Genomic DNA, 57671 nt, shown 5'->3' with positions numbered 1-57671 from the left:
TGTTAGCCGGCTTAAAAGTTTTATCCGGGAAACCACCCATCAACTTTGCTTGGGTCACAGCGCCAATGCTGCCGCGAGACCATGCCGCAAAAGTTGAAGAGTCGGCAAATTGACCAAGCCCGTCCGTAGTTTGCTCCAAACCTGACAACCGCACTAATATGCTGGCCACTTCCTGGCGGGTGATAGTTTGCTCGGGTTTGAAGGTGCCATCGGTATAGCCTCCGATGTACCCCGCTGCTTTGGCTATATTGACATCTTTGTAGTACCACTTACCGGTTTTAACATCATTAAATCCGGCATCGGCAGTATCTTGGTTTCCCAAATTAAAAGCTCGGTTGACCAGAGAGACAAATTCCGCCCGGGATACTTCGCTATTGGGTCTGAAGGTGCCATCATCATAGCCGCCTGCCAGACCATCATTCGCCCACTCGTTTATTTGCAACTCGGCCCAGTGGCCTTTAATGTCAGTGAAACCGGATGCCATTGCGTAACCCGACATAGCCAGAATTAAGCATGCTGTCAGCGCCACGATTAAAAAACTTTTACGTCCCAAGTAATTCCACTCCTTCACTCACATAATCCTTTCCCAATCTTCCGTCTAGTTTACTGCGCTAATTATGGCTAAAATCGAAAACTATCTCCCTCCTTATCACATTTCGGCAAAAATTTGTACCTTCATAATTCTACTATTTATTTAATTATCCTTTAAACTAATCCGATTTTCAAACCATTTTAACCCAATGAAGCTAAAATTTTTTAAAAAAAAGGATCTCGCTTGAATTTTATCAAATCGCGATCCGTTCTATCTGTCAGACGAGGAAAGAAAAAACGCGTCAATCCCATGCATGAGATTGACGCGCTGCGCTCGTAAGGAACATGAAAATCGAAATTGTTTCGATGTGTTCGCAATGACACAACAGGCGACCATTACTAATTGTTGCTGTTGATTATAATTTGAACGTGATTTTCTTCCGGCTGGGATTCCACGATTTCGCCCGTCGTGCTTTTCTGCGATTTATCCCGGCCGGACTCCCCCGGCGGTGAGACATTCTGTTGTGTAGCGTCCTGCTCACCTGTCAGATCGCCATTGCTGTTGTGATTTAGATTGCTGTTATTATTACTGTTATTATTATTGTAATCTTTATCGGTGTCGTTATTGCGGTCATTGGCACTGCTGTCGCTGGTACTGCCGGAGCTGCCGTCATCGTCAGTGGTATTGACACTTTCCGACGTATCAGGCTGCTGCTCCGGTTTATCCGGAACGGATTTGGTCTGATCCATGGCCACTTGCCTGGTATTGTTGTCGTTATTGTTATTATTATTTATCTCGCCCAGGACCACGTCCACCACTTTACCTTCTTCAAATAAAGCATTGGCCACTTCTTTAGCTTTGGCAGGGTCCACATACCAATAGCTAATCCCATTTTCGTCGAGGAACCAGCCCGGCAGTGTCTGACTGATCATCTGCAGATCGTTAATATTTCTGGCCGCTTTGGCCAGGGATGCCAACTGTGAAAGCCCCAGGTTGGTGTCCACGTTTTTGTAAACTTCGGGTACCAGCTTGGGCATTTTAATGAGCGAACTGGGTTTCATCACCTCATCGCCGATAGCCGTCAGCAATTTAAGCTGGCGCTGGGTGCGAGTGATATCTCCCAGGGCATCATGTCTGAACCTGGCATACTGCAGGGCCTGGTCACCGTCGAGACGCTGGACTCCCGCGTCGAGGTCAATGTTATAAGCCCCGCCGTAAGCGTTTTCATGGTAATGCATAGGCTTTTCCACATCAATGGTAACCCCGCCGAGAGCATCCACAATACCCTGGAAACCGTTGAAATTGGTAATGATATAATAGTCAACGGGCACTCCCGTTAAATCGGAAACAACGTCCATAGCCATTTCCGGTCCGCCGTACTGATTGGCCGCGTTAATCTTGTTCACCCCGTGACCCGGCAAATCAACCTTGGTGTCCCGGGGTATGGAAAGAAGCGATACACGATCGTCTTTATTATTGATATTGGCCAGGATCATGGTATCGGTGCGGTTGCTGGTGTCATCGCTTCGCTCGTCCACTCCCATCATCAACACATTAATGCCGGGAAGCTTGGATATATCCTGTTCTTTTTCATTGATACTGTCAGCTACCGTACCGCCGGTTAATAAGGGCCACAAATAGTTATTGGCCAGCGCAAAGCCCCCGGCAAACAAACCGACGAGCAAAATGATAAATATAACAAATTTCGGTTTGTTCAATTTTCTTTTTCCCTTGCCGGTGATAAGCGGCACCTCCTTTAGCCGGGCCCCGGGGTCAGTCCCCAATTATTGTAGAATGCATACGTGGTCAGACCCCTGACTCAGTTATAGATCCCAGTTCTGTTTTGGCAAGTCCGGCTTGTTTAACATAATACACCGGAGAAGTCAAACGTTCAACATTTTTGTTTTCAGTGCCAATTTAAACGGTATTTTTTAAATACCAGCCAGGCAAACTTGGGCAGAACCATCATCCGCCGCCAGCGGGAGGGTGCCATAACCAGGCGGCCGAGCCATTCTATTTTGAGTCGCTGCATCCAGCGGGGCGCCCGGGTCACCCGGCCGGCTATCACATCAAGGGAACCACCCACGCCCATGGCCATCACCGGGCCTATTTCATCTATATATTTGTCTATCCAAATTTCCTGCTTGGGCGCGCCTAGCGCCACAAACAATAATTGCGGAACCGCTTGCTTGATTTCTGCAACAACCGCTGCTTCTTCGGCGGGCTGGAAATAGCCGTGGTGCGTACCGGCCATCTGCAGACCCGGGTGCATGCGGCGCAAGTTTTCCGCCGCTTCTTCGGCTACGCCCGGCGCAGACCCCAAAAGATATACCCGCCAGCCTTCCGCCGTGGCTTTAGGCATCAGACGCAGCATCAAATCTATACCGGTGACTCTTTCGGGGAAAGGTGTACCGGCCACCCGCCCCGCCCAAACAATGCCTTCGCCGTCCGCGGTAACCAGGTCTGCCTTGCGGACCAACTCCAGCAGAGATGAATCGGCAGTTACCGCCTGATAAAGGTATTCCGGGTTTAATGTAATTACCCGGCAGGGCTTGCCCACCCTTACCAGCGCGGTAATAGCCTTAATCGCCTGGTCCATGGTCAAGCGGTCAATATCCGCCCCCAAAAGCTTAGCTTTCATTTTTATCACCTGGTGTAATTAATTCTACGTCTCAAGTGTATAACCTCTAGTAAATTTATACAAGCAAGCTGTAAAGATTGGTAATCAATCAAGCCTTTCTCTGCTCACGTCGTAAGTAAAATCATCTAAGTCCGAGTCATCATCGTCATAAAAATAAATCCTGACCGTATCCGGGTCGACATCGGCGTCATCTTCAAAGGCTTGGGCTATATCGTCGCAAATGCTCTCCACATCGTCTTCAATTGCGCTGTTCGACATATCGAACCACTTTGTATAAGCATCGCTGGTATCGGCATACAAGTATGCCTTGATCAGATCGCTGCTTTCATTATAATCCACAGTTTTGACATCAAATTTTATACTGCCCACACTGTATGTGTCATCTTCCAGGCTGTCTTCCACGTCTGTTACGTCCGCACCGCCGTCCCTGTAGTCATCGTCCTTGAAAGTCACCTTAAGGTCATTTTTGCCGTCTTTGCTGAACGTGACCAGCGTATCATCCTCATCATTGTCGATAATCTTGCCGTCAACATCAGTACTGGAAGACAGCTCATCCTGAATATCCGACACCACATCATCCAGCCAGTTTTCTATATCGCTGTCGCTTAAATCTGCCCACTCATCATCGTATTTACCCAGATCCACTTCAACATCCACATCCACCTGGTCTTCATCGCCGTCCAGGGATATGCTGTCCACTGCAACATCCTCGATTTTATCATAATCGTCTTCCAGTTCATCTTCCAGGTCACTTAAATCATCGGAATCAGATGAAGAACTACTTGATGAAGAACTCTCGCTGTCGGCCAAATCACGCTGCAAATCTGTCACCTGTTTTTTCAGGTCGGCAATTTCCTGGTCTTTTTGAGTCATCTGAGCTTTCATAATAGCAGTGTCAACTGAAGACTTACTGTTTAAAGTAATGGTCTTGGTGGTGCCGTCCCAGTTTACGTCACAGCCGAGGCTTTCACCCGCAAGGCGCAAAGGTACATATGTAACCCCGTCCAAAGTAAACGGCTCGTCGGCTGCGGAAGTGCTTACAGCTTTACCGTTAACAATAAGTTTAATGTTGTTGTAAACAGCTTTAACCTGCTTTGACGCTACAGTAGCATGACCGGCGGTTGCAAGCCCCAAAGTAAACACGGACGCCAGGATTAACACCAATAACTTCTTTTTCATTTTAACTCCCCCTCGTTATTTAATTGATCATAATAATAATTGACGATATCTACTGGGATTTTGTTCCCTTAAAAAATGAAATCGGCCCGGAATTATGAATTAGTCTCCGCCTCAGAGCGCATCCTTTGCCATAATTGTTCCGCCTTGCGCCACAGTACAATAAGCACCACCCCCCCGATAATGCCCAAAACCAGCCCGTTGAAGCTGCGCAACAAAGACACGGCCAGCGGAGTGTGAATATGGGCGTAGGTATTAACCAGGGAAATCTGGCCGATAGCCCCGGCCAGGAGCAGCGGCATGTAATTGTTATTCCGGTATCCGAGATACAAGACAAGCAGCAGCAGCGGGTGGCCCACCAGGAATTCCTTGGTCCTCGGCCGCACCCCCAGCAGTGTGTCCAGCAGAGAACGGAACTTCAGCTCAAGCGGCGATATGGCTGCGGATTCATTTCCCGTTCGAGACACGTAAATGAGCAGGGCAACAGCTAACACACCAAGCACAACGGCGGATTTAACCAGCAAGGGCTGGTCCAAAAACTTTTGCAGCTGCCTGCGCCAACCCGCCCCTTCTTCATCGCTGCGGAAAAAGAAAATCAACGCCAATAAAAGCAACGGAACCACATGGGCGAGTTTTACTCCTGCAAACTGGTCCAACTTAAGCATAAAGCCCAGGTCCGCCAGCAGGCCTACCATCAGCAGCGCGCCGATCAGCGAAATAAGTGAGGTGCGCAGCAGCAACAGCACGCTTTTCCATATTGCAGTGCCCCCGCTTTTTACGTTGATCGCCAGTGACAGTGTGGGGAAGATTACCACCGCGGCAAATGCCATCAATTTGCGTGCCGGGCCGGTCATCCCGGCCCCCAACAGCCCCGCCCAGACCAGCAGCGCCGCCAGGCCAAGAAACGGCGCGGCTTTTTGCCACCCCATACTGAAGCACAGCAGCATACCTCCCGCAATTACGCCTAAACCGACCAGAAACAGCAACCAGCGTGAATTAGCTAATGGAACGGATAAAACAGACGGAGCGCCAACTTGCATGCCATCGGCACGCAGCTTGTCCCCCACCTGTCCGACCAGATCCAAGTTCCACTGCAATATGTTTGGCGCATCGGGTTTGGTGTAGGTATGAAAGAGCAAAATCCTTATATTGCGTTCAGTCGCCGCCAAATCAAAACGGTCAACAATTTCCGCCGGGCTGTAATTCTTTTTGGCATCTTCCTCCAGGCTCAGGGTGTGCAGCCTGACTACATTTTTGTCCAGCAGATAACCAAGCTTGGATAAACCAATCTGGCTGGCAAATTCAATTTCAACCACCGGAACTTTCAGTTCCTGCACCACATAAGTCAGCGGTCGAATCTGCTCCGGAACTCCGGGCAGTACCGGATCGTTGAATAAAAGCCCGGCCAGGCCCGATATTTGGCCGATCTCGTCAAAAACATATTTTAACCCTGCCACATCAACCTGATTCCACGAGCGCAGCTGCACCAGCACCTGCATACCGGCCCGGTTTGCGTTATCCACGGAACTCCGGGGAAAGCCCACACCCAGCTGCTGCAGCTGGCTCCAGCTGTAATCCGCTTCAAGAATAAACAGCTCCGGGCGTTCCCATGACTTCAGCTGCACTTTCTTGGCGGTTAGCTGGCCTTTTACCCTCTGGTAAATATCCTGATTGGAAAAAATAAAGTAAGCCCGGTCCGGTTGGACTTGCTGCCAGAAATCACTGCCCAGCGGCTTTAAAGCGCCGTAATCCCGCATCAGCAGCAGCGACTGCCCGGTTTGCAGCTTAAACTCGCCGTTTTGCTCCGCTTCCGCCACGGTAGGCTCTTTAATTAATACAGCGCCCGCGCCCTGCTCCCGGAATTGATGCAGCACCTCAGGCACGCTAATATCGTTCATGCGGGCCAGCGAGGCAGCTTCGTCATACACAACCGCCATTTGCACAGTGCGATTATTGGCCTCTAAAGTATGCCTCTGCCAGGCCAGGTACCCGGCTGCGATGATGGAAATGAGAATAACAACTATTAAAATGGGCGTCCACTTTTTCTCCAACAGTTAAACCTCCAGCTTTAAAATAGTATTCAGGAGTCAGAAGTCAGAAGTCAGGAGTCAGAATTTTGAATTCCACGTAAATATGCCACCAGTAGCTTACTAACCTCTTGCAAGATAAGTTTTGTTTCGGATATTTCAGCGTATCCAAGATCTCTCGTAAGAATTAAGTAATACCGGCATTCTTCGACAGACCCTTGTGCAATGTTTAAAAAACGAATTTTATCCGCCTTACTTTGTTTACGGAAACCTTCCGCAATATTAGCTGCTATAGAAACGGCGGCACGCCGAAATTGCGACGATAAACCGTATATCTCATACTTAGGAAATACCCCGGTTAGACGATAAACCTTAAGCACAAACTGATGCGCCTTCTGCCAAACCAGTAAATCCTCAAATGTTCTCGCCGGTTCCCTCATTCTAATCCTACTCCTGACTACTGTCTCCTGACTCCTGTCTCCTGTCACGGACAAAGTTCGTGACCAACATATACGCCGCACCGTTGGACAGGGGCTTGTTGGTATCAAAATATGCCTTCCATTTAGGCTCCCGGTCAAAAAAACCACGGTCTTTAAAATAAAGGAAAGCTTCCTCTTTAGTGCATTTCAGCCCCATGTACCCGGACAGCATATAGCAGGCGTCATAAAGATTAAACACATTAGGCTCGGTATATAGATGCGGATAGCTATCAACTCCGGCGCCGGTTTGCTTAACCGCCTGGGACAGAATATTGATAAACCGCTGTTCTTCAATAGGACTATCTAATTTGTAATCGTTATTATAACCGCCTATGGCCAGACCCAACCCACGCATAAATTTGAGCCCGGCGTACGCCCAGTGGCCGGCAAGTTTATTTTTGACTTGAAATGGCTGCAGCGCCATTCCCTGTTTGTTCAGCCGCGACTGCAGTTCCAGCATTAAATCCCGCCGCCCGGCCAGATCCCGGAAGGAAAGGTTGTTTTCCCCAGCCAGCGCCGCCGCGGCCCCGGCCGCCTGTCCCTCGGCCATGCCCACAGGCACAGTCCTGGCGCTGCCGTGAGCCAGTGAATCATAGCTGGCAGACCTGCCCACAACCAGCAGGCCGTCCACTTTTTGCGGCACCAGGCAGCGAAAAGGTATAGCGTACTGCAAGGGTCTCCCGATTACAACTCCCGGCACAGCGGGTCCCGTGGGCTGCATATCCACCGGGTAAGACCCGAAGGCAATCCTGTCATTAAAATCCCTGTTTTCCAGCACATCATCCAGGGTCAGGCGGTATTCACCGTAAATATGCCTGGATTCACGCACGTAAAGCTCCGGCGCCGTCCCGGCCAGTACGGCACGCCCAAGCCCAGGAACATGCTGGTTGATAAAAGCTACAATTGAAGGCAATTCCTTTTCGGCAGCCGCCCTGGCCCGCAGCCTGGAATTATGATTGAGCGAATCAACCCCGAAAATCAACAGCGCGTTGACCAGCACACTGTCGTCTTTCTGACGGCCAATATTCAGGCCCCTCAGCATAATTCTGTCGCTTTGGGGTTTATACTGCGAAGTAATTCCATTAAAACCCCAGGCGCTGTGCATGTTGGCGCCGGTGCTTTTACTGCCGTCCCGGTATAGATAATAGCGAATCTTTAGCCAGTCCAGCAAACTGACATTTCTTAATTTAAATACCAGGGTCGCCGCCATATTACCGGCCTCCCTGCCAATATCCTCATGCCCCACACTGTAAGGGACACCGGCCAGTGCGGCAATATCCGCATCCTGTGTCGCGTCTATAACACTGCGGGCCTTAACCACCTTATCCTCCGCACCGCCCGCCAGTCGCACGCCCACAACCGCCGGTCCGCCGCTTGCCGCCATAACCGGCTTAATACTGGGGACATTAAGCAAAACCTGGAGGTTTTTTTCCCGGGCCACCAGATTATTAAAAACGACCGTCGCGTTTTGCACGTCAAACGAGTCGCCTTTAATCTTATTATAAAACTCGGCAAATATCCCCTTGTTTAGTATTTCCCCGTCAGGGCCATAATTCATATCAATTGAGTTTAACCAGCTCATGGTCATTAAACCGCCCAGTATCGGCCTTTTATCCACCAGGAGCACGGAGAGACCGTTCCTGGCGGCGGATACTGCGGCGGCAATGCCTTCGGGATCGCTCCCCACAACGATTAAATCATAAACGTCCCCCACTTTATAGGGTGGGGGCAAATCATCGTTGGCAGGTTTTGTAGATATTGTAAGAATGGCAATCAGGGCCAATATTAAAAAGAGTTTACCTGATTTAGGAATACTTGATTTACGCATTTTTATAAACATAACTAATGTTAATTGCCTCTGTACATGATTGTTGTTTGTTTAATGGCCGTTACCCCGCGGCCATCTTCCCTGGGAATGGTAAACAGGTGGTTCTTTTCCGCCGTCAGACCGGCGGTCACATTCTTACCAGCGGTTAGATCCACAATGCCGCTGCCGGACGGGTCCACCACCACGGCCTCACCGCTGCGCACAATAAACTCGGTGCCCGATTTACCGATAAACTCCTGGCCAGGCGCCAGAGTAGAAGTGCTCCATTCAATAGATCCTCCCCCACCGGCCTGATCGAATTGAGCCAAACATTCCTGCACATATTTTACAACAAAGCTTTTTGTAACTAAAGGATCATTCAATGAACCGGGAGCACCGTCTTCCCCGGCTGAAGCCAGGCCCGCATAGCCCACTACGCAGATCGCCAGCAGCAGCAAACCGGTCCAAAGCAATTTCTTTTCGCGCACCAAATCGACCTCCAAAAATAGAAATTTGGCTTATTAATATACATAATTTCGATGAATTAACTATATGTCCTTCAAAAACACTGCTCCCATATCGTATATTCTAATATAATTTAAAATGCCCGGCTATCCACACTATTCTCACCTCTGTCATTGTGAGCGTAGCTCGGGAATCTCAAAGCACAGCATCGCGCTTCCATGTAATCCGCTGCCACTTCATAATAAGTTGGGTGACTGGCACTTTGTACCAGCAGCAGGAGATCAATTAATTACATAGAAGTTAATTATTGAGAAAGGAGGTGCTAATATGCGACTTAAATTGACAGCGGGTTTATTTGTTTCAGTTGCACTGATTTTCGCGCTAACTGTGGGTGCTTACGGGGAACAATCTTCGGTCACCGACAGTACCTACGGACAGGATGGCCAGCCAAGTGTAATTGATCAGGTTTACAACGGCTCAGTCATCGACAGTACCTACGGGCAGAATGACCAGCCAAGTGTAATTGACCAGGTATACAACGGTGACAGTGATTCGGCGGGTACTGTTGCACCACAACCCACGCCCCCAATCGGCAGCGGCATCACGGTTTATGTAAACTATGAACCGCTAACTTTTGATGTGTCGCCAGTGATAATAGATGGGTGCACCATGGTACCGTTACAGGCCATTATTGAGGCTCTGGACGCAGAAGTACAATGGGATAATTCCACAAAAACCATTACCGCAACAAGAACGGACACCAACTTTAAGCGAAACATCGATCAAACCAAAGATACCCTCGACATTTCTAACCAGGGGCATTGCAAAACCGTTAAGTTAACCGTCGATCAAACCAAAGCCTACACCAATAATAAAGAAGTTACCCTGGGTGTACCTGCCCAGCTCATAAATGGACGCACCATGGTACCACTGCGCTTTGTCAGTGAATCATTGGGAGCCGAAATTAACGTGGATAAAACAACTAAAGTTATTACCATTAACCAATTAACATATTGAATAGAACATATAGAAGCCAGGGGCTAATTGCCCCTGGCTTCTATATCAAGTTTGGGGAATTATCTATCATACGAGAACAGGAGTAATCTCATCATCCTGCATACAAGCGAGTAATTGCAGAAAGTCAATGATAAACCTGACTATTATGAAGTTCCGGTATTAGAACTCTTTAATATCAATAGGCATTATTTAACAATTGCAGCAGCAGGAAATTAATCAATTAAACAGAAATTAATACTAATACAGAAAGGAGGTGCAAACATGCGTTTAAAAGTAATGTCAGGCCTATTCATTTCAGTTGCGCTGTTCTTGGCGCTAACTGTAGGCGCTTATGGGCAATCACAATCTTCAGTCATCGACAGTACCTACGGGCAGAATGACCAGCCAAGTGTAATTGACCAGGTATACAACGGTGACAGTGATTCAGCGGGTACTGTTACACCACAACCCACGCCCCCAATCGGCAGCGGCATCACGGTTTATGTAAACTATGAACCGCTCACTTTTGATGTGTCGCCGTCGATTATAGATGGACGCGCTATGGTACCGTTACAGGAAATTATGGAGGCACTGAATGCGGAAGTCACATGGGATAATTCCACAAAAACCATTACCGCAACCAGAGAAGGCACCACCGTCGCGCTAACCATCAATCAAGCCCAAGCCAAAGCCAATAATCAAGTAGTAGCCATGGATGTCCCCGCCCAGCTCATTGATGAGCACACCATGGTACCCCTGCGCTTTATCAGTGAATCACTGGGAGCCAAGGTTAACTGGGATGAAACAACTAAAGTTGTTACCATTAACCTATAAACATACTGAATAGAACCTAAAGAAGGCAGCCGTAAGGACTGCCTTCTCTTATTAAAACAGTTGACTGTTATTCTTTGTCATAGATAGGAAATATAGATTGCATCCAGTTTTGTCGTCCATGCAGCACCCTGGCAATTACAATACGATCGTCCAGTACTCTATAAAATATACTGTATGGGGTTACTACAATACGCCTGTATCCACGTTGTGCACCAGGTGCGTCTTCTTCAGGGATAACCGCCCCCATCTCCGGAAAATCTGATAGCTTCCTTATGCCTTCATAGATAAATACTCGTAATTTTTTAACTGTCTGTTTACTATCTTGAGCGATGTAAGAGAATATGCTGTCAATATCGTAATAGGCCATTTCCGATAATACAATTCTCTTACTCATTTTCTATCCTTTTTTTTATCGCTGCAAAGGTTTCCTCGAAATCCCGCATAGGTGTCCCTGCAGCTATTTCACGGTCAACCTCCGACAACATCTGTCCCAACCGTTGTCGAGCCATCATCTTCTGATAGGCTTCATGGCTCATCACCACAAGATCGGCTTCGCCGTTCTTGGTCACAACCACTGGAGCCTGGGTATCGTGGCACAGCTTTGAAAAAGAATTATAATCATGACGAATTGCTGTTGAAGGCTTGATGTTCGTAATAATATTCTCTTGCCAACTCATACCATGCACCTCTTTAAAGCCATTATTATGTCAATATTGTATCATCTTCATTAATTAAATTCAAATACGGCGTTGTTCCCTCTGATCCTGGTTTCTGAAAACTAAACATATCTGATTTATTGAGGTTAATCCAGATTTATTTAGGTTTCTCTCCCGCCGACTAACGGGAGGCAGTGTCACAGGATTCAACTGCTAGGCCATAGGCTCTCGCCTATGTTCCAGGTGGATCACCCTGAAGGGTTCCCCGCCGCTGCCTAATGCGAGCGTACTGCCCGGAGAAGGTGTTACCTCCGCCTGGGTTGGCGACTTGTGACAACGGCCTTTCACAACGTGTACCGTGGCCACCCGCAAACTCTAAAGGCTTTTGGTTTTAACCTATATCTAACAGTTCTTTCCGGTGAACATGCCATGAAACCAGGCTGTTCACCCCTTTCTGTTTAAGATGTTTCTGAATTGCTTTCTTGATTGCTGACCACTGTTTCCAGTTGGTCATTAGTTTAAATTCGGGCTTTTTCTTGATTAGCTTATCAAGCAATTCTTTTGGTATATTCTCATGGGTAAACCCTAAACCACGCCGGGCAATTACATAGCCTGCGGACTGGTGGGTTGATAGTCCGTACATGTGCTGGTACTTTAGAATACCGATGACCGATGTAAAGGCCGGTTTTACCTTTATTACCGGCACCCCCTCACGGGCAGCACACCGGTTAACGTATTCCAGAAACTTTGACCAGATAAAACCGTGGCTCATACGGTTAAATTTGGCCGTTACGGACTTGTCGTTTTTGAACTTTAAGTCCTCTACCACCAGAGCGTTGCCCATCTCTTTAGCCATAGCCACTACCTTTTTGGTCATTTCACCAATTAGGTTATCCCTCCGATCACTTCTAGCGTATGTCCATTCACCTTCACCCAACCACTGACTGCCCCGGTACTGCCCCAGGTAATCTACCAGGGCTACTCCCAACCCGTCCGGGTTGGTATCTATACCTATAGCACCTCTAACGTTATCTAGTACCGGGCTTTCTTCTTCAATGGTGACATGGACGTAATATTTTCCGTCCCTGCGGAGGATTTCTACCTGATAAGCATTACCTGTTTTAAGATAGTTCAGCACCATTTGCCGGTAGTTGATGCCGTTGATCTTGCCGGTTTTCTTCGAGGGCTTATGGGCCAGGTAAATCGGGACGGTGATGCGGTTGTAGCGTACTGATTTACTGGCCTGCACCTGTTCGGCAGCTAGATCAAGGTAGCTTTGACCAGCAATTTCGTATAAGCGAGTGTTCAGGTTGCCGCCTTTGGTTTTGTCCCCCCTGGATAAATAACGGTTGGACCTGGCCTCTCGCCACTCTTCTCTGGTGATGTTGCCTTTGCACCGTTCCCAAAATAGTTTCTTGCCGCCGAATACTATGGGCGGAAAGGTGTTGGTTTCAAGGTAATACTGCCACTCGGCCAGTTGGCGCTGCTCTTTATCCAACCGCTTTTGCAGGTTGGCAATTTTAGCAGGTGATTTAGTCTTGGCTATACGTTTTTCGGTAAATCGGGCTTTTGCTTTGGCGTTTTCGTAGTGCAGTTTGACCAATTCATGCTGGCTTTTGACAGTGCTTTGGGCATCGTATACACCATCGTTGGCCTGCCGGGAGTTGAGACTAAATTTTGCCTGTACAGATATGCGGATGTCCTGCACCTTCCAACCGTCTAAAAGTCTTTTAAATGACCAGTGAACTGCGGCACAGTAACGTCCCATGAGGTTGTCGAGGTAATTTTTCTGAAGCTCTGTGAGCTGGAGGATGGTTCCTTTAACCGTAGTTTTCACAGGCAACCACCTCCCAGCGGCGTATTGTATGCGGCCATACGTCCAATAGCTTTGCCGTCTGATGAGATGTTAACAATTTTTCCATTGACACCACCTCTTGCCATTATTCTAATTGAAACATTTGTTCGGCGTCAATGGTTTATTGTTCTTTATTTGCTTTTGTTTAATTAATCTGTAGCTGCTTCAAACCTCCTGATAATTCTTTAATATTTCTCTATTTGCAATTGTAGATGAATTTAAGGGAAACGAGACCTACGTTTACAGAATTACCGATCGTGGTAAGGAGTTTAAAGATAATTTGGAGAGAAGCTTTAACGGTGATATTAACCGTGAATTGGCAATGTCGCTTAATGTGCAAAGCTCACAATTTTTAGAAATGGTAAGTACTTATGCATTTTTACTTGAATCCGGCTACGATGACCATAGTGCTATTACAAAGGCAATTGAGTTGAAGCCACATTTAAGCGGATTTGCTGAAGAGGCAAAAAATTTCTATCATCATACTGTAGTTTATCAGTAAGTTTATGATGCCCCCCCCTGTGACGATTTAGCTAGGGGATTTTAAATATAATGCCTTTAGTTAACACAAAAAGGTCGAGTCTCGTTCCGGGAGGTTTTTGGAATAGCGATAAGCCGGTCAAAAACCTCCCCCGGACACTATTCAAGTTTATAAATTGGGTGCCTGGAACTTAACTATTTTTTAGCCAAAAATTCTTCATACCGGTCACAAAGCTCTTTGGTTTGACCAAAAGCAATCTGCTTTCCTTTATCCAGCCAGAGCACCTTGTTGCACATTCTTCTAATCTGATCAAGAGAATGTGATACCAGGATGGTCGTCACTCCGCTATGAATGATCTCCATCATTTTGGCTTCGCTCTTCTTCCGGAAGGCCCCATCCCCGACTGACAGCACTTCATCCAAAATTAAAATCTCCGGATTAACCAAACAAGCAATGGAAAAAGCCAGCCTGGATTTCATGCCGGATGACAATTGCTTAAACGGCCTGTCCTGAAATTCTTCAAGTTCAGCAAAAGCTATTATTTGATCATACATTTCGTTCATAAACGCTCTTGTGTATCCCAGCATAGCCCCACGTAAATAAGTATTTTCCTTCACCGTTAAATCACCGTCAAAACCGGAGGCTAATTCAAGCAGCGCGGCAATATTGCCATTGACATTCGCGTGGCCTTTTGTAGGTACCATAATACCGGTAATTACCTTCAAAAGCGTAGATTTTCCCGCTCCGTTGCTGCCGATAATTCCGCACAAATCTCCCTTTTCAAGAGAGAAAGAAACGTTATCGACCGCCCAAAATTCTCTTATATTATACTTACCCTGCAAGCGCCTGATAATATATTCTTTAATACCAATTTCTTTAAAATCCCCTGTGATGTATCGAACGGATACATTATGCAGCTTTACAACCATAGTAGTCCCTCTTAAACATAATATAGAAATTTGTAATTGTATTTTTTATAGATAACACCGCCGATAACCATTACCGCCAAGGCGTAAAATGCACAAAGCAAATGGTAACTAAGTGATGGAACCGTATTGTCAATAACAATTGTTCTGAAATAAGTAATATACACAAAAATAGGGTTTAAATAAAAAAGATACTGCATTGTTAGTGAATAGGAATCAATGGTATAAAATATGGCCGATAAATACATTAACATGGTCGAAAATACATCGTATAGATACTGAATATCTTTAAAAATAACAAATAATGCCGATAAAATTAGACCTACTCCAATGTTGAAAATGAGCAAACAAACAATAGGATAAATCAACATGAAGAATTTCCAGCTAAAAGGTATGCCATCAATCGCTACAAAGAAGAAAAATATAACTAGAGTAAGAGCAAAATTAATTAAAGAAGATACATTTTTGGAAAACACAAATAAATACTTTGGTACATTTACCTTGGTAAAAATTGAAGAATTAGTTACAAGAGCCGTCATTCCTCCGCTGGTTGCGTCCCGATAGTAAAAAAATATCAAGTTTCCGGCAAACATATAGATTATATAGTGCGGTGTAGTTCTGCCGAAAAACTCGGTAAATACAATAGCCATCACCAAGAGTGTCAGCAGCGGGGCAAGCATACTCCACAGAATTCCCAAAACCGTTCTCTTATATTTTTTTTTAAAATCCCTTTTTACAAGTTCCTCAAACAGAAATCCATGCCTTTTCAGTTTTTCCATTAGCGAAAAAACTCCAAAACCATTTCTAAATCTTTTTAACACAGTAATTCTCCTCAATATCTAAATGACGGCACCAAAAATCAAGCGAGGTAACTTCTCCCATCCGTTTCCGGTATATTTTGGCCGCCTTTTGATACCCATGCAACAGTTTGATCGACATTATAAGAAATCGAAAACCGCTGCTGATGAGCATAATCGGGAAATAAACAATTGATCCATCATGGGAGGGTTCATTACTCCGCTGTATTAACTGTGCGTTTAGTTTCTCCTCGTCTGTTTGGAGCAGGAAATCAATACCTTTAAGAAAGTCATCATAGGCACGAAACAAAAAGTAGTGTGCTGAGTATTTTCTTTTCAAATGCTGCTTACCAATAGCAAACAACAACTTTTTAATACTGGCGAGCGCTCCAAATTGAGGGAAATGGATTGCGGTGAGTATAGTTTCGTTCCGCTTGATATAATACTCCAGATACGCACTGTATTTCAAGTCAAAGTGTTCATGCCATATCCCGATTCCGTTCATAAGGATAATTTTCTTGGACAGGCGGATGCCATATTCAATATCGTCTATTTTGATAAAGAGCGGGAGTGGAAAATTTTTATCATTAATAAGGCTAAGTGGAATGCACATATACCACCAGCCACTGTAATTTATGAATTCCTCATGTTCATTAAACACCAACTTTTCTCTTAAACGTAAGTCCAACTCTGTTTTTATACTTTTTACATGCATCCCTTTCCAAAGCGCTCCTGCTTCATGTTGGATATAAGGCAAGTCCTCTCTCATCATACCAGCACCTATGCAAGTATCAAGATGCTCGTTTTTTACTACTTTTAAAAAGTTTACCGTTTTTACAAGTACTTCTCCCTCGAACAAGATATCGTCATCCATTAACAAGACATGGGTATATTTAACTCTCCGCTTATAAACCTCGATAATGCCACGGGTGAATCCGCCACTGCCGCCATAATTTTTATTCTTAAATACTTTTATAAATCTACTCTCTATTTGGACTGAATCAATAGTGTGCCCGTTATCCACAATGAAAAAACTCATGTCGTTTTTAACAGAAGAATGTGGGTTATCAAATATATAATTGTTTACAGTTCTGATATTACGATAGACGAAGTCCTCACGCTTATAGGTACAGATCACAAAAGCAACCTTAATAGGATTTACTTTATGTTTATGTTCTATTTCATCAGCAAAATAATGCCCACCGCAAAAAACAGCTTCATCGGATAAAGCTGTCAATTCAATATAATAAATTCCCTCGGTATTATCTGATGCAAAACTTTGAGTGAATTTGAATTCATCTGTTTCAATAAACTGTACTAAATGTTCTTGCAGAACCTCGCTCGACTGGCCATTTTCCTCCAGTCTTGCCGCTACCAACCTCACCAAGAATTTTCCCTTAAGCGATAAAGAGATTCCAACGCAATCCACCCAGGTATACCTCAAATATTTCGAATAAGAAAAACAATTGAAATAGGTGTCAAAGGAGATCCTCGCGCCCTGCTTAAGTTTAATTATCCGGGACTGTTCATCAAAAATAACGCTGTTATCAGAAACTGAAGCCGGCACCGTCCTAAAATACAGTTCTGTTTCGCTGCAAATATTTGATTGTGGCAATATAAAACGAAATAATTCCATACTTCTGTCTCCATCGTGTACAAACGACAATTAATTACCAAACTCAAGAGCAACGGCTTTAAGTGCTGCGTCAATCACCTTATCCATATCGTAATACCGATAACTACCCAACCTTCCTCCGAAGATCACATCGCTTTGGGATTCAGCAAGTTTTGCATACCGGTCATATAACCCATTATTTTTTTCATCATTGACCGGATAATACGGTTCATCACCGGGTTTCCATTCAGAAGGATACTCTTTTGAAATTACAGTTGAGGGTTGCTTGCCAAATTCAAAATGCTTATGCTCGATAATTCTGGTATATGGTACCTCACGCTCTGTATAATTGACAACGGCGTTGCCCTGATAATTGTCGCAATCCAACCGTTCATGCTCAAAACGCAAGGACCGGTATTCGAGATAGCCTAAATTATAACCGAAGAAAGCGTCAATCATGCCGGTAAATACGGTTTTTTTAGCGCAATCTTTTTCAGACTTGATATAATCAAAATAATCCGTATTAAGCCGCACCTCAATTCCGGAAAGCATTTTTTCAATAATAGGTGTATATCCTCCCATTGGGATGCCTTGATAACGGTCGTTAAAATAATTATTGTCATAGGTAAAGCGCAAAGGAAGCCTTTTAATAATAAAAGAAGGAAGCTTTGTACAGGAACGTCCCCATTGTTTTTCAGTATACCCCTTGACCAACTTCTCATAAACATCTCTGCCGACGAGTGATAAGGCCTGTTCCTCCAAATTCGAAGGCTCGACGATATTTAGCTCACGAATTTGTTCTTTAATTTTTGCTTTGGCCTGAGCCGGAGTTTTGATACCCCACATTTTAATGAAGGTATTCATATTGAAAGGTAAATTATATAATTCATCTTTATAAATAGCAACTGGAGAATTAATGTAATTGTTGAATTCCGCAAACTGATTGATATACTGCCAAACTGCTTTATTGCTGGTATGGAAGATGTGCGCTCCGTATTTGTGCACATTGATACCATCTACGGATTCACAATATATGTTACCGCCAATGTGGCTGCGCTTATCAATCACAAGGCAATATTTGCCCCGCTTGTTGGCCTCATAGGCGAAAACGGAACCGAACAAACCTGCACCGACAATAAGATAATCGTATTTCATTACCTATTAATTCCTTAATTAAATGTTTTTAGTTTTTTGATCCAGGCACGTCTGCGTGTACCCGGAGGGAAAAAGGTATTAATTCGCTTCATTACAGAGAAATTATCCGTTTCCCCCGGAAACGCTTCAAAATGGGCACGGGGCAATTCAGCCCAACTAACATGCGGTTGTTTTTTTAGCCATGTGTAATAGATACCAAAAAGCCGCTCGCCCAAATAGCCGTCTACACGATAAGCTTTTCCACTATATTTGGAAAAATCCTTTCGGCTATCAAATGTCTCCAGAATTTTAAAAAGCCACTTACAGTAGCTATGAAAAATCTCTTTTCTCATTATATAAATATTGCCAAAATAGTGTTTGGTACTGTTCATATACTCCTGTGCGGCATCTTGAAATTCGGGATATTTTTCGCCAATTATTTCAAGTACCAAATCCAAATCTAAAGCATCATGAAATTCGGTGTCTTGATAGTGGTTATAAACAGATACATACATTTCTTCTGCTATAGGCGAAATCACATCATAGCTACTGATGATATTACTCATGGTTTCGGTATTATATCCGAGTTTTTCCAAAGTAATTTCATCCGGTAACTTATAGATTTTATACGCAAACGGCAGTTTCTTGGGCATTGCACAACAATCCACGAGGCTTTTCTTCACAAAAGCTAGATATCGGCGGTAATGAAAAAAGCCGAAAAAATCCGCCTCTTCGTTTTTCCACGCCCAGTATTGGGCGGTAAGTTCACAATAGCTGCGATTTTTGAATGAAATATTATCGCCCGTGTCGTCATACAGCATACTACCAAAACGCGATTTAGACAACACCGCCCCTACTTGGATAGGAAATAACATAGCATGGGTAGAAACATATGAGTCTTTATGGCAGGATACATAGATTTTTATGGAAAAACTCATCTAAACTCCTTCCAAATTACCTTCCATAGTTAAAATTGCCGGATTTTTCATTTTAAAAAAAACAAGCTTAAATGCATTTACCTGATCCCATTTATTTAGTCCAGATTAGATACTGCCGTTCTCCCAATGGAATCATAAACCAGAGGATAGCCTTCCATAATTCCCGGATCATAACAGTTTCGTCCATCTAAAATGATTGGTCGCTTCATAGCGAGAAAATGAACAGGCTGCAGTTCCATCACTTCCGGCCATTCAGTAAGGATAAAGCAAATATCAGCATCTTTTAAAGTCTCTTCAGGGGTGGTGCAATACATAATATCACCGCTGACTTTCCTTTTAAATTGCTCCACGCCGTAGGGGTCATATGCTTTGACCTTAGCTCCGTTATCCAGCAGGATGGGGATATTGGTCAAAGACGGCGCCTCGCGCAGATCATCCGTACCGGGCTTGAAGGTCAGGCCAAGCACCGCGACTGTAAGTCCCTCAAAACTACTGTAATACTTACGCGCCTTTTTGATGAGACGCAGCTTTTGGTTTTCGTTGACCTCAATAGCTGCTTTTACCGTCTTCAATTCGTGATCATGGAAGTTGCCCAGCCAGTGGAGCGCCTTTGTATCCTTTGGGAAGCAGGAGCCACCATAACCGATACCGGCCCGCAGGAACTTGTCCCCAATGCGGGGATCCATGCCCATGCCCCGGGCCACATCCACCACATTTGCCCCCAGCACCTCACAGAGATTAGCAATCTCGTTAATGTAGGAGATTTTCAAGGCCAAAAAGTCATTGGAGGCGTACTTGATCATCTCCGCACTGCGGCGGTCGGTGAATATAACGGGCTGCTCCAGATTTTCATAGATGCTTGCCATCACCCGACGGGCAGATTCCGACTCTGTACCCACCACGATACGGCTGCCGTGAAGCATGTCCTTTATTGCGGTGCCCTGAGACAAAAACTCCGGATTGGAAACCACCTCGATGGTGACATCACGCTTCAAATGCTTTTTCAGATGCTGTTCTACTTTTTCATTCGTGCCGATGGGCACGGTGGATTTCACTACCACTACGCAGTCACTGGTAACGGAGGCAGCAATCTGTTCGGCAACAGCATAAACATATGACAGATTAGCAGAGCCATCCACCTTTTCCGGCGTACCCACGGCAATAAATATGGCATCTTTGTCCGAATAGGCGGCTGCATAGTCAGTGGTGAAGGTAAGCCGGCAGAGGTTTTCCACCATTAGCTCGGGCAGAGCCGGCTCATGGATAGGGCAAACGCCTTTTTTCAATTGTTCAATCTTGGCCCCGTCCACGTCCACACAAAAAACCTGGTGACCGACATGAGCCAGTACAACGGCTGTAACAAGACCAACATAGCCAGTCCCGGCGATTACGATGTTCATAAACAATTATCTCCCAATAAGCTTTTCTTTTAAGCGGCGATAGTATATTTCGTGCCGTTTTCTTTATAGCAACGGAATCTACCGCAAATTTTTCGAGGTAGCCAAGTAATGGCACAACCAATCTTGAAAGATTTTGATTTATAGATATCTTGAAGTTCTTTTGTACTTTCGATAATCGTTTTTCGAATAAAAATAATAATCGGCGTGAGTATCTATACCCAGTTCCTTCGTCTTTGAGCTTATTATACACCAATTGATAAGCTTCATCGGAGCTCATTGTCTCAAGATTAAAAAGATAATTTGACAATGCCATATTAATAAAGCTTTGCTCCACCTCGGGATAGAATCTGGACAACACCGGCGTATTTGTTTTACTGTGACAATACCGTTATTCGGCTGTCCTTCGCTTCGTACTCTTTGAGTATGTCAAGCGAATTATTCGAATAAACGGGGATGATGACCGATACTTTAGGCGTTATATCAGGCATCCTGCAGCTCCCTTCGCGTGGGATTTTATGTGCTAAAACTAAGAAAGCACGGCATTGAAATAAATTACGGCTTCGTTGGTTTCGTCTCCCAATCGTGCTATTTTGTCGGCGATTTCCTTCCGGTATTTCAAGTACTGTTCATTCCACTGCGTATAACCCGGGTCCTTGGAGCGATCGGGAATATCGTAATTATTCCTAATATAGCGACCCATGTAATCCGTAATTTTTAGCGCACCAGCAATATTCACATGGTTTGAATCCGAGAAATCCTTTTGAAAATCCAAGCCAATCTCATCAAATTTATCGAGAAGGTATAGATATTGTAAACCTTTTTCTTTTGAGAGAGCAAAAACTGAATTATATATTTTTTGCTCCTTCTCGGTGTACTCCGGATATGGCATCACGGAAAGCAGCAGCTCAATATCATTTTCCCTGCATAATTCTACGATTTTATCCAAATACAAGGCAGATATCTCGGGAATGCTTTGAGTCTCATCAAAATCCAAAAGCGGAATATGCTCGAAAACCTTTATTGCATAGTTAAAGTCGGAGCCTTTTTTTACATCCTTTATTTTCGCAAAGTCCTGCGCCGATAATGACTTCCATCTGTCATGAAATGCAACTATGGGAAAGATATACTGCACTCTATCACCCGTAGGAACCAATGAGCAGACAGCTTCATACCAAACCCTTGTTCTCGGTATATTGTCATTTATTTGATGTATTCTCGCGTTTGACATGGCATAAGATGACGCCCGAATAAGATATAAATCAAGAACGACCAGCTTAGGCTGCTGCGTCCCAAGCGCTTGCTTGAGAACAAAATATGATTGCGGTATGCTTTGCTCGCTGGTTCCCAGATTGTATGACGCTATCCCATAATCATTCCATAATTCAAGCGGTGAAATAAAGCGGTAGGAATGCGATGAGCCCAGAAACAAAACATCCAGAGAATCAGGGCTTTCTTCGCGGAAGGTATAAATATGTTCCGCGTTCGTTTTATCCCTCAAGATATAGGAAATGCTCGTAAACAAGACTATAAATATGACTGTAAATGCAATGAATTTACAGAATAATAACATTATGGCCCTCTTCATGTTTATACCTCTGCGCTAAAACTGGAAATAGAAAAACGATAAGGCATCGTAACCCGGCCCGTAAACGCCGAATATGAGTATCGCAAAAATAACGCCAAAATATGTTAACCATCGAAACGGCAGATTCCGGCTTGCAAGCTTATCACGCACGGAACCTTTTTCGTGCATCCAGTCGACAATAATGACGATGAGGAGCGCGACCAGCACAACAACAAAATCCTTTTGATCCAGACCAAGCTTGAATATCGAACCGTTAAAGAATATCCACGGATTGAAGTCCGATATCATGTTTTTCAGAATCCTAAAAGCTGTCAGCGTGCCGTTTGCGCGGAAGAATATCCATGCGAAGTCGACGAGCACAAAAGTCAAAAGCCCACGGAAAAAGCGGAAGGACCAACACGCCGTATTAACCTTAAATAGTTTACGGAGAAACTGCCCGACAGGCTTTAGGACATCTTCCAGCACGAGGTAAAGCCCATGCAGCCCTCCCCAAGCCACGTAATGCCAGCTCGCTCCGTGCCACAGACCGCTCACAAGGAATGTAAGCATTGTGTTGAAATGTTTTCTTAGCTTACCCTTCCGGTTTCCGCCGAGAGGTATGTACAGGTAATCCCGCAGCCACGTGGAAAGGGAGATGTGCCATCTGCGCCAAAATTCTTTAACAGACAGCGAAAAATACGGCTGTTTGAAGTTCTCCGGTATATTAAAGCCCAGCACCCCAGCCGCGCCGATTGCTATATTGGAATAACCGCCGAAATCGCAATATAGCTGAAAGGCGAAAAATACCGCCGCAATTACAATCTCAAATCCGGCATAATTTGCATAATTATCAAAGACCTGATTGACCAAAATGCCCAAACGATCCGCTATCACAAGCTTTTGAAATATACCCCACAGCATAAGCAGCAAGCCGCGCTTAACACGATTATAATCAAAAGAATCGCAATCGCGATTTTCGGATATTTGTCTAAGTAATACTCCGGAACGCGGAATGGGCCCCGAAATCAGCTGTGGGAAAAACGACATATAAAGCGAAAAGCTGAGCAGATTCTTTTCTGACGCCGATTCCCCTCTGTAAACGTCAATGATATAGCCAACCGCTTGAAGAGTATAAAATGATATGCCGACCGGTAAAAGAATATCAAATTCCGGTGTTATGAAAGATATGCCAATGAACGACAAGATTCCAGATAAGCTGTTCAATGCGAAATCAAAATACTTAAAGAAGGCAAGCATCAACACATTGGCCGAAATACCGATCACTAACCATAGTTTTTTCCTGAGCTTTTGATTTCCGTTATTGTTTTTACCGGCTCGCCCCAGCAGTAAGCCGCACGAATATGTAATCAGCGTTGCAGTAGCAAGCATGATCGAATATTTCGGATTCCAAGAGGAATAGAAATAATAGCTTGCGAGCAAAAGCCAAGTGCGTTTAAAGCGACGAGGAATGATGAAATACAGCGCCGTGACGACAGGAAAAAATATCAGAAATGATGATGATGTAAATGACATATAACTTCCTTCAATTAATTAACCAATAATATTTGTGGTCTATTAGGCTTCCTAGTGCGGAGCCGTCCAACTTTTCCGGCGTACCCACGGCAATAAATATGGCATCCGTGTCCGAATAGGCGGCGGCATAGTCAGTGGTGAAGGTTAGCCGGCAAAGGTTTTTCGCCATAAGCTCTGGCAGAGATGGCTCATAAATGGGACAAACACCTTTTTTCAATTGTTCAATCTTGGCCTCGTCCACATCCACACAGCCGACATGGTGGCCAACATGAACCAGCACAACGGCGGAAACAAGACTAACATATCCAGTCCCGGCGATTGCGATGTTCATATGATTTGTCTCCTAACTATTTTCTCTCTAATTCTAAGAAGCGTATATTTAACACCGTTTTCTTTATAGCATCTGAATCCGCCGCGAATCTTACGAGGCAACCATGTTATAGCGCGACCAATTCTAAAAGACCACGAACTAGTTATTTCCTTTTCCAAAATAGAAACTTGTTGTGACTTCAGCATATTCTCCCTTTGTTTCCAACAGCTTTTATAATGATCTATAAGCGTATTCATCATAATTTTCTCGGTTGTTACTAAAGGATCCTTTTCTAAATTTAAATTACATTGCACCGTAGAAAATACATTTTTCCAAGCTGCGTAATAATCGTAATTAAAATATTTTTGAAGACTGGACCTTGCTTCATATCCAATTTTTTTTCTATCTTCGTCGTTATTCAACAATTTTATAATTTGATATGCTGCATTTTTTATATCGCTTTGTGGTACAAAAATTATACCTTTATTATCTCTAGCCATCTCTATATAAGGCATTTCATACATCACAGTTGGAACTCCGTAAGCTTTACTTTCAAGCAACGTCATTGGGAATCCCTCATATCGAGAAAGTAATATATTGATAGATGATAACTTATAGAATTTACTAACATCCCTATGGAATCCACAAAATATTATATTGTTCTCAAGACCACGTTTCTCAGTCTCTTTTTTATATTTTATCATTACACTGGGATCAGGATTAGATCCAACCATATACAATTTTGCATCCGATACTTCTTTTATCACTAATTCCATAATTCTAATTGCATCCATTGGTCTTTTCTCTGCTGAAAATCTGCCAATCCATAGAATATTGTGATTTTCCAGGGAGCTACATTCCTCTTTCTTTAAATTATCGTCAATTGGATTGGGGATATAAAAAGAATTTGAGGCAAAATGACTCCAATATAATTTATCTACAGAAGATAAGGAAACTACAGCATCACACATAGAATAAATAGAAGGTAATTGTCCAAATTGATATTGAAAAGATAATAATGTGGCAGAGAATATAGAATGTGTATTTACTATAAATGGGATACCCTGACTTTTAATATAGCACATATCCCAGAATAAAACTGGGGATAACCAAGCATGATATACAACAACATCAATTTGATATTGTTCTATAGCTTGATGCCATTGATTAGCTCGTATATTAAAATTATCTCGATTTGTTGTATTGTAAGACTGTAAAACAACCCTATTAACTTCATCGGGCAATTGGTAGTCATTCCCGCTAGGATGAGTATCTGTAAATAAAATAACTTGATATCCCATACTAATCCATATTGGAATAATAAGTGATAAAACGCGTTGCACACCACCATTTTCGATATGGTGATAATATGTAGCAATTGTTTTTATATTCGTTTTGGTAGATTTTAATTTTATAGAAGCATAGATATTTTTTGCAACCTCTTCACGCTGATACCATTTTTTTTCTGCAAGAGCGGTTATAATATCATATTCTCCCCAATGTTTTATTAAAATGTCAAAACCTTCAAATGATTTTTCTTTTGGTAGTCGCATTTGCCAATTAGTAATACATTCATTTAATAGTTTTTTCTTATATTTATTATAAATCCCCTCGTAAATTTGAAAGCAATTTTGTTGCTGCAAAAATTCTTTAATCCCATCGGCAACCAAAACTTGTGTGCAATACCTTTCCAATATCTGCAGATTAATACGCTCATGTCCCGTAATACCTCTCCCAAAACAATAATGGTAATATATCCTATCTGATATTCCAATATATGAGTCCGCAAAAAAAGATAACATAAAGTAAGCATATAAATCTTGTGCTTTGGGGAAAATACCATCTGGCATATACAAGAATGCTTTTTTGCAAAGTTTGGCAGTATATATTTTATTCCACAGTGTAAATCCGTATTTATTATCTAAAAAACAACTAGTAAAAACTTCTTTACCTCTTAGTTTATTGGTATAAGGCCTTAATAGTTTTTCATTTGAGGATATCCTCCCCTCCGATATATTTAAGCAGTTTTCAATTTTGGTGCCAAAATGCAAAATATCCACCTTTAACTTTTGCATTTCATAATACAGCTCTTTACAAGCATTTAATTCAAGAAAATCATCTGAATCTACAAATAGTACATACTCACCTTTAGCTGCAAAGACTCCATCTTTCCTTGCTTGTGCTGCACTCTTGTTTTTGTCATATAATATTAAATTAATCCTATTGTCTAAGTTCTCATATTCTTTTAAAATATTAACGGAGGAATCAGAAGAACAATCATCAACACATATAATTTCTATATCATACAATGTTTGATGTATTAAACTATCCAGACATTGTTTTAAATATTTCTCTGCATTACAAACTGGAACAATTAATGATACTTTTGACATTATTTTCTCCTCAAATTTTTTTGATAAACTAAACAAAATTCAGTTAAACCCCAAAGATAATAATGTAAAGTTAAGTACAATAATCACAAAACTTCAGCTATTAACAATACCTCTCTAGAAATTGAAAAATCAATAGGTTTATGCACCTTAAATTTATATCCCAAATTCCAGCTCTCAATTAGAGGTTTAATATCAAAAAAGTCATCTGAATTGTGATAAATACTAAGCAGCAATGTTGGTCGCTGACTTTTTATTGTCTGCTCTGCCCCCGTAAGAAACGATTGTTCAAATCCTTCTATATCAACCTTAATTAGACCTACGTTTAATGAATTTTTTGTTATAAATTCATCCAATGTAATCATTTCTACTATTTCCTTGGCTTCTGACTTTATATTAGGTGTATAAATGCTACTGCTTGATCCTGCAATATTGATTGCTATTTGACCATGTTCTGCTCCAAGGACTGCCTTGACAGGAACCACATTATCTAAATTGTTTAGCTTTATTGTTTTTAATATTAAATCATAATGTTCACTCACCGCTTCAAAAGTATATACCTTGTCCTCAGTAAGTGGGGCAAAAATCAATGCAGAATCTCCCACAAATCCACCAACATCTAAAATGCACTTATCCCTGAAAGCCTCCAAGTTTTCCACATGACGCAAACCGTGCTGATCTACGAAAACACTTGCTTCAAAATGATTGATTGGTAAAAGGTAATTCTTATAGCAAAAAACGTTGGGGGAAACCTCAAAAATATTATTCTGAAAATGCTCTTTAATAAATTGAATATGGTGTTGTTCTTCTGTAGTAAATAGATCAACAAGCTTGCCTTCTGTCCCCTTTATTTTTTGTTGGCGGCTAAGAATTCTTGTAACAGTTTCCGCACTCTCAGCATCTAAATTTCTAATAAGGGACAAAAAACGAGTTTCAAAATCCTCCCTTACCATTGCATCATAATAATTTGCAATGACTCTTCTCTCATAATCGTTATTATACATATTTTTATTAGGAATTCGCACCATCAGTTGATTTACTTGGTCTACTAGATATTTTAACGATTTCTGTTGCTCATTCTGTAATAGTTTATCTTTGTAGGATGTATCCAGAAGCTCTATTAGCCTCTGTTTTTCTCTATCAGATGCATCCAACAGTTCTGTCAGCCTCTGTTTTTCTCTATTAGATGCATCCAACAGTTCCGTCAGCCTCTGTTTTTCTTTAGACAGAATTGCAAACTGCTGCTGATTTTCTTTTTCCATCTGAGCAAGCCGCTTCTCCAGACTGCGGCGGCTACCCCCAATGGCGTCCAAAATCCGCTCTACCTCTCGGTTAAATGTGTTCACGGGCGGAGGCAGAATTTTTTTCAGTAGCTTTTTAATCCACCATGTAAGCATTAAAACCCTCCGTACTTTTAAAGCTTCTCTTTCAAGCGTATAAAAGCGGCTTTCAAGCCATATTCCCTGCAGTAGCTAATGCCACTGAGAATTTTGCGTAAGCAGGAGACTATACCGTTACTGTCCTTCCGTAAGCTGCAATAGTATTTTTCCGGATCTTCCATGATGCGGTTCAAAGTTTCCCATTCGTTTCCGGTAAATATCTTCCGATCCAGTTCGCCGGCAAGTGCACTTTGTTGAAATTCTTTACTAAAGTGATATAAAAACATCAATTTGAATTCATCTCCGACCCGGTCAACGGTAAACATATAATTGTGATACTTTTTAAGCTGATAAACAGGCATGAAATGATTTTTGAAATCAGCATTCTGTTCCAAGAAATCCCGGATGAACTGATATTCCTCACTCACGCAAAAAACCTTTTCCTTATTGTGTACGGAGGAGTTAGGATTGTCCCGTCGGTTCATATAAAAAGGCCTGTCAAGAAAATAAACTCTCTTCGCCCAACAAAATGTTTGAAAAAAGAACCCGTTATCCTGAAAAGACGCGCCTCGAGTCTCATTATGCCTGATGTCATGTACGTTAAGAAAATCCCTTTTATAAATTCCACTCCATGTGTTCATAATGAATCGGAATAGGTTAAGATCGTCGTAAGGGCAGAGAACCTTGTTATAATAACCCAGAAATTGCTCTGCAAGGCGGGTATATTGCAGGTTGAGTGTTCCCTCTTCATTGGTAAAACGATAAAAATCTGCTTTGATCAAATCTAAATCTTGTTCGGCGGCAATATTATAAAGTATCTCATACATATTCTGCTTGACATAGTCATCAGACTCCACTATGCCGATATACTCTCCTGTCGCCTCGTCCATACCGACATTCATGGTATGGCCGTAGCCGGAGTTTGGCTTGTTGATAACTTTAACGCGGCTGTCTTTCGCTGCATATTCATCCAAAATAGAAGGAGAACCATCGGTAGAGCCATCGTTGATACAAATGATTTCGATATCCTTAAGAGTTTGATTCAGCACACTATCCAAGCATTCACGTAGATATGTTTCAACATTATAAACAGGGATTATAATAGATACTTTCGGCATATTTCTCCTCCGTGTCACTTGCCCGCAGCTTGCCGTCTCAACTTGCAGGAAACCATTTTTTTAATTTTTCCCATAATATATTGCAGGGTGCAGAGCATACCGTAATCCCGAAAATAGCGACATATACTGTCAATTTTTTGAATTATAGGAACAATAACTACGAGCCGTTTATAAAAAAAGAAAGGTGTTCTTTTTATATAGCGGTATTGTTGATACTCACTTTTAACTTCAAAATCCTGTGCATTAAGCTGCTCGATACCTAATTCTTTGAACCATTCGCCCTTTAATTTGTTATAGAGTTTTTCATAAGCGGGACCTTTTATTGAGTTGATATTCCACAGAGAAAAATGCAGCGCATAATCAATATAGTCCCGCTTAAATTTTTCAAAAGAACCAACTCGCTGCAAATGCTCCCGCAAGGCAATCAGCGCATAGTAAAAACAGTCCCATGACTTTTCCCGTGTGACCGAAAGTGAAGAGGAAATGGCCCGCCGTTGGTGTGCCAGTGTCTCATCCAATATTGTTATACGTTTTGCGTCTGTGACGGCAGAAAATACGAACAGCAAATCGTTGCTAGTGCGCTGCTCCTGAAACAGATATCCTTTTTCACGAATAAAGGCTGTGCGGAACAGTTTGTCCCACGCCCATCCTATAAATGCTCGAAAGGGATTTCCCATGATGTCGGTTCCCGCAAAAGGACATATGGCCGGAATTCGTTTTTTTTGCAGTGTCCACGGAGCCGGCTTAAAATAATCGGAATTGTTCCAATAAAAATCCGCGCGAAAGACAACAATATCCGCGTCATCTTCCTTCGCTTTTGCATAAGCCAGTTCCAACATATTCTGTTCAAAAAAATCGTCGGAGTCCAAAAAGGATAGATATTCACCTGTTGCTAGCTCAAGACCACGATTTCGAGCTGCACCTGCGCCGGCATTTTTCTGGTTTAGGATTCTAATTCGATAATCCCTGCTTGCATATTCCTCTAGAATCAGCCAAGAGCCATCAGAAGAGCCGTCGTCAATACAAATGATTTCGATTTCCTGCAAGGTTTGATTGATTACACTATCCAAGCATTGTCTTAAATATTTTTCTACATTATAGACAGGAATAATAACCGAAACTTTGTTCATATTCATCCTTTCATTTTAAAACCTGCCATCGTTTCTCTATACCTATTTAGCACCGTAAGCCTTACCACTTCCAAGCCATAATGCCGAATCATTATCCCGTTCTCATCGCCTATCTTCTCCCTCAATATCCCATTATGGCAGAGCGCCAACAACATATCCGCCAGCGCCTTCTCTTCCCCTAAATTATATAAGAAGCAATTCTGTAACCCACCCAGCAAATCTGAATGCCCCTTGATCCGAGAAGCCACCACCGGCAAACCGCAAGCCATGGCTTCCATCACGTTAAACGGCAATCCCTCGCTGCGGCTTGTTGAAACCGCCAGGTCGCAAATTCGATATAAAGAAGCCATATCTGAAACATGCCCCAAAAAGCAGATGCGGTCATTTAGACCGTATCTTTGGACCATTTTCTCATATTGGGCTTTCAATACCCCGTCCCCTGCCAGGAGGAGTCTCAACGATGGTTCCCCGGCTGCCGCCAGGGCAAAGGCCCGGATCAGTTCTCCCTGGTTTTTCCTTTTACTCATCTCGGCGGCATAAACGATCAGAAAATCATTTTCCTCATAACCGGCAGCGATTTTTAGCTTTTTTTTCTCTTCATCACTTACACCGGAGAATTTGGAGAGATCCACCCCCATTCCGGGAATAAAGGTGATTTTTTTTCCCAGTTTGTACCGTTCCGCAAGATTGTGGTCCACGCTGTTCATTACCATCAACACATCGGTCACCGGGGCCAGCATTTGCTCCACCAAGAGGTAGGGGAGTTCGGAAATCCGTCCTTCCTCGTTAAAGAAATATCCATGGGAGGTGTGCACGACCTTTCCGTAGTGCCGCTTTCCCGCCAGCATTGCGGCAAGACGGACTAGGGCGCCGGCAAGGGCTGTATGGGTGCTGATGACATCATACCGGTTTTCAATTATAAGTCGTTTAATGGCGGATACGGCACGTAAATTCCCAATGGCAAACAGATTTTTTTTAATTGGCAGTTCCAGCACATGATCCGCATAGGGAATTTCCGCCGCACCGGCTACAGCCACATCCACCCGCCAGCCCTGTTCTTTAAAAAACTGAAGATAAGGCAGGTGGAAATTGAGGATATGCGATGCCGTCGAAGCACAATAGAGTATCTTTTGGTCCATCATTTTTCTTCTTTCAGTTTGTCTTTAATAAGCACCCTTGCAGGCAAAAACAACGCTGATGGTACGTATGAGTAAAGTTATATCCAGCCATAATGACCAATTGCGTATATACCAGGTATCAATTTGCACCCTTGTTTTGTAGTCCACGTCACTTCTTCCGTTAACCTGCCATAAACCTGTAATTCCAGGCGGCACCTGGTAATAGTTATCAATCATTGGACCATATTTGATTATTTCATCCTGAACTATCGGCCTGGGCCCAACAAGGCTCATTTCTCCTTTTAGCACGTTAATTATCTGAGGTAATTCGTCCAGGCTTGTTTTGCGCAGAAAATTACCTATACGAGTAACCCTGGGGTCATTTTTTAATTTAAAATCTCTGTTCCATTCTTCATAGGCTTCTTGATCATTTTCCAATAATTCCTCCAAAACCTGTTGTGCATTACTTACCATGGTTCGAAATTTTAAACAGTTAAATTCAACACCATCTTTCCCTAAACGGCGGTGCGCAAAAATAACCGGGCCTTTGGATTCCACTTTAATCAGGATGGCAATTAAAAGCATAAACGGTAATAAACCTGTAAGAATCAACAACCCCGCCAATAAGTCAAAGGCTCTCTTAATAACAATGTTTACTTTATCATTTAAGTTGTTTTTAATACCGAGCACCAGGGTGCGTTCGTTGAACAGGTACTGCACGTCAACCCCTTCCATGGGCATACCGAAAAGATCCGGCACCACCAATAGTTTATGGGCCTTGCGCTGTAACCGGTTAACCAGTTGGACCAGTTTTTTTGACTCCATACCTGGAACGGCCACAATAATATCGCGAATACCGCTGCGCTCCATTATGGCTTCTGCCTCATCAAAACTGCCCAGTACCGGAACTTCTTTTCCTGAAACCAGTGCGGGCCGGTGCAATTGCTCGGCTTTGCCATCACCCAAAAATCCAACCGGTTTATAGCCAATGGTAGGTTCACGGTTAAAAGTATTGGCAATAAGCTTCCCCGTTTCCCCGGTACCTACGATAATAACAGGCTTTTCCCAGATATGCAGTTTTACCAGCACTAACTTGCCCAGGTACCGTAAAGTTGGCACAACAAATAAACTGATAGCCCAGGCCAGCATCACCAGGGTACGGGAGGTCGTGTCCCCCAACTTGGCTAAAAACACTATACATACGACTACCAAAAAAGCCAGTGTGGTTGTTTTTACTAGCTGCCCGGCTTCCTGCCAGAAGGAAAGGCGCTTGGTGTATGATTTTTCGAAAATGAAAAAAATGCACCCAAGTAGAGGTACCCACCATAAAACATGAAAAATAACACTTAAAAATATTTCAGGAAAAGTTTTTATTACAGCGGGCAATAAAAAAGCCCTAATCGCAAATGCTATTAAAATACTTAAATAGAAAGCCAGTATATCATTTAAAAGAAGCAATGGAACAGCCAACCACTGTAATTTGCTATTATATATCTTTGGTAAATTTAAAGAAAAGTTATGTTCAGTGAGTGTACAAGACCCCTCCATAATACCGGGAGGCGACGTATTTAAAGATGTATTTAAAGTTTTTAATCTCTGGTTATAACTCATGGAACCACAAGCCCTTCAAGTGGTAATCTTTAATTGCTGTTCTGTAATGAATTACTTTTATAAAACCGGAATTTCCTTTAAAGACTGGTATTGCTGGTCATATTCCGGGGCAATTTTGTTCGCTTCATCCAGCATTTTTTGGGCTTGTTCGGCCCGGCCGTTTTTCTCATTCAATAATGCTTGCCACAACAAGGCTTGCCCCTTTATTTCTTTCTTGCCCGACTTTGCTGCCTGTTGCAAGTATTTTTGCGCTTCGGGCTGGTTGCCCAGGAAATAGCCGGCCTGCCCCAAGGCGAGCTGGATATTGTCATTTACCGCCAGCTTTGGCCCCTGCCACATGGCAATATCCTTCCCATTCAGTGACGCTGCCTGTTCATTGACTAGTTTAACAACACCGGCGACTTTGTTAAAATGCTCCCGTGCAGCATCCTTTTTACCAGAAATCAACTCTTTAACGCCCAGGTTAACATAATTTTGGGCATATGCTTCGTAAACTTCTATGTTATTAGGCGCCTGTGAAAGAGTGTTTTTAATTTCTCCGACAGCCAGCTCGTTTTTGCCGCTTGCTATGGCTACTTTCACCAGGTTATTGCGCACCGCAAAACTGTATGGACTCAGGTCAACCGCCGCCCTGGCTTCAGCCATGGCGTCATCGCTTTTCCCCAAACCGCTGTAGACCTGGGACAAGATAACCCGGTAATCCGCATTAAACGGATTGTAACCAGTGGCTTTTTCCAGGCTTTCAATTCCCCCGGCAGCGTTATTTGCTCTTAAATAATACATTCCCTGGTTATATAGTTTGGAAGCATTTAGAAGACCGGCACATATCAGGATCACGATCAGCATTACCGTCGTTACCGCTGCAACGGGAGCATAATTAAAGGTGGCTTGTTTCGCGCGCCGCGGCTCCTCTGCTTTGTCCAGCCGCAGCAAACCCAAGGTCATACCCATAATACTCCATAATCCAATGGTAATGGCAGAAAGTGAAAGATCAAAGTCGATCAGGGCATGGCCGGCGATCATGAGAAAGACAACTGCAAACAACCACACCAGCTGCCGGTGCGTATCGTTCATTTTGTTGGTTAAGAACAGCCGGCAAGCCAACACCAGGAAGGACAGCCAGATACCAAACACAATTATAACCCCGGGAATAGCCGTTTCCACTCCCACTTGGAAATAGTAGCTATGTACTTCCCTGGTGGTGTAACGGTAACTCAAATAGGCCTCGTAGGCTTCTTTCCAGCCGCCGCCGCCCCAGCCCAGCAGTGGTCGTTCCTTGATCATTTCCGCAGCGCTGCCCATGTAATATACACGCTGAAAAGCATTTTCCAAATATTCGGGGCTGGTTACTTTTTCAAAAACTTGCGTTTTCCCGGATGCCCAAATCCCACCGGCTATTATAACAATAACAGCCAGGGCGGCAAAAGTCAGGATAAATTTTTTACCATCGCCGGCCCACCGGTCAAACACATATCGGTTCAGCAAATTATAAGCCAACTGCCAGGCCAAAGCCAGTACCAGACCGCCCACAATCCATAACCAGGCCTGATCGTGCTGCTTATTCTGGGCCAGGAGAATAAACTTATCAATTACAACATAAGCAGCCGCACCCAAGCAGCCTGTTGCCAGCGAAGCGGTGAGCCGTCTTTCGTTACCCGCGCCAATTAAATAAATAACAAACACCAGCCCGAACACCAGCAGCCCGGCCCTGGACTTACTGCCAATAAGCACGGCCAGTAACAGGAAATTGCCGCAGGCGTAGAGGTAGCCCATGGGATTCAATCGCGCCAGTTTTAATTCAATGGCTTGCCCGGCACCAAGCGGCGCGGCCAGAAACGCGCGCCCACGGCCGTTGGAGCGGTGCCACAGGTGAATGCCAATAAAGAACACCGCCCCCAGGTAAACGGCCAGGGCGTTATGGTATTGAAAAGTTGATGAAATAGTACCGCCATATTCAGTAACATTAAACCCGTCATTGATATGAATCAGTTCCGTCGCCGTGGCCAGCCCGGCCAGGGCAACGCCAATGGCACTGATGTACATTACATGTAATAATTTATGTATATCTTCTTCATTACGGACTAAGCGGGATACAGACCAGTAAGTTAGGAAGTAAAGTATATTCTTGACTACCTCGTCGATGGCCAGACCTTTATTGACCGCCGTGAAGGACGATATTATGTAAATCACCGGCAAGGCTAACGCAAACCAGTCCAGCGGGCTACGCAGGAGTTTGTGATCGTTTTGCAGCCAGCGCCACAGAAAGGTGAGCCAAAACACCAGGGTGGCGAATATAAGAGCTTTTTCCTGCTCCGGGGCGAAGAACAGCCCTTGGAAATATGGCGGAAAAAACAGCAACAGCGCTAAACCCCAGAAAGCAATCTGGTGTAAGACATCAAGTTCTTGTTTACCGGCCTGTTCTCTTCCCTTTGGGGATTCTTTAATGGCCTTTTTTCTTTTTGCAGTCATTCAACGGATCTCCTATTCGGAAAAACTTTATTTTGTGTTACTGCTAAATTCACTTTTTGAGACTTTTATCCTATATACAACGCCCGTGCCGGGCATGTCAAGAGAGGGCGGTTAATGTGTTATTCCCTATAGACATTTTAAATTTCAACAAAATATCCTGATATCCTTCATTTAAGAGGGAAATTATGTTAGTTTATTTTAGGCAACTTTAAAATAACCTGGTGTTTATGGCATTCTTCAGTTATTAAGCCAGAATAATGAGGGAGGACAAACAAAAAAAACGCCCGCTCAACCAGTTGCAGGTGTTCTTGAATGTTTTCTTGAATAGCGATACTTATCGAATTTTAGGGTGCCTGATACAGGAGGTTTGTTTTTTACTATTCCGTAATTTGAGCAAGTACTTCCATAAATTTTTCCACACTGTCCTTTAATTGTTGCAACGTCGACTCCATATTGCTGGTTAGTCCTTCCATCTTACCCCATTCCAGCTCGTAACCATAAAGGTTGCGAAAACGATGCCTGAAGCTTAGATATTGCTGAATTTGCATTGCTAATTCAGGGCCAATAACAGCAGGTCTTTTAACCGGTATGTCCAGAGTCATTTGTTCCAGAAGTTCCCTGTGCCAACCCTCGCTTTTGGGCACCGTTTGGTCAATTTCCCGGGCAACATTAATAAATATTTTCTCAATTCCGGAGTAAAAGTCATGTAAGATGGAAGCGCAAGCCCTTACCCGCATGCTGTTAACCTTAAGTTCGCGCATCCTGGTTATTGTTTTCAGTTCTTCCACCAGTTTCTCCAGGTTAAAAAGTTCCTTGCGTACCCGAACCTCCAGCAAAATCAGATTGGGTGTCACAATTCCATTCCTTCTTTCTGGATGTATTCCCGCACTTCCGGGTCGATCCTTTCCAGTTCCACCAGGTCGAAGTCAAAGGGCGCGAGAATATCCATCACTTCGGAATACAGCTTCCAGAAATTTTCCCGGTTATTCAAGCCGGAAACGGCGATATCAATGTCTGAATGCTCCATAAATCTGTCTTCCCGCAGCAATGAGCCAAAGAGAATAACTTTACAGCCATAGTATTGTTTCAGGTGAGCAGCCGCCAGCCTGACCCGTTCCATGGCGTGCCTGTATCGCCTGATAAGCTGTTGTTCTTTTTGTTTTTTATGCTCCCGCCAACCGGTACGGTAGACGGCAAGCTGCCTGGGCGTCAGCATATTCGCGACACTTCCTTCTACAATGTTATTATGTTCATCTTAATGTAATCATTTAAGGTTTTTATGATAACATTTTACCATATTAATACAGAAACAAGAAGAAAAACTGCCTTTTGAGATACGAAATAAGAGCAGGCTGCTTTTTTAAAGTTCTAAAAAGCAGCCTGCTCTTATTTCGCACACATGTTTTATTTTACGAGCAGCATAAGCAGTGCTAAACCCCGCTCGGGGCCCCTCCCGGCGCGCCTTTGGGCGCATAACGTTTCATTTCGATTACCCGCTGCGCTTCCACGCGTTTTTTGGTGAGCAGGAATATCAGCGGTATGGCAAATAAAACAATTATCGTACTGACATAGAAAGTATCCCCGATAGCCACAGCCATGGATTGTTGTTGCAGGGTAAGAGACATTAAAGCAGCGGCGGTATGGTCCCCGCCGGAGATGCCGCCGGCAGCCAGTTGCACGCCGACACCGTGCAGCAGACCAGGTGCCACGGGGTGGTTAATGCCGATTACGTCACTCATGATTTGCATGTGATAAGTCTGTCTTTGCAGCATCACCCAGGTTAAGAAAGCAATGCCCAGCGATGCCGATATCTGGCGGAACAGGTTGTTCATCGCCGAAGCCCGGCCGGATAGAAACGGCGGTATGCTATTCATCCCGGAGGTGGTGATGGGCATCATCATCAAACCTATGCCTGCAGCCCTGATGATCAGCATCAACTTTAACCATTCAAGGGAGGTGTCTATATTAACCACACGCATCTCATAAGTAGTTATAATTAATATGATCATTCCGACAACGCATAATGGAAAAGCGCCTATCTTGTCAAATAACTTACCGCTGATGGGCATCATTATTCCGCTCATCGCCGCCATCGGCATTAAAAGCAAGCCCGTTTGCATTGGCGTCAACCCCATGAGGTTCTGGGCATATATGGGGATGAGGAATATAGCTGAAAAAAGGCCGATGGTCAATATTGACGTAGCCACGGTGCTTGCGGCGAAAACCGGGTTGCGGAACAGCTTAACATCCAGCATTGGCTGTGGCGTTTGCATCTCCCAGATGACAAACAGCAGCAGCAGGAAAAAGGAGCTGACAAATAATGTGACAATATACTGTGAAGTCCACCCCTTATCTTGTCCTTCGCTCAGCGCCAACAGCAGGAAGAAGCAGCCCAGTCCGCTGAATATGAAACCTGGCAGGTCAAATTTAAGATCTGCCACTATTGGGGTTTCCTCTAATATTAACCTGGCTAAAATGCTGACTATAACGCCAATGGGTATGTTGATGGTGAATATGGTATGCCAGGAGAAATTGTCAACCAAGTAGCCGCCCGCAGTCGGACCGATGGCCGGCGCCAGCATGGCGGTGATGCCCCAGACGCCCAGGGCCATACCCAGTTTATCCCGGGGTACGATGCGGAAAATAATGGCCATGCTGACCGGGATCATCATTCCGCCGCCTATTGCCTGCAATACCCGGAACGCCACCAGCGAGTTGTTGCTCCAGGCCATGGCGCATAGAGCCGAACCAATGGTAAAGGCAATCATTGATGCGATATACAACCGTTTGTAGCCAAACCTGTCGCCCAGGTAACCCGTCACCGGGATGACCACCCCGGATACCAGAAGGTAGGCGGTCATCACCCACTGGATGCTCTCCGCACCCACGCCAAAAATAGACATGAGTTTGGGCAGGGCCACGTTGACAATGCTGCTGTCCAGAATCGCCATAAACCCGCCCGCAATTAAAATAAACACGGAAGCCCAGGGGATGGGCGAACCCGGCGGCGGTGCGCCGGGTGGCCCACCAGGGGGGCCGCCAGGACCCATACCCGGTCTACCACCGGGAGGTCCTGCTGGTGGTCCGCCGGGCCCCATGCCCGGACTACCGTCCGGAGGGCCGCCAATTTTCCCCTTACTTGACATGGATTTTCACCACGGCGTTGGTGCCGTAAAGCACCCGGGAAAGATCAGAAGTATTATCGAATTTAATTCTTACCGGGATGCGCTGCACCACCTTGGTAAAGTTACCGCTGGAGTTGGACTGCGGCAGCAGGGAGAAGGTGGATAGAGTGGCTTCGCCGATAAAATCCACTTCTCCGGTATATTTTTTACCTGGCTGATTATCCAGGACGATATCCACCATCTGATCCATCTTTACTTTATATAAGTCGTTTTCCTCTATATTCGCCGTGATGTAAAGTTCACCGGGTTTAATTACCCATGCCACCGGCTGTCCTGCCGCGCCAATTTCCCCGACATGGGCCAATTTGGCGATTACCAGGCCGCTTACCGGCGACTTGACCAGGGTAAGGTCCGTGTTGCCTCCATTGGGTAAGGCGGTGTCATCCATCCTGGCAATAATTTGCCCGGCCTGCACAGCGTCACCTTCGTCGGCTTTTATTTCCAATATCTCTCCTGCTATTTGCGGGCTAACCTTATAGATGTCTCCATCCACCCTGGCATCTTCTGTGCTCACGAAATGGATGTTGTTATACCAGTAATACCCGGTAATGCCACAAAGCGCGGCTACCATCAATACCAGGACTATAATTATGGTTACTTTATTTTTCATAGGCTTCGCCCCTTTTTTTGTGTGGTGGGTCTGATTGCGGGGTCAGACCCCTTGCTATTCGGTTACGGGCGGACAGGGTCGTCCGCCCCTACATAAATCCCTTGATAATTGGTTTAGCTTACTGTGTCGGTCGGCACTTCCTTGGGCATTTTCTTATTGCGCCCTTTGTTTTTTCTCAATTTAAACTTCTTGCCCAGATCATCCAATATGGTATACACAACCGGCACCAGCAGCAAGGTTATCAGTGTTGAAAACAGCAGGCCGCCCACCACTACTGTGGCCATCGGAGCCTGGGATTCGGAACCTTCGCCGATGCCCATGGCCATAGGCAGCATGGCCAGTATCGCCGTCAGCGCGGTCATCAAAATAGGCCGCAAACGGGTGGGACCCGCTTTAAGAATGGCTTCATTGCGTTCCATGCCCCTGCCGCGCAAAACATTGACGTAGTCCACCAGCACAATGGCGTTTTTCACCACGATACCCGCCAGCAAAATAACTCCGATAAAAGCCGGTACACTGAAAGACCTGCCGGTAAACAGTAGGCTAAAGATTACACCGATAACGGTAACCGGAACGGAGAACATGATGATAAAGGGATATAGCAGTGATTCAAACTGCGCCACCATCACCAGGTAAACCAGAATGACAGCCAGTATCAACGCCAGTCCCAGGTTGCCGAACGCTTCCATCATTTCCTCGTTCTGGCCGCCGTATTCAAAGGAGTATCCGGGCGGCAGAGGCAGCTTATCCAGTCTGGCGCGGATGTCTTTGGTTACGGTGTTCAGGTCGCGACCGCTGAGGTCCCCGGTAATGGAAACATACCTGGACTGATCCTGCCTGTTAATGGTGCTCGGTCCCTCCTGCTCCACAAGATCGGCCACCGTGCCGAGGGGTACGGTCTGGCCGGTCTGCGACATAACCGTAAGGTTTTTCAGGTCGGCCAGGCGGGCCGAGGCGGCATTGGCCAACTGCACCCGGATATCGAACTCGTCTTCTCCGGTGCGGTACTGGGTGGCCACCGAGCCATCAATGGCGGTGCGCAATGTAGAGGCCACTTCCGCGCCTCCAAGCCCGTACTGCGCGGCCTTATCACGGTTAACCCGCACACTGATCTCCGGCAAACCTTCCGCCAAACTGGTTGTAACCTGTGTGGTGCCGGGCACCTGCCTGACTATTTCCGCAGTCTCGTCGGACAGTCGCTTTAACGTATCAAGGTCGTCACCTTTAATATCGATTTGTATGGCCGAGCCCGTGCCCTGGCCTTCGGAAGCCGGGCCGGTGGCGGAAACAGTAATATCCGCGCCGGGCATACCCTTAACCAAACCCCTGATTTCCTCGGCCACAGCTTCGGAGGATCTGTTGCGTTCGCCTTTCTCGGACAGCTCAAAATATACCTGTCCACGGTCGCTGCTTGATTCGCCGCCCATGCTCTCGCTGCCGGTAAAGCCCACGTTGGAGTATATATTTCTAACTTCCGGTATTTTTTCAGCCAATTTTTCAACCGCGGTTATGTAGCGGTCGGTTTCATCCAAATTGGTGCCGTTGGGCAAATCCACCTGGACTTTGACGTATCCTTCATCCATGGTCGGCATGAACTCGGCGCCTACCAGTGGGAAAGAAGCCATACTGGCGATAAAGAGCGCCACCACGCCGATAATCACCCAGCGCCTGTGCCCGAGGGACCACTGCAGCATTTTCCGATAACGGGCATACAAACGGTCGAGCCACTTTTCAGAAATTCCGTAAATCCTCCCCGCTAGCGTGGTCTCTTTGGGCTCCGACAGTTTCAAGAATCTGGATGACAGCAGCGGCACCAGGGTCAGGGCCACCGCCAGCGAAGCGCCCACGGAAAACGAGACGGTAAGCGCCATAGGCTTAAACAACTGGGAAGCCAGCCCTTCCACGAATACGATAGGCAAAAACACTGCGATGGTGGTCAGCGTTGATGCGATAACCGGGCTGGCCACCTCGGCGGTGCCTAATTTAGCCGCGTCCACCAGAGAATAGCCCTGCTGCCTGTGACGGTAGATGTTTTCCAAAACCACAATGGCGTCGTCCACAATCAGACCCACGCCCATGGCCAGACCACCCAGACTAATCACATTCAGTGTCATATGGTTGAAATAAAGCAGTACAAAAGTAAATATAATGGATATGGGAATTGACGTTGATATAATCAGTGTGCTCCGCAGATTGCGCAGGAACACCAGCATTACCAGCATAGCCAGGATGCCGCCAACAAAGATTTTTTCCACCACGCTGTTAATTGCCTGTTCGATGAATTCAGATTGATCCAACAGTACTTTAACTTCAAAATCACCCGGCAAGTCCGGCTGCATCGCCGCAATGGCCTTTTTAATGTCTCTGGCCACCTGCACGGTGTTGGCCACGCTCTGCTTGTTGATCATGATGGTCAGGCCGGGCTGGCCGTTCACCCGGCTGATGCGGGTGGCTTCCTTGGTGCCGTCTTTTACTTCCGCCAGGTCCGAAAGGTGAACCTGAACCCCCGTGGACGACGTTAACACCAGGTTCCTGATTTCATCCAGATCTTCGAACTCTCCGGTGGCCCGGACCAGCAGGTCTTTTTTGCCTTCTTCCACCTGGCCGCCGGAGACGTTCGCGTTTTCTGTTTGCAGTGCCTGCACGATTTGATTGATGCTAAACCCGTACCCCTGCAGGCGGGCTTGATCCACCAGCACCTGGATTTCCCGCTGGGACCCGCCCTGGACATCAACGGCGGCCACGCCGGGAACCCGTTCCAATCTGGGTTGAATATAATTATCCGTAACCTGTTTAACTTTTACCGGATCACGCCCGGATACCGACATTTGCATGATCGGCAGCATATTGGGGTCCATTTTAAAAACCGTCGGGCTGCCGGCGTCATCCGGCAGCATGGGTTTAATTAAATCGACCTTTTCCCTCATCTGCAGAGAAGCGAAGTTCATGTCGGTACCCCAGTTGAACATGACAATTACCAGTGAAGAACCGGTAGAACTAACCGACTGGATTGAATCCAGGTCGCTGACGGTGCCCAAAACCGATTCCATCGGGCGGGTGATCAGGTTTTCAACTTCCTCGGGTCCGGCTCCTTCGTAGTCGGTCATAACTATCGCCACGGGCAGATTCATTTCAGGATAAAGGTCGATATTAAGGCGGCTTAAAGAGACGCCGCCCAGAATCATAACAACGGCAACGAGCACTGCAATAAACAACGGCCTCTTAATCGAGAATTCGGTAATTTTCATTTGCTCGCTTCACCTATTTCTTTACTTCTACTTCAGCATTGTCTTGCAGGGAATCCTGGCCGGAAATAACCACCTGCTCGCCTTCTTTGAGCCCGTCCTTTATTTCTATACTCTTGCCGTCGCTGGAGCCGACCGTAACAGGGCGGCTGGCGGCTTTGTTGTCATTGATGACCCAGACATTATCCCTGCCGTCTATTTTTACCACAGCCTCCCTGGGCACAACCAGGGTTTTCTGCTTTTCACCGGTCAATTGTACTTCGGCAAACATGCCGGGCTTTAGCTTTAAATCAGAATTATTGATTTGCACTTTAATGGGATAAGCCTTGCTTGCCGGGTCAGCCGCCAGAGCTATGTTGCTGATAACCCCGGTGATGGGGTCGGCGGAAACCGCGCTGACCAGCACCGGAACCTTTTGCCCCTGTTTAATTGTGTTAATCTGGTTTTCAGTAACGGTTGATTTTACCACAACCTTGGATAAGTTAACCAACGAAACTACCGGACTAGCTGATGGACTGGCCAGTTCGCCGGGATCAACGTTTACAGCGGTAACCACCCCGTTGATGGGTGACTTAATAAAGCAGTTGTCATACTGCTGCTGAGCACTGGCTAAAGCAGCCCTGGCAGCAGCCAGCGCCGCAGGCTTTGTTTGCTCTAAATCAACCTTGGCCTGCTTGTAAGGTATCTCATAAGTGGTTTCAAAACCTGTCTGGCCGGCCTGCGCTATTACGTCGGAATCATATAATTCTTTGCCGCGCTCGTAATTGGCTTTGGCCTGCTCGTAATTTATTTTGGCAACTTCCAGGGCGGCTTCATTTTGGGCCACCCCTCCTTCCGCCTGACGAACGGCGGCAGCCTGGGTTTCGTTCTCCAGAGTAACAAGCACCTGTCCCTTGCTCACCTTGTCACCCAGCGACACATTAACGGAATAAACTTTACCACCTTGTCCACCGGCAACAACATCCGATGATTCCAAGGCCTCAAGCTTGCCGGAAACAACAGTTGTATCCGCCAGCATACCTTTTGCCGCAGCCGCTGTTTGAACGGGAATAACCGTTTTTTCTCCATCTGCGGTTTGGTTATCTTTGCCGCCACAACCGGTAAGTGCTGATAAGATAATTAACCAGAAAGCTAATACAATAAAGACCTTGCGATTAATAATCGCCAACCCCCTTTAGCGCGTGTATCTTTTAATTTTCGCAACTATCCAGCACTATTCTCCAGGCGGGGAGACAGGATCGTCCGCGCCTACGGCCTCCGGCTGAATATGCTATTTTGTAACTTTCCTGGAATCTTCCTGACGCATAAGATCAATTATCTTCTCGTAAGCGTTAATCATATGTAACAGGTCTTCTTCAGCCAACTGTCCAAGATAGCGCTGGATGGTCCTGCGCCTTGCTTCCAGGCATTCATGGACCACTTCCCGGCCCTCTTCCGTCAGCTCAAGCCACACAACCCGGCGGTCCTCTTCAGAGCGGTGGCGCACCACCAGCCCGGCCCGGCACAGCCTGTCCACCAAAGCTGTAATGGCGCTTAGAGACACATACAGATCCTCAGCCACTTTGGAAACAGTAACCCGCCCGTGGTCGTTAACGATCTTCATCATTACGAATTGATTGCGGGTTACCCCCCTTTCAAATGCGCCGGTCAGTTCCTGGTGCATCCTGCGCAAAAAGTGCTGCACCATTTCATCCAACCGGTCAAAGTAGCGGTTAATCAATTCTTGTTTTGATTCTTGTTGCACTTCCGTTTCATTCTCCCTCCCCCCCCCTTGTTACGTCAAAATGGTGTTCTACAATTATTATTTGCAGAATTAATAGTTCACTAGGTTAAGTTTATTCTTTCTATTATAAGTTGTCAATTGGCTGACTTGTTAACTTTTTGGATGTCATCAAGAAGGTCTGTTTTTTATTATTCAAGTAAAAAACGAGGTCTTTAATCTCGTTTAATGGCAGGATTTGGGCCTCTTGTGTCGAATTATAAAAATAATATTTTTTTGGCGGGGGTGTACATGTTTTCATGAATTATAACTTGATAAAACGGACGCTAATGTTCTTGGCGGCGTGTTTGATGTGTTTTTCCATCAGCAGCGCTGCCTGGGCCGCTTTCTCCGATGTGCCTGAAAGCCACTGGGCAGCCGGAACAATCGATAAAATGAGCGAATTGGGCGTGGTCGGCGGTTATACGGACGGGACTTTTAAACCCGGCAAAACAGTCAACCAGGCGGAAGCAGTGTGCATGGCGGTGCGGGCCATGAACCTGCAGAGCGACGCCAACACCGCACAGACCCAGCTTACTTTCACCGTTCCCGAGGGGATGGAATCCGATATCAGGCTGGCGCTGCAGCACGGGCTGGTGAAGAGCGACGAGTTCAGCGTTAATTCCGGTGCGTCCAGGGCCTGGGTGGCCAGACTGCTGGTGCGGGTAATCGGCAAAGAAAGCGAAGCGGAAGAAAAGCTGTTATTGCCCAACTATACCGATGCTTATAAAATTCCCGACTGGGCCGTTTATTACGTCAGAGTGGCCCAGGACTACGACCTGATTGCGGGTTACGACGACCATTCCTTCCGGCCTGATAATAATGTCAGCAGGGCTGAAATGGTGAGCTTTTTAGCCCGCGCTATGAATATGATGCCAAATACTGTAACGACACCGGACCCTGTAACCACACCGAATCCCATAACCACCCCGGCACCATCACAATCAACGGGAAACCTGATTGGTGGCTCGGTTGTAAATGGTACAATCGTCAAAGTTTACCCGGAGGAAAATGCATTGGTCCTGCTTGATGGCTGGCAGAATATAAATACCTATTACCTGCCTGACAACACGTCGATTTCCGTTATCGGTTCAAATTCTTCGGGCCTCGGCGTGCTGCAGCCAGGAGACAATGTGCAGGTAACCCTTGACACCGCAGGTTATGTATCCAAAATCAATGTCCTGTCACGCGGCACGGCAGCCGGCAACGAGGGAGTTGTTTACGATCTGGACTTCGATACCGGTTTGCTGACTCTTCAAATGAGTAATAACCAGTTAAAGCCGTACCTGATTGATGATAATGTAAGCGTGCGGGTGGACGGGGTCCGGTTCCCCACACTGCAGGATATCCGGGACGGCGACAGGGTAAAAGTAACAATTGACGGCGACAGGGTTACTGAAATTGAACTGCTGAAGGAAGCTGCAAGTTTAAATGTTTCAGGCGAGGTGATCATTATTGACACCAGCAAGAATATTATCAACCTGAATGTCCATGGCAGCCTGCAAATTTACCGGTTGTCGTCCAACGTCGATGTTAACATATCCGGTATATCAGCCGGCGCGTTTTTATCGGATATTAAAGAGGGTGACACAGTAACCGCGGAGATTGAAGACGGTTATGTTGTTGCGCTTAATGTAACCGGCAGGGAAGCGCAAGACGAGTTAAGAGGTACCGTGATGGCCGTTGACAGTACTAACGACATAATAACCTTGAAAGACCGCCTAAATAATATCAAGGTATATGATATTTTGGCTAATGCCAGGATTATCGTTAACAGCGACGATGATGCGGACATCAGTGATATCAAACAGGATATGGAAGTTAAATTCCGGCTGCTGGACGGCGATATAATTTATATTAATACCGACAACGCCAGCGAAGGCATAATCACCAACCTGGATAAAGATGGTATGATTATGGATTTCCAACACATCAACGGGGACAAAAAGACTTACTTTATTCAGAAAAACGTTGATATCAACAGCAAAGACAAACGCAGTGATTTAGAAGATATCCGGCGTGGTGACTACGCTAAAATTATGCTTGATGACGACGAGGTTGACGAAATCAACCTTCAGTCAAAGTATATTTACCAGGTGGAAAATGTCAGAAAGTCTTACAGCAGGCTGGAAGCCGTTGATCTAAACGGCAACAGCGAGCGGTTATATGTCGAAAACGGTGTGGACCTGGTGGTGCCGGGAATAACTTATCCTAATTTAAATGACGTGAATGAAGGCGATCTGGTGCAGGCCACTTATTACGGCACCGATCTGGACCAGGTGGAAGTCCTGAGCCCGGCAAGAGGCATAATTACCGCTGTCGATCCAACCGGCAGTATTTTCTCCATTAATTTGTTCAACGGCGGAACCAGAACTATATCTTTTAGATCCGGTGACCGGATAGAAATAGGAACTAAAGTTTACGGCAACATTTCTTACTTAAAAGTAGGCGACAGAGTGGAAGTACTGGAAAATGCCAGCAGCGGAACAGTGATCAGAACTGCCGAAGAAGTTGCCGGTACACTAGCTGAAGATTGCAGCAGCGGCGACAGTCACATTTATATTGACAAAGGATACAACTGGAAGAGATATGATTTAAATAATCATTTATACATTCATACCAATAGCGGAAGTACTTATTCTTTGGGCAATCTAAGGAAGGGTATGGATATTAAAGCTTACATGTTTTGGGATGAAATCTATGAACTGGTTGTTCAATAGCAAGAAGCTTTAATTTAGGAAGCTTTGTAAAATGCAGTAGCTAAAAGGCTTAACTGGCTGTAAATTCCAGCTGGTTAAGCCTTTTTTATAAAATTGTTGTTTTTTATTGGTTATAAGGAAGGAAAGGGTGAAAACACTATCCAAATATATCTATTACAAGTGTTACAGAATGGGAGCGATGACAGTGACCTCAAAAAAAATCATATTAATCCCGGCTTTACTGATATTTTTTTTCTGTTCCGCTATTACACCGGCTCTGGCCCTGGATATTTACTGGAAACCCGCCAACGATGAAAACGCCACCTATTCACAGCGTCCTTATGCCAACACCAACAGGGTGGATATCCAGGTGAACGTGAAAAAGGCCAAAACAGTTGAAGTTAACAACGAGGAGGCCATACAAATAGGGTCAACCGATTCCGAACTATGGCTGTTTCGCGACTACCTGCTCAAGCCGGGTGAAAATACAATTAAGGTCAAGGTGGAGAAACGCAGCAGCAGTAAAAAGGATAAAGATTCCGATACCGAAACTGATGATTTAACCATCACGGTAATGGAAACCCCTGCATCCGGCTCTTTCCGTTATTTTGAATCACCCGGTTCCAAGTTAACCGCTTTTGACAAATCAATAGGCTTAAAACTGCCCAAAGATACCGCAGTTATCGATAGTCAGGGCAGGGCGGCCTTTGACCAAAGTGTATCTATCCAAATCAACACCCCCCCAACTAACCTGGCACCATACTATTTGCCGTTAAGCCCGCTGTATTCGATTCATTCTGCGTCGTCTGCTTATTACCTGTCCAACGCCGGTGAACTGACTCTAAAGTATGACACATCCACCGGCAATGCCGACACCGATATGATTACCGTACTATATGCACCGCCTAATTACCAGACTTCCCTGTTGCAATTAAAAATGATGCAGAAGATTAACAGTTATAATCATACTGCCGATAGTGTTACTGTGCCTTTTAACAAATTCGGCTTCGGGCACTACCTGGTTGCACGGGTGATTTCCGACTTCAATGATTTTTCATTGAATAAAACAGGCGGATTGGACCTGTCATGGGCCAGGCCATATGTTATGGCCTTATGGACCAAAGGAGTCATGAATCCACTTGAAAAATATCCGGACGGTTCTTATGTACCCGATAATTATTTTGGATTGACCGATAAATCAGGTAAAAAAGAACTGCCGGTGACCAGAATTGAATTTATCAGCATGCTGGGCAGAGGTTTAAGGCTGCCGTTTTCCGCCTCTGTCGCGCAAACCCACATCTTTAGCGATATGCAAGACCTGGGGGTCTCTGATGTGCAGTATTTGGAGGCGGCTCTAAAAGAGGGATGGATTCCCAATAGCCTTACAATCAACGAAAAGCTGTATTTCCACCCTAATGACCCTTTAACCAGGGAAGACGCCTGCGCGTTTATGGCGCGCGCAGCCGGGTTTAGCCTGGTCAGCCAGGACCAGGCCACCCAAACACTAAAAGCATATTACCCCAGTGATTACAATTCAGCTGATAATTGGAACAGGCCGCACCTTCTGGCATGCATACAAAACGGCCTGATCACCACAACGAATAAAGGATACCTGGAACCTAACAAACAAATCACCCGGGCCGAAGCTGCACAGATGATTTATTCCTTAATGCAGAAAAATGGTTATTTATAGTGAAAATTGATCAAATTTCTTGATTTTATCTTTAATTAAATTTATATTTATATATAACTTGTCAATTAAATAATATCTTCTGAGAAAGGAGGCAAGTACCGGAACCAGAATTTTTCTAAAATTTACTTATTTCACTAGGACATCCCGCTATCTTTAGCCAACTCTTTTAGTGAACACAATTCATTTGATTTAAAATGGAAAGGAGGGACTTTTCGGCTCCATATTCCAGAACAATAATTGTATCTATGCTAATTTTAAGGAGGTTGAAAAATTGAGTAAAAAGTATTTGCTTATTGTTGTTTCTCTGCTGTTTGTTCTTGCCATTGCCGTTGTGCCGGCACAGGCCGCCGCCCCGTCCATCATGTTAAACGGCCAGACACTCCAAACCGATACCCCGCCCATGATCGAAAACGGCAGCACCATGGTGCCGATGCGTGCTATCTTCGAAGCACTGGGAGCCCAGGTAGCATGGGATGCCACCACCAAGACAATTTCAGCCGTCAAGGGTGATACCACTCTTGAACTGGTCATCGGCGGAGATGTCAAGGTTAACGGTCAAAAATTAGATGTTGACGCCCAAGCCACGATTCTAAACGGCAGCACCATGGTTCCCCTGCGTTTTGTAAGTGAATCCATGGGGGCTAAGGTTGACTGGAACCCGGATACCCAGATTATAACCATTACCACCGCCACTGATACAACAACACCGGAAGATCCAACTGTGGAAGAAGACGGCACTGTCACTGATGATACGGATGCTACCGATGATGCAGATGCCACCGATGACACTGACGCAACTGATGATACAGATGCCACCGATGACACCGACGCAACTGATGATACAGATGCCACCGATGACACCGACGCAACTGATGATACCAATGCCACCGACGAGGCAGCAAGCCAAACCGATGCCGACAAAACTCCCTTTGCATTGTACCTGGACGACTTAAAGACCAGATTCCTGCCTGAAAAAGCGGAAGGCGTCTCCACTACCTATCAATTCGTTATTACCGACGGCAACCCGGGAAGCTATTATGTAATTATTAAAGATGGCGAGTGCACCGTGGGTGAAGGAACTGCCGACAGCCCCACCGTCACCATTACGGTAGGTGAACAGCTTTGGCTGGACATAGCATCCGGGAAGGAAGACGGAACACTTGCTTACTTCAACAAAAAGTTTGAAGTTGATGGCGACCCGACACTTATTCAGAAGCTGCAAACATACTTTGAGCCTGAATCCGCGGAATAACCCATTAACCCAAAGAAAATCTTGACGGTACAACATATCTGCTTTTATAATCGGACTTTAAAAATGGACAGGCACCTTTTTCAAAATACGAAACAGGTGCCTGTTACTTTTGGGCCTATTATTTTTCGCTGTTGTTATCCTCAATGGGCTCAATGGGAATAAAAATTAAATTGACAGGCAGGTATGACCCGGCCGGCGGGATAAACTCCAACACTTTTGCTTTCCCCGGCTCAATCACACCAATCAAAGCAAACTCCGTCTGAGGCCTCAGCGCCCCCTTGTTGGGCAGGTTGAAAGCTTTTCCGTCCCATTTGGCGGCACCCGCAAACACGCCGCCCCGGGGAGAGAATACCACTCCCACCGGCTGCTTGGTTTTGACGCTGATATGATAAACCACCCCATAGTTGCCGCTGTTTTTACTAAAAAGGCCGTTGTCAGTTCCCCCTAAAAAGCCGTCATCCTCGCCATCGGCTATAACCAACCTCTCGGGCTCTGTGCCTTCAATTTGCACAGAAATGTCACGATTGGCCATTTTAAAAGTGCCGCGGATATGGTTGTCGTTCCCCACTTGAGCGGGTAAGTGGTCAAGATCGGTAAAAGTTAAAGGATTTTCACCACCAACAGCCACTACGGCATAAAGCAAATCATCATTTGATTCTACGTTAAACATCCCATGGATTGCCTCACCCGGCTTGCAGATATTATTCACTTCTTCATTCAACACCGCTATTTCCCCCGGTTGAAGTTCCCAAAAACGCACGTTTCGGGGATCAAAAGCCAGCAAGCGATAGGCAGCCGCGCGGCCAACACCCATGGGATCGCCCGGCCCGGCGGCACCCCACCTTTTAAGTGTCAGCTTTACCGGTTCTAAGCCCTGGTTAACAGCCAGCAGGTAAACCTTTTTTCTTTCATTTGAACCGTTAATATGGTGGTAATACAGCCGGTTTTCCCCGCTTAACGTGTCACTGTATAAAATACCGTCAGACCTCACCACTTCCGGGCTATTGCTGATCATCACATGGTCCTGGGTCATACTGACGGCCGGTTCAATTTGTTTCATGTCCAGCACTGAAATATCTATGTTGCCAAGAGGCTCTCCCGCTATGGGATGGTGAAAATTATAAGCCAGTCTGTCCATTTTGACTTCGTCGGTTACCTTAATTACCTTTGTGTACGGAGTACTCCACGCCCCCCGGCTGTCCTTAACCGCCAGGGTTACCTCGTACTCCCCGGCGGCAAAAAACGCCCTTTCATTACCCGTCCATTTTTTCTCCACGATCTGGTCACCATCGGGATCATAACTATTGTCTTCATAGATCACCGTTTCTCCCTGGGCTACAGTGTCCTCACTAAAGTTAAAGCTGGCCACGGGTGGTTTGTTGGGGGGAGGCAGTTGTTTGATTTTTATTTCCTTGGTTGCGGGTACGAAATCAACCTTGTAATTCATGCTTTCCGCCAGGAAGCGCATGGGCACCAGAGTGGTGTCGTTTTCAACCAACGTTTTCCCGGTAATAGCCCGGGATTTGCCGTTTATCACAGCCTTATCACTGCCCGGCTCCAGGCAAATGGTATTATCCTCTTGTTTAATAGTAATCTCATTTGTCCCGGTATCCCAGTTTATCTGTGCGCCGAAAATTTCAGCAATAAAGCGCAGCGGAATCATGGTTATACCATCAATGGTGCGAGGAACAGCCCCCATTTTATGTGCGGCCCCGTCTACCAGGGCATTTGTATCGTTTAACTTTAGCGTTACGGTGTCAGCCTTGTAGTTTTCAGCAGCAACGGCGGGTAATGCGGCAGAAATACAAAGCAGCATAAAAATAACCAGGCAAATAGTTTTCCTCAACATATATAGTGCCTCCCCCAAAATTAATTACTGTATTTAGACGCAAAAAATAACTATTTTGTTTCTTTTTATAAAAAAAAGTTATAAAAGTACAAAAAAACCGGACATCAAGCAATGCCCGGTTTTTTTGCACTTTTCAATTGATAAAAATAAGCCCGGGCGCCTAAAACCCGGGCTTATTTGATGTTCAATCAGATAATTACTTAACAGTCAGGGCAGCTGTCTTGGTGTCGTTGTCCCAGGCAGTAACAGCATTCAAGGCAACTCCGGCTGCGGACAGGGATACAAAGGTCCGGCCGTCTTTAATTTCAGCACCCTTATCTGTTGGCAGAGCGGTACCGTTCAACTTTACCTGCGGATCACCTACAGTGATCTGTACGACGCGTTCACCTTTAACAAAGGTAGCGCTCTTGGTGGCATTATCCCAGAAGATGTTCTGCGGTTCTACACCCAGCGCAGTAGCGGCGTCACGCAGCTGGACCATGATCCGTCCGTCGGAGATGTAGCTGCCGTTGTCACCAAGGGTAATGGTGGTGGTCAGCTTCTGCTCCGCCGGGGCCGGTGTGCCCACGTAAGCGTTTACTATTACAGCAGCATCTTCTTGCTGCGGAAAGACCAAACCTTCATCGTCGCCGTCTTCGTCGATGTCACGGGCATCCCATTCGTCGGTGGGAATTTCGTCTTTAACCGCATCTGCGTCATTTACTTCGTTAATGGCAGAGCCTTTAACGGATACTTTGATGTCGCCTTCAGCAACGGTGCGGTCCAAGGAGTACTGGATACCGCTGATAACGATGGTGCCGGCTTCGATGCTGTCATCATTGATGCCGATTACCAGCAGATTGTCTTCATCGCTGTCGTCGTCTTTAACGCTTACATCGTCGATTTCCAGGTCGCCTTCGGTCACTTTAACTTCAGGTTCGCCTGCAAACTGTACGCCCCTCGGCAGGTCGATTACCAGGTCCTCACCGGCTTTAATCAGACCGGCGTCGGCTTCAGTGATGGTAATGTCACCAACATCCTGGGCGTCGCGGCCGATGATTAAACCGTCTACTTTTTCTGCAGCTACTTTAACCGCGGGAACTACCTTGGCCAGGGTGATTTCATCCGCGTCAACGGCCAGTGTACCGCCCACTTCAGCTACCAGGTCGCCTTCAAAGCCGGGCTCAACCATTACTTCTATGTCGCCCAGGGTCAGTTCGCCGGCATCGTTTGTGGATACGCCGTTAACGCTCCACTTGGCTGTACGGCCGTCGTCGCCGACCAAGCCTACATATTCCAAGCTGGCTTTGTTGTCATCATCACTGTCCATGTCGGCATCCTGACCCCACTTGGCCCCGTTGGGCAGAGTCAGGAGCAGGGAACGGCCATCAACCATGCTGCCTGCTACGGATTCATTAACCTTGATATCGGCAATGATTTGCTCAAGCTGACCGGCGTAAATGGTAGGCACGTCACCGGTTTCCATCTTGACATCATAGTTACCGTAGTGGCCAACCACAATTTCACTTTGCGGGCAGGTGGTTTCGCCATCAACCTTGGCGATGACATCACCGGTTTTGGCATCGGTTTCGTCCTCTACCTTAATACCTACTCTGATTTCGAAACATGATTCTTCGCTTGTTCCAGCAAAGCTATTTGTGTCAATAATTAACTCATCGCCATCAACATAGAGTTCAGCACCATTTTCAAATGGGTTGTCACCCCAGATCGATTCAACGCCATATGTCGTAGGTGTAGCTTTGATATCAGAATAGTCAATATCGTCTACTGCATCGTATGCATCTTCTAAAGCTGTTTTTGCCCTGTCGCCGCTTAAGGTACCCAAGCCACCAGCTGCAGTATACTCATTGTTAATTTCGGTTAAAGCATTTGATTTAGCAGTATTAAATGCAGCTTCATCAGCAGCTTTCTTAATATTAGTGAATATGCTGTTATCCACTACATCACCTATCAAATCCTCCGCATCGGCTACATAGCCTTCTGCTTCAGACAAGGGACTCTCTACGGCCTTGGCGGATACATTGGCCCACTCAAAACCGTCCGGCAGGACCAGTTTAATGGACTCGTCTTCGCCGTCAGCCAGGGCACCGGCCCGGTCTTCTTTAAATCTGATGACCACCGGGTCGTCTGTACTGGTGTCGTCACCAAAGTTGGGCGCATCCATTACTTCGATATCCACTTCGCCACCAGACACGCGGCCGATAGGTACTTCCCCCGAAGCAATACTACTTCCTGAAGGAGCATCAATGGTTGCCAATATAGTACCGTCAAATCCTTCATCAACATATATAGCTCCATTGTGTACATACATGTAAGTTGAACAACCGGGATCAGGACCGTCCAATCCGTCATTCAGCGGAGTACCAGCAGGAGTCAGATCATGCGTTTCTATTTTTATTTCATTGTCGCCTAATTTTTCGACAGTAATTCCTGTGTTTAGGTGATAGTGCCCATCCGGCCATAAAGAAAAAACACTGTTTTTCTCACCTGAAACTTTAACCGGCCATTCAAAATAGTTCGTATCTTTATTACCCAGTTTCACAGACTTATCCACCGGAATCATTGCTACCGGTATTTGTGTACCATGGTAATCAACCTGTCCCGCATATACTGCGCCAACCACTCCAAGTTCGACTCCATCAACTGTTAAAGTATTCCAGTCATCTTCGCTCATTACATTGGCAGTGTCATTAATGTCTGCATCTACATCATCTGTATTCATATATTTAAAGTCTTCCGGTAAACGCAATATAGCACTATCATCTGGCTGTACCTTTCCAGGCGACTCTGTTGAAAACACCGTCCCCAGTTTTTGCACTTTATCATCATCAACCACCGGTATGTCCAATACTTCAACATCACTGGCAAAGGCCCCAAGGGGGGCAATTATGTTTAACAAAAATATTAGTGCAACAGCCAAACAGATTTTTTTATTTCTAACTTTCACCCCAAAACCTCCTTCTATGATAGAAAACTATTCCGAAAAATCGCAACTTTTTTGAGTGAGCAGTCATTCATATGTACCAACCCTCTTTCGCTCCGTCAATATCACCCACCCCCTCTGCAACTTTTTTTTGAAGATTTATTTTATTTTCAATATTAAATTTTAGATTCCTGCCACAAAAATTAATTTTCAAAATTTTTTTTACAATAAAAAAAGAGCGTAAGCTACGCTCAAAATCAAAACTAATTATCTCTGTGTTTTTATGCTTTTTCGTTGGGCAAAATGCTCCGTCCGATAAAATTGCGGTAATTGGCCACTGCCACCGCATGATTATACTTTAATTCAACAAGACTCTTTTCAGCATTCGCAAGGTTTTTTTCAGCAGTTAAAACATCACCTTTGCTGGCCATACCAACTTCGAATTCCACGTTTTTCACCCGCAATGCTTCTTTAGCCGATTGAATACCTTGTTCTACAGCCTTTATTGATTCCTGCATAGTGTTGATATCATGATATAAAAGATGCACTTGTTTGCGTAATTCGTCTTTAGCTTGTGTCATATTCATTTCTGCAATATCAATGTCGTGTTTTTCTACCTTGTAATCATTATTTACCATCAAAAGGTCTTTTCTCTCAAGGGTAATTTTCTGCAGAGCCTGCCATATATCAATGCTATTATTTACAGCTCTTTCAGCATCGAAATCTACATCATCAACTTCCATGGGTTCATAGGGAATGGAATCGGTCAACTCCGGCCGATCTTCCGGGTTTAAACCCAAATACTTGTTCAATTCCACATATGCTTTGTCTATTTCATCTTTAACACTTGCCAGATCTGATTGCGCCTGCTGCAGTTCGGCATCCACTCCGACCATGCTGGTAGTAGCCATTACCCCTACACCTAACTGAACACGGGCGGTATTTTTTTTCCATTCCATTTCTTCCATTGTTTTCTGTAAAGCTTTAGTCTTTTCTTCAAGAGATCTAATTTCCATATACTTGCCATACACATTAAGTGTAAGTTCATCAGTTTGGTTCTCTATTTCTTTACGCTGCATATTGTAACTCAAATCGGCCTGCAGTAAGCTGGAGTATGCCGCTTCAATTTCCGGCGAAGCGCCACCGTCAGGTGTAAAATTTTTAACATCCTTGACTGCGCTTTCCCTTTTGTCCTTTGCTTGTTCGGTCACTTCCTTTTGAATCTTAATTCCCGTATTGTTTTTCGCAGCCATGTCAATGGCTTCTTTTAACGATAATTTCATTGAAGTATCAGGCTGTTCCGCTGCCAAAGCATTGGAAAAGCAAAACCCCATTAAAACCACAACAAAAGCTGCCAAAAACATTATTTTCCGCACATCCACACCTCCATCCTTTGTTAATTAACTTAATAGTTTACTAGGTTAACTTTACTTGGTTTTTATATGCTTGTCAATATGTTGGCGATAAAAATAAGCCCGGGCCCGAAGACCCAGGCTTATTTATTTTTCAATCAGTCAATTACTTGACAGTCAGGGTAGCGGTCTTGGTGTCGTTGTCCCAGGCAGTAACAGCATTCAGGGCAACTCCGGCTGCGGACAGGGATACAAAGGTCCGGCCGTCCTTGATTTCCGCGCCCTTGTCGGTGGGCAGGGCAGTGCCGTTCAGCTTGACCTGCGGGTCACCAACAGTGATTTGTACAACGCGTTCGCCTTTAACAAAGGTAGCGCTCTTGGTGGCATTATCCCAGAAGATGTTCTGCGGTTCTACACCCAGCGCAGTAGCGGCGTCACGCAGCTGGACCATGATCCGGCCGTCGGAGATGTAGCTGCCGTTGTCACCAAGAGTAATGGTGGTGGTCAGCTTCTGATCCGTCGGTGCGGGAGTACCCACGGAAGCGTTTACTACTACAGCGGCATCTTCTTTCTGCGGGAAGACTAAGCCTTCATCGTCGCCGTCTTCGTCAATGTCACGGGCATCCCATTCTTCAGTGGGAATTTCGTCTTTAACCGCGTCTTCGTCGTTTACTTCGTTAACGGCAGAGCCTTTAACGGATACTTTGATGTCGCCTTCAGCAACGGTGCGGTCCAAGGAGTACTGGATACCGCTGATAACGATGGTGCTGGCTTCGGCGCTGGCATCATTGATGCCGATGACCAGCAGATTATCTTCATCGCTGTCGTCGTCTTTAATGCTTACATCGTCGATTTCCAGGTCGCCTTCGGTTACGGTAACTTCAGGTTCACCAGTAAATGCTACGCCTCTCGGCAGATCGATTACTAGGTCTTCACCGTCTTTAATCAGACCGTCAGCGGCTTCGGTGATGGTAATGTCACCAACATCCTGGGCGTCACGACCGATGATTAAGCCGTCTACTTTTTCTGCACTTACTTTAACCGCAGGTACTACCTTGGCCAGAGTGATTTCATCCACATCGACGGGCATTGTGCCGCCAACTTCAGCCACCAGGTCGCCTTCAAAGCCGGGCTCAACCATTACTTCCATGTCGCCCAGTTTCAGCTCGCCGGCATCATTTGAGGATTCACCGTTAACTCTCCACTTGGCAGTACGTCCGTCGTCACCAACCAAGCCTACATATTCCAAGCTGGCTTTGTTATCATCGTCTTCGTCCATGTCAGCGTCCTGACCCCACTTGGCCCCTGCGGGCAGGGTCAGCAGCAGGGAACGACCTTCTGTCATGCTGCCTGCTACAGATTCGTTAACCTTGACATCGGCAATGATTTGTTCAAGCTGTCCGGCGTAAATGGTGGGCACATCACCGGTTTCCATAGTTACATCATAGTCACCGTAGGTACCGACTACGATTTCGCTTTGCGTACATGTGGTTTCACCTTTAACCTTGGCGATGACATCACCGGTTTCAGCATCGGTTTCATCCTCAACCTTGATACCTACTCTGATTTCGAAGCAAGAATCTTCGTTTGTTCCATCAAAGCTGCTGGTATCAATGATTAACTCGTCGCCATCAACATAAAGTTCAGCGCCATTTTCAAATGGGTTCTCGCCCCAGATCGATTCAACGCCGTATGTTGTAGCTTTGGTTTGGATATCAGAATA

General features: G+C 45.2%; 45 protein-coding genes (2 of these 45 cut by a window edge). 6 read left to right on the top strand and 39 right to left on the bottom strand.

Features of this window, described 5'->3' with window-relative positions; genetic code table 11:
* The 8 genes from BM056_RS18430 to BM056_RS18395 all read right to left on the bottom strand — a co-directional run.
* Positions 1 to 553: the 5' portion of an S-layer homology domain-containing protein gene (locus BM056_RS18430; RefSeq protein WP_092473177.1), read on the bottom strand. The gene continues 2666 nt to the left of window position 1, outside the view; the window shows 553 of its 3219 coding nt (coding positions 1-553); the start codon lies at positions 551 to 553; its stop codon lies off the left edge, out of view.
* A 377-nt stretch (positions 554 to 930) separates the two neighbouring features.
* The gene (locus BM056_RS18425) at positions 931 to 2250 is read right to left on the bottom strand and encodes an LCP family protein (RefSeq protein ID WP_131820792.1); all 1320 of its coding nucleotides are present in this window, start codon (positions 2248 to 2250) and stop codon (positions 931 to 933) included.
* Positions 2251 to 2438: 188 nt separating this feature from the next.
* Complete coding sequence (locus BM056_RS18420) at positions 2439 to 3173, bottom strand: WecB/TagA/CpsF family glycosyltransferase (protein ID WP_092473173.1); 735 nt, start codon at positions 3171 to 3173, stop codon at positions 2439 to 2441.
* 84 nt (positions 3174 to 3257) lie between these two features.
* On the bottom strand, positions 3258 to 4352 hold the full coding sequence (locus tag BM056_RS18415) for a stalk domain-containing protein (protein ID WP_092473171.1): 1095 nt from the start codon (positions 4350 to 4352) through the stop codon (positions 3258 to 3260).
* Positions 4353 to 4444: 92 nt separating this feature from the next.
* Positions 4445 to 6400 carry a DUF5693 family protein gene (locus BM056_RS18410; protein ID WP_092473169.1) on the bottom strand — a complete coding sequence of 652 codons (1956 nt, stop codon included), beginning with the start codon at positions 6398 to 6400 and terminating at the stop codon, positions 4445 to 4447.
* A gap of 50 nt (positions 6401 to 6450) precedes the next feature.
* Positions 6451 to 6816: a four helix bundle protein gene (locus BM056_RS18405; RefSeq protein ID WP_092473167.1), complete on the bottom strand. Its 366-nt coding sequence runs from the start codon at positions 6814 to 6816 to the stop codon at positions 6451 to 6453.
* 7 nt (positions 6817 to 6823) lie between these two features.
* Positions 6824 to 8683, bottom strand: coding sequence for an FAD-dependent oxidoreductase (locus tag BM056_RS18400; RefSeq protein ID WP_238456541.1), 1860 nt, complete (start codon positions 8681 to 8683; stop codon positions 6824 to 6826).
* A gap of 20 nt (positions 8684 to 8703) precedes the next feature.
* Complete coding sequence (locus tag BM056_RS18395; RefSeq protein ID WP_238456540.1) at positions 8704 to 9150, bottom strand: hypothetical protein; 447 nt, start codon at positions 9148 to 9150, stop codon at positions 8704 to 8706.
* A gap of 304 nt (positions 9151 to 9454) precedes the next feature.
* Here BM056_RS18395 and BM056_RS18390 point away from each other — a divergent pair, with 304 nt between their 5' ends.
* Positions 9455 to 10144 (top strand): copper amine oxidase N-terminal domain-containing protein, encoded by a 690-nt coding sequence (locus BM056_RS18390; protein WP_092473163.1) that lies wholly within the window; start codon positions 9455 to 9457, stop codon positions 10142 to 10144.
* Between the two features lie 261 nt (positions 10145 to 10405).
* Complete coding sequence (locus BM056_RS18385) at positions 10406 to 10957, top strand: copper amine oxidase N-terminal domain-containing protein (protein WP_092473161.1); 552 nt, start codon at positions 10406 to 10408, stop codon at positions 10955 to 10957.
* A gap of 67 nt (positions 10958 to 11024) precedes the next feature.
* Here BM056_RS18385 and BM056_RS18380 read toward each other — a convergent pair whose 3' ends face one another.
* From BM056_RS18380 to BM056_RS18370, 4 genes are all read right to left on the bottom strand, one after another.
* A complete protein-coding gene (locus tag BM056_RS18380; RefSeq protein WP_092473159.1) occupies positions 11025 to 11351 on the bottom strand; it encodes a type II toxin-antitoxin system RelE/ParE family toxin in 327 nt (108 codons plus the stop codon).
* Positions 11344 to 11634, bottom strand: a complete 291-nt coding sequence (locus BM056_RS18375; RefSeq protein WP_092473157.1) for a type II toxin-antitoxin system prevent-host-death family antitoxin — start codon at positions 11632 to 11634, stop codon at positions 11344 to 11346. The genes BM056_RS18380 and BM056_RS18375 overlap by 8 nt, the downstream gene beginning before the upstream one ends.
* Before the next feature lie 192 nt (positions 11635 to 11826).
* Entirely contained in the window at positions 11827 to 11961 is a 135-nt protein-coding gene (locus BM056_RS27355; RefSeq protein ID WP_274377566.1) for a hypothetical protein, read from the bottom strand.
* Between the two features lie 43 nt (positions 11962 to 12004).
* Positions 12005 to 13450, bottom strand: a complete 1446-nt coding sequence (locus BM056_RS18370) for an IS200/IS605 family accessory protein TnpB-related protein (protein WP_092473155.1) — start codon at positions 13448 to 13450, stop codon at positions 12005 to 12007.
* A 298-nt stretch (positions 13451 to 13748) separates the two neighbouring features.
* Between BM056_RS18370 and BM056_RS18365 the strand changes: the two genes are divergently transcribed.
* Positions 13749 to 13970 (top strand): hypothetical protein, encoded by a 222-nt coding sequence (locus tag BM056_RS18365; RefSeq protein WP_092473153.1) that lies wholly within the window; start codon positions 13749 to 13751, stop codon positions 13968 to 13970.
* 173 nt (positions 13971 to 14143) lie between these two features.
* Here BM056_RS18365 and BM056_RS18360 read toward each other — a convergent pair whose 3' ends face one another.
* From BM056_RS18360 to BM056_RS18250, 23 genes are all read right to left on the bottom strand, one after another.
* Positions 14144 to 14878, bottom strand: a complete 735-nt coding sequence (locus BM056_RS18360; protein WP_092473151.1) for an ABC transporter ATP-binding protein — start codon at positions 14876 to 14878, stop codon at positions 14144 to 14146.
* An 11-nt stretch (positions 14879 to 14889) separates the two neighbouring features.
* Entirely contained in the window at positions 14890 to 15696 is an 807-nt protein-coding gene (locus BM056_RS18355) for an ABC transporter permease (RefSeq protein ID WP_337833524.1), read from the bottom strand.
* The gene (locus tag BM056_RS18350) at positions 15680 to 17308 is read right to left on the bottom strand and encodes a glycosyltransferase family 2 protein (RefSeq protein WP_092473149.1); all 1629 of its coding nucleotides are present in this window, start codon (positions 17306 to 17308) and stop codon (positions 15680 to 15682) included. Before BM056_RS18350 ends, BM056_RS18355 begins: the two co-directional genes overlap by 17 nt.
* 30 nt (positions 17309 to 17338) lie before the next feature.
* Entirely contained in the window at positions 17339 to 18442 is a 1104-nt protein-coding gene (glf, locus tag BM056_RS18345) for a UDP-galactopyranose mutase (RefSeq protein ID WP_092473147.1), read from the bottom strand.
* A 14-nt stretch (positions 18443 to 18456) separates the two neighbouring features.
* Positions 18457 to 19359 carry a DUF4422 domain-containing protein gene (locus BM056_RS18340; protein ID WP_092473145.1) on the bottom strand — a complete coding sequence of 301 codons (903 nt, stop codon included), beginning with the start codon at positions 19357 to 19359 and terminating at the stop codon, positions 18457 to 18459.
* A gap of 95 nt (positions 19360 to 19454) precedes the next feature.
* Positions 19455 to 20759, bottom strand: coding sequence for a UDP-glucose dehydrogenase family protein (locus BM056_RS18335; RefSeq protein ID WP_092473143.1), 1305 nt, complete (start codon positions 20757 to 20759; stop codon positions 19455 to 19457).
* A 526-nt stretch (positions 20760 to 21285) separates the two neighbouring features.
* Positions 21286 to 22281 (bottom strand): SGNH/GDSL hydrolase family protein, encoded by a 996-nt coding sequence (locus BM056_RS18330; RefSeq protein WP_131820791.1) that lies wholly within the window; start codon positions 22279 to 22281, stop codon positions 21286 to 21288.
* Positions 22282 to 22359: 78 nt separating this feature from the next.
* Positions 22360 to 23856: an MBOAT family O-acyltransferase gene (locus tag BM056_RS18325; protein WP_092473139.1), complete on the bottom strand. Its 1497-nt coding sequence runs from the start codon at positions 23854 to 23856 to the stop codon at positions 22360 to 22362.
* Positions 23857 to 23866: 10 nt separating this feature from the next.
* On the bottom strand, positions 23867 to 24187 hold the full coding sequence (locus BM056_RS18320; RefSeq protein WP_207648215.1) for a hypothetical protein: 321 nt from the start codon (positions 24185 to 24187) through the stop codon (positions 23867 to 23869).
* Positions 24184 to 26559 carry a glycosyltransferase gene (locus tag BM056_RS18315; RefSeq protein ID WP_092473137.1) on the bottom strand — a complete coding sequence of 792 codons (2376 nt, stop codon included), beginning with the start codon at positions 26557 to 26559 and terminating at the stop codon, positions 24184 to 24186. Before BM056_RS18315 ends, BM056_RS18320 begins: the two co-directional genes overlap by 4 nt.
* A gap of 83 nt (positions 26560 to 26642) precedes the next feature.
* Positions 26643 to 27953, bottom strand: coding sequence for an FkbM family methyltransferase (locus BM056_RS18310; protein WP_092473135.1), 1311 nt, complete (start codon positions 27951 to 27953; stop codon positions 26643 to 26645).
* Positions 27954 to 27970: 17 nt separating this feature from the next.
* Positions 27971 to 29053 carry a glycosyltransferase family 2 protein gene (locus BM056_RS18305; RefSeq protein ID WP_092473133.1) on the bottom strand — a complete coding sequence of 361 codons (1083 nt, stop codon included), beginning with the start codon at positions 29051 to 29053 and terminating at the stop codon, positions 27971 to 27973.
* Between the two features lie 14 nt (positions 29054 to 29067).
* Positions 29068 to 30189 carry a glycosyltransferase family 2 protein gene (locus tag BM056_RS18300; protein WP_238456539.1) on the bottom strand — a complete coding sequence of 374 codons (1122 nt, stop codon included), beginning with the start codon at positions 30187 to 30189 and terminating at the stop codon, positions 29068 to 29070.
* A complete protein-coding gene (locus BM056_RS18295) occupies positions 30186 to 31325 on the bottom strand; it encodes a glycosyltransferase (RefSeq protein ID WP_238456538.1) in 1140 nt (379 codons plus the stop codon). The genes BM056_RS18300 and BM056_RS18295 overlap by 4 nt, the downstream gene beginning before the upstream one ends.
* Positions 31326 to 31346: 21 nt before the next feature.
* Positions 31347 to 32849: an undecaprenyl-phosphate galactose phosphotransferase WbaP gene (gene wbaP, locus BM056_RS18290; RefSeq protein ID WP_238456546.1), complete on the bottom strand. Its 1503-nt coding sequence runs from the start codon at positions 32847 to 32849 to the stop codon at positions 31347 to 31349.
* 120 nt (positions 32850 to 32969) lie between these two features.
* Complete coding sequence (locus BM056_RS18285; RefSeq protein ID WP_092473125.1) at positions 32970 to 35381, bottom strand: O-antigen ligase family protein; 2412 nt, start codon at positions 35379 to 35381, stop codon at positions 32970 to 32972.
* Positions 35382 to 35758: 377 nt separating this feature from the next.
* Positions 35759 to 36235, bottom strand: a complete 477-nt coding sequence (locus BM056_RS18280) for a ribonuclease toxin HepT-like protein (RefSeq protein ID WP_092473123.1) — start codon at positions 36233 to 36235, stop codon at positions 35759 to 35761.
* Positions 36232 to 36597 carry a nucleotidyltransferase family protein gene (locus BM056_RS18275; protein ID WP_092473121.1) on the bottom strand — a complete coding sequence of 122 codons (366 nt, stop codon included), beginning with the start codon at positions 36595 to 36597 and terminating at the stop codon, positions 36232 to 36234. Before BM056_RS18275 ends, BM056_RS18280 begins: the two co-directional genes overlap by 4 nt.
* Positions 36598 to 36811: 214 nt before the next feature.
* Positions 36812 to 38527 (bottom strand): DHA2 family efflux MFS transporter permease subunit, encoded by a 1716-nt coding sequence (locus BM056_RS18270; RefSeq protein WP_092473118.1) that lies wholly within the window; start codon positions 38525 to 38527, stop codon positions 36812 to 36814.
* Positions 38517 to 39176 carry an HlyD family secretion protein gene (locus BM056_RS18265; RefSeq protein ID WP_092473116.1) on the bottom strand — a complete coding sequence of 220 codons (660 nt, stop codon included), beginning with the start codon at positions 39174 to 39176 and terminating at the stop codon, positions 38517 to 38519. The genes BM056_RS18270 and BM056_RS18265 overlap by 11 nt, the downstream gene beginning before the upstream one ends.
* Positions 39177 to 39289: 113 nt before the next feature.
* Positions 39290 to 42424 carry an efflux RND transporter permease subunit gene (locus tag BM056_RS18260; RefSeq protein WP_092473114.1) on the bottom strand — a complete coding sequence of 1045 codons (3135 nt, stop codon included), beginning with the start codon at positions 42422 to 42424 and terminating at the stop codon, positions 39290 to 39292.
* 13 nt (positions 42425 to 42437) lie between these two features.
* Positions 42438 to 43589: an efflux RND transporter periplasmic adaptor subunit gene (locus BM056_RS18255; protein WP_092473112.1), complete on the bottom strand. Its 1152-nt coding sequence runs from the start codon at positions 43587 to 43589 to the stop codon at positions 42438 to 42440.
* Between the two features lie 102 nt (positions 43590 to 43691).
* A complete protein-coding gene (locus tag BM056_RS18250; RefSeq protein WP_092473110.1) occupies positions 43692 to 44165 on the bottom strand; it encodes a MarR family winged helix-turn-helix transcriptional regulator in 474 nt (157 codons plus the stop codon).
* A 287-nt stretch (positions 44166 to 44452) separates the two neighbouring features.
* Here BM056_RS18250 and BM056_RS18245 point away from each other — a divergent pair, with 287 nt between their 5' ends.
* From BM056_RS18245 to BM056_RS18235, 3 genes are all read left to right on the top strand, one after another.
* Positions 44453 to 46900 (top strand): S-layer homology domain-containing protein, encoded by a 2448-nt coding sequence (locus BM056_RS18245; RefSeq protein ID WP_165613600.1) that lies wholly within the window; start codon positions 44453 to 44455, stop codon positions 46898 to 46900.
* A gap of 184 nt (positions 46901 to 47084) precedes the next feature.
* Entirely contained in the window at positions 47085 to 48572 is a 1488-nt protein-coding gene (locus BM056_RS18240) for an S-layer homology domain-containing protein (RefSeq protein ID WP_165613599.1), read from the top strand.
* Between the two features lie 271 nt (positions 48573 to 48843).
* On the top strand, positions 48844 to 49824 hold the full coding sequence (locus tag BM056_RS18235; protein ID WP_092473104.1) for a stalk domain-containing protein: 981 nt from the start codon (positions 48844 to 48846) through the stop codon (positions 49822 to 49824).
* A 118-nt stretch (positions 49825 to 49942) separates the two neighbouring features.
* On the opposite strand, the gene BM056_RS18230 is transcribed toward BM056_RS18235, so the two are convergent.
* The 4 genes from BM056_RS18230 to BM056_RS18215 form a co-directional block, all read right to left on the bottom strand.
* Positions 49943 to 51673 carry a stalk domain-containing protein gene (locus BM056_RS18230; RefSeq protein ID WP_238456537.1) on the bottom strand — a complete coding sequence of 577 codons (1731 nt, stop codon included), beginning with the start codon at positions 51671 to 51673 and terminating at the stop codon, positions 49943 to 49945.
* 196 nt (positions 51674 to 51869) lie between these two features.
* Positions 51870 to 54620: a copper amine oxidase N-terminal domain-containing protein gene (locus BM056_RS18225; protein ID WP_092473102.1), complete on the bottom strand. Its 2751-nt coding sequence runs from the start codon at positions 54618 to 54620 to the stop codon at positions 51870 to 51872.
* 257 nt (positions 54621 to 54877) lie between these two features.
* A complete protein-coding gene (locus BM056_RS18220; protein ID WP_092473100.1) occupies positions 54878 to 55972 on the bottom strand; it encodes a TolC family protein in 1095 nt (364 codons plus the stop codon).
* A 142-nt stretch (positions 55973 to 56114) separates the two neighbouring features.
* Positions 56115 to 57671, bottom strand: the 3' portion of a protein-coding gene (locus BM056_RS18215) for a copper amine oxidase N-terminal domain-containing protein (RefSeq protein ID WP_092473098.1). The gene runs 1023 nt beyond the window's last position; 1557 of the gene's 2580 nt are visible here — the last part of the coding sequence; its start codon lies off the right edge, out of view; it ends in the stop codon at positions 56115 to 56117.

Origin of the sequence: Desulfotruncus arcticus DSM 17038, assembly GCF_900113335.1 — a bacterium.
Taxonomy (GTDB): Bacteria; Bacillota; Desulfotomaculia; order Desulfotomaculales; family Desulfallaceae; genus Desulfotruncus; species Desulfotruncus arcticus.
Note: the sequence above shows the minus strand (reverse complement) of the source record. Positions and strands in the feature narration are given on the sequence as shown.

Coding starts and splice junctions, on each gene's coding strand:
- BM056_RS18420 (WP_092473173.1), bottom strand. CDS start 3,173: ATGAAAGCTAAGCTTTTGGGGGCGGATATTGACCGCTTGACCATGGAC.
- BM056_RS18415 (WP_092473171.1), bottom strand. CDS start 4,352: ATGAAAAAGAAGTTATTGGTGTTAATCCTGGCGTCCGTGTTTACTTTG.
- BM056_RS18405 (WP_092473167.1), bottom strand. CDS start 6,816: ATGAGGGAACCGGCGAGAACATTTGAGGATTTACTGGTTTGGCAGAAG.
- BM056_RS18400 (WP_238456541.1), bottom strand. CDS start 8,683: ATGCGTAAATCAAGTATTCCTAAATCAGGTAAACTCTTTTTAATATTG.
- BM056_RS18390 (WP_092473163.1), top strand. CDS start 9,455: ATGCGACTTAAATTGACAGCGGGTTTATTTGTTTCAGTTGCACTGATT.
- BM056_RS18385 (WP_092473161.1), top strand. CDS start 10,406: ATGCGTTTAAAAGTAATGTCAGGCCTATTCATTTCAGTTGCGCTGTTC.
- BM056_RS18380 (WP_092473159.1), bottom strand. CDS start 11,351: ATGAGTAAGAGAATTGTATTATCGGAAATGGCCTATTACGATATTGAC.
- BM056_RS18375 (WP_092473157.1), bottom strand. CDS start 11,634: ATGAGTTGGCAAGAGAATATTATTACGAACATCAAGCCTTCAACAGCA.
- BM056_RS18360 (WP_092473151.1), bottom strand. CDS start 14,878: ATGGTTGTAAAGCTGCATAATGTATCCGTTCGATACATCACAGGGGAT.
- BM056_RS18350 (WP_092473149.1), bottom strand. CDS start 17,308: ATGGAATTATTTCGTTTTATATTGCCACAATCAAATATTTGCAGCGAA.
- glf (WP_092473147.1), bottom strand. CDS start 18,442: ATGAAATACGATTATCTTATTGTCGGTGCAGGTTTGTTCGGTTCCGTT.
- BM056_RS18340 (WP_092473145.1), bottom strand. CDS start 19,359: ATGAGTTTTTCCATAAAAATCTATGTATCCTGCCATAAAGACTCATAT.
- BM056_RS18335 (WP_092473143.1), bottom strand. CDS start 20,759: ATGAACATCGTAATCGCCGGGACTGGCTATGTTGGTCTTGTTACAGCC.
- BM056_RS18325 (WP_092473139.1), bottom strand. CDS start 23,856: ATGTCATTTACATCATCATCATTTCTGATATTTTTTCCTGTCGTCACG.
- BM056_RS18320 (WP_207648215.1), bottom strand. CDS start 24,187: ATGAACATCGCAATCGCCGGGACTGGATATGTTAGTCTTGTTTCCGCC.
- BM056_RS18315 (WP_092473137.1), bottom strand. CDS start 26,559: ATGTCAAAAGTATCATTAATTGTTCCAGTTTGTAATGCAGAGAAATAT.
- BM056_RS18310 (WP_092473135.1), bottom strand. CDS start 27,953: ATGCTTACATGGTGGATTAAAAAGCTACTGAAAAAAATTCTGCCTCCG.
- BM056_RS18305 (WP_092473133.1), bottom strand. CDS start 29,053: ATGCCGAAAGTATCTATTATAATCCCTGTTTATAATGTTGAAACATAT.
- BM056_RS18300 (WP_238456539.1), bottom strand. CDS start 30,189: ATGAATATGAACAAAGTTTCGGTTATTATTCCTGTCTATAATGTAGAA.
- BM056_RS18295 (WP_238456538.1), bottom strand. CDS start 31,325: ATGATGGACCAAAAGATACTCTATTGTGCTTCGACGGCATCGCATATC.
- wbaP (WP_238456546.1), bottom strand. CDS start 32,849: ATGGAGGGGTCTTGTACACTCACTGAACATAACTTTTCTTTAAATTTA.
- BM056_RS18285 (WP_092473125.1), bottom strand. CDS start 35,381: ATGACTGCAAAAAGAAAAAAGGCCATTAAAGAATCCCCAAAGGGAAGA.
- BM056_RS18275 (WP_092473121.1), bottom strand. CDS start 36,597: ATGCTGACGCCCAGGCAGCTTGCCGTCTACCGTACCGGTTGGCGGGAG.
- BM056_RS18270 (WP_092473118.1), bottom strand. CDS start 38,527: ATGTCAAGTAAGGGGAAAATTGGCGGCCCTCCGGACGGTAGTCCGGGC.
- BM056_RS18265 (WP_092473116.1), bottom strand. CDS start 39,176: ATGAAAAATAAAGTAACCATAATTATAGTCCTGGTATTGATGGTAGCC.
- BM056_RS18260 (WP_092473114.1), bottom strand. CDS start 42,424: ATGAAAATTACCGAATTCTCGATTAAGAGGCCGTTGTTTATTGCAGTG.
- BM056_RS18230 (WP_238456537.1), bottom strand. CDS start 51,673: ATGTTGAGGAAAACTATTTGCCTGGTTATTTTTATGCTGCTTTGTATT.